The organism is Lentibacter algarum (assembly GCF_018860975.1).
Classification (GTDB): domain Bacteria; phylum Pseudomonadota; class Alphaproteobacteria; order Rhodobacterales; family Rhodobacteraceae; genus Lentibacter; species Lentibacter algarum_A.
In genome coordinates, this window is record NZ_JAHKQI010000008.1 from 527,609 (window position 1) to 584,222 (window position 56,614).

Annotated in this window: 52 protein-coding genes and 2 tRNA genes (2 of these 54 cut by a window edge); 26 read left to right on the plus strand and 28 right to left on the minus strand. The window is 55.8% G+C overall.

What is annotated here, in order from left to right:
• Positions 1-221, plus strand: the final stretch of a protein-coding gene (locus KO498_RS11935) for a disulfide bond formation protein B (RefSeq protein WP_215960113.1). Its footprint begins 247 nt before the window's first position; the window shows 221 of its 468 coding nt (coding positions 248-468); the start codon falls outside the window, past its left edge; it ends in the stop codon at positions 219-221.
• On the opposite strand, the gene KO498_RS11940 is transcribed toward KO498_RS11935, so the two are convergent.
• Positions 222-641, minus strand: a complete 420-nt coding sequence (locus tag KO498_RS11940; protein ID WP_215960114.1) for an Lrp/AsnC family transcriptional regulator — start codon at positions 639-641, stop codon at positions 222-224. It abuts the gene before it with no gap.
• A gap of 121 nt (positions 642-762) precedes the next feature.
• On the opposite strand from KO498_RS11940, the gene rocF reads away from it, so the two are divergent.
• The 3 genes from rocF to KO498_RS11955 are packed head-to-tail and all read left to right on the plus strand — an operon-like array spanning position 763 to position 3,664.
• Complete coding sequence (gene rocF, locus KO498_RS11945) at positions 763-1,683, plus strand: arginase (protein WP_215960115.1); 921 nt, start codon at positions 763-765, stop codon at positions 1,681-1,683.
• Complete coding sequence (ctlX, locus tag KO498_RS11950) at positions 1,680-2,612, plus strand: citrulline utilization hydrolase CtlX (protein WP_215960116.1); 933 nt, start codon at positions 1,680-1,682, stop codon at positions 2,610-2,612. Before rocF ends, ctlX begins: the two co-directional genes overlap by 4 nt.
• A gap of 2 nt (positions 2,613-2,614) precedes the next feature.
• Entirely contained in the window at positions 2,615-3,664 is a 1,050-nt protein-coding gene (locus KO498_RS11955) for an ornithine cyclodeaminase (RefSeq protein ID WP_215960117.1), read from the plus strand.
• 102 nt (positions 3,665-3,766) lie between these two features.
• Here KO498_RS11955 and KO498_RS11960 read toward each other — a convergent pair whose 3' ends face one another.
• A complete protein-coding gene (locus KO498_RS11960) occupies positions 3,767-4,015 on the minus strand; it encodes an EF-hand domain-containing protein (protein ID WP_215960118.1) in 249 nt (82 codons plus the stop codon).
• 289 nt (positions 4,016-4,304) lie between these two features.
• Between KO498_RS11960 and KO498_RS11965 the strand changes: the two genes are divergently transcribed.
• The gene (locus KO498_RS11965) at positions 4,305-4,904 is read left to right on the plus strand and encodes a DUF1287 domain-containing protein (RefSeq protein ID WP_215960119.1); all 600 of its coding nucleotides are present in this window, start codon (positions 4,305-4,307) and stop codon (positions 4,902-4,904) included.
• 139 nt (positions 4,905-5,043) lie between these two features.
• Here KO498_RS11965 and KO498_RS11970 read toward each other — a convergent pair whose 3' ends face one another.
• From KO498_RS11970 to KO498_RS11985, 4 genes are all read right to left on the minus strand, one after another.
• Positions 5,044-8,736 carry a vitamin B12-dependent ribonucleotide reductase gene (locus KO498_RS11970; RefSeq protein ID WP_215960120.1) on the minus strand — a complete coding sequence of 1,231 codons (3,693 nt, stop codon included), beginning with the start codon at positions 8,734-8,736 and terminating at the stop codon, positions 5,044-5,046.
• Positions 8,737-9,456: 720 nt separating this feature from the next.
• Positions 9,457-9,533 (minus strand) — tRNA-Pro (locus KO498_RS11975).
• Between the two features lie 96 nt (positions 9,534-9,629).
• A complete protein-coding gene (locus KO498_RS11980) occupies positions 9,630-10,031 on the minus strand; it encodes a cell division protein ZapA (protein ID WP_215960121.1) in 402 nt (133 codons plus the stop codon).
• Entirely contained in the window at positions 10,031-10,522 is a 492-nt protein-coding gene (locus KO498_RS11985; RefSeq protein WP_215960122.1) for a hypothetical protein, read from the minus strand. The genes KO498_RS11980 and KO498_RS11985 overlap by 1 nt, the downstream gene beginning before the upstream one ends.
• 214 nt (positions 10,523-10,736) lie before the next feature.
• Between KO498_RS11985 and tkt the strand changes: the two genes are divergently transcribed.
• Positions 10,737-12,755, plus strand: coding sequence for a transketolase (tkt, locus tag KO498_RS11990; protein ID WP_215960123.1), 2,019 nt, complete (start codon positions 10,737-10,739; stop codon positions 12,753-12,755).
• A 41-nt stretch (positions 12,756-12,796) separates the two neighbouring features.
• Here the strand turns inward: tkt and KO498_RS11995 are convergent, their stop codons facing one another.
• Positions 12,797-13,753, minus strand: coding sequence for a DUF808 domain-containing protein (locus KO498_RS11995; protein WP_215960124.1), 957 nt, complete (start codon positions 13,751-13,753; stop codon positions 12,797-12,799).
• Positions 13,754-13,922: 169 nt separating this feature from the next.
• Between KO498_RS11995 and gap the strand changes: the two genes are divergently transcribed.
• Together gap and KO498_RS12005 are read left to right on the plus strand one after the other, a co-directional pair.
• Positions 13,923-14,921 (plus strand): type I glyceraldehyde-3-phosphate dehydrogenase, encoded by a 999-nt coding sequence (gene gap / locus KO498_RS12000; protein WP_215960125.1) that lies wholly within the window; start codon positions 13,923-13,925, stop codon positions 14,919-14,921.
• Between the two features lie 79 nt (positions 14,922-15,000).
• Positions 15,001-15,144 carry a hypothetical protein gene (locus KO498_RS12005; protein ID WP_215960126.1) on the plus strand — a complete coding sequence of 48 codons (144 nt, stop codon included), beginning with the start codon at positions 15,001-15,003 and terminating at the stop codon, positions 15,142-15,144.
• Between the two features lie 3 nt (positions 15,145-15,147).
• Here KO498_RS12005 and coaD read toward each other — a convergent pair whose 3' ends face one another.
• The 3 genes from coaD to KO498_RS12020 all read right to left on the minus strand — a co-directional run bounded on the left by coaD (position 15,148) and on the right by KO498_RS12020 (position 17,116).
• The gene (gene coaD / locus KO498_RS12010) at positions 15,148-15,645 is read right to left on the minus strand and encodes a pantetheine-phosphate adenylyltransferase (protein WP_215960127.1); all 498 of its coding nucleotides are present in this window, start codon (positions 15,643-15,645) and stop codon (positions 15,148-15,150) included.
• A 102-nt stretch (positions 15,646-15,747) separates the two neighbouring features.
• On the minus strand, positions 15,748-16,182 hold the full coding sequence (locus tag KO498_RS12015; protein ID WP_215960128.1) for a CBS domain-containing protein: 435 nt from the start codon (positions 16,180-16,182) through the stop codon (positions 15,748-15,750).
• 46 nt (positions 16,183-16,228) lie between these two features.
• Positions 16,229-17,116: a LysR family transcriptional regulator gene (locus tag KO498_RS12020; protein ID WP_436835932.1), complete on the minus strand. Its 888-nt coding sequence runs from the start codon at positions 17,114-17,116 to the stop codon at positions 16,229-16,231.
• A 136-nt stretch (positions 17,117-17,252) separates the two neighbouring features.
• Here KO498_RS12020 and KO498_RS12025 point away from each other — a divergent pair, with 136 nt between their 5' ends.
• From KO498_RS12025 to KO498_RS12055, 7 genes are all read left to right on the plus strand, one after another.
• Entirely contained in the window at positions 17,253-18,752 is a 1,500-nt protein-coding gene (locus KO498_RS12025; protein ID WP_215960130.1) for a CoA-acylating methylmalonate-semialdehyde dehydrogenase, read from the plus strand.
• 148 nt (positions 18,753-18,900) lie between these two features.
• Positions 18,901-19,344, plus strand: a complete 444-nt coding sequence (locus KO498_RS12030; RefSeq protein WP_215960131.1) for a hypothetical protein — start codon at positions 18,901-18,903, stop codon at positions 19,342-19,344.
• Between the two features lie 42 nt (positions 19,345-19,386).
• Entirely contained in the window at positions 19,387-20,520 is a 1,134-nt protein-coding gene (locus tag KO498_RS12035) for a carboxylate-amine ligase (RefSeq protein WP_215960132.1), read from the plus strand.
• A gap of 117 nt (positions 20,521-20,637) precedes the next feature.
• Positions 20,638-21,783 carry an acyl-CoA dehydrogenase family protein gene (locus KO498_RS12040; RefSeq protein ID WP_215960133.1) on the plus strand — a complete coding sequence of 382 codons (1,146 nt, stop codon included), beginning with the start codon at positions 20,638-20,640 and terminating at the stop codon, positions 21,781-21,783.
• Complete coding sequence (locus KO498_RS12045) at positions 21,780-22,808, plus strand: enoyl-CoA hydratase/isomerase family protein (RefSeq protein ID WP_215960134.1); 1,029 nt, start codon at positions 21,780-21,782, stop codon at positions 22,806-22,808. Before KO498_RS12040 ends, KO498_RS12045 begins: the two co-directional genes overlap by 4 nt.
• Positions 22,809-22,823: 15 nt before the next feature.
• On the plus strand, positions 22,824-23,696 hold the full coding sequence (mmsB, locus tag KO498_RS12050; protein WP_215960135.1) for a 3-hydroxyisobutyrate dehydrogenase: 873 nt from the start codon (positions 22,824-22,826) through the stop codon (positions 23,694-23,696).
• Positions 23,693-25,345, plus strand: a complete 1,653-nt coding sequence (locus tag KO498_RS12055) for a glycosyltransferase family 4 protein (protein WP_215960136.1) — start codon at positions 23,693-23,695, stop codon at positions 25,343-25,345. The genes mmsB and KO498_RS12055 overlap by 4 nt, the downstream gene beginning before the upstream one ends.
• A 6-nt stretch (positions 25,346-25,351) precedes the next feature.
• Here the strand turns inward: KO498_RS12055 and uvrA are convergent, their stop codons facing one another.
• From uvrA to KO498_RS12090, 7 genes are all read right to left on the minus strand, one after another.
• Positions 25,352-28,210, minus strand: coding sequence for an excinuclease ABC subunit UvrA (gene uvrA / locus KO498_RS12060; protein ID WP_215960137.1), 2,859 nt, complete (start codon positions 28,208-28,210; stop codon positions 25,352-25,354).
• Between the two features lie 253 nt (positions 28,211-28,463).
• Complete coding sequence (locus KO498_RS12065; RefSeq protein WP_215960138.1) at positions 28,464-29,648, minus strand: MFS transporter; 1,185 nt, start codon at positions 29,646-29,648, stop codon at positions 28,464-28,466.
• Positions 29,649-29,668: 20 nt separating this feature from the next.
• Positions 29,669-31,063: a dihydrolipoyl dehydrogenase gene (gene lpdA, locus KO498_RS12070; protein ID WP_215960139.1), complete on the minus strand. Its 1,395-nt coding sequence runs from the start codon at positions 31,061-31,063 to the stop codon at positions 29,669-29,671.
• 142 nt (positions 31,064-31,205) lie between these two features.
• Positions 31,206-31,793: a DUF924 family protein gene (locus KO498_RS12075; protein WP_215960140.1), complete on the minus strand. Its 588-nt coding sequence runs from the start codon at positions 31,791-31,793 to the stop codon at positions 31,206-31,208.
• A gap of 101 nt (positions 31,794-31,894) precedes the next feature.
• On the minus strand, positions 31,895-33,148 hold the full coding sequence (locus KO498_RS12080; RefSeq protein WP_215960141.1) for an MFS transporter: 1,254 nt from the start codon (positions 33,146-33,148) through the stop codon (positions 31,895-31,897).
• Positions 33,149-33,230: 82 nt separating this feature from the next.
• On the minus strand, positions 33,231-34,295 hold the full coding sequence (queA, locus tag KO498_RS12085) for a tRNA preQ1(34) S-adenosylmethionine ribosyltransferase-isomerase QueA (protein ID WP_215960142.1): 1,065 nt from the start codon (positions 34,293-34,295) through the stop codon (positions 33,231-33,233).
• Entirely contained in the window at positions 34,292-37,636 is a 3,345-nt protein-coding gene (locus KO498_RS12090) for an AsmA-like C-terminal region-containing protein (protein ID WP_215960143.1), read from the minus strand. The genes queA and KO498_RS12090 overlap by 4 nt, the downstream gene beginning before the upstream one ends.
• Before the next feature lie 142 nt (positions 37,637-37,778).
• Here KO498_RS12090 and KO498_RS12095 point away from each other — a divergent pair, with 142 nt between their 5' ends.
• From KO498_RS12095 to KO498_RS12115, 5 genes are all read left to right on the plus strand, one after another.
• Positions 37,779-38,276, plus strand: coding sequence for a peroxiredoxin (locus tag KO498_RS12095; RefSeq protein ID WP_215960144.1), 498 nt, complete (start codon positions 37,779-37,781; stop codon positions 38,274-38,276).
• A complete protein-coding gene (locus KO498_RS12100) occupies positions 38,269-39,096 on the plus strand; it encodes a ferritin-like domain-containing protein (RefSeq protein WP_215960145.1) in 828 nt (275 codons plus the stop codon). The genes KO498_RS12095 and KO498_RS12100 overlap by 8 nt, the downstream gene beginning before the upstream one ends.
• 207 nt (positions 39,097-39,303) lie before the next feature.
• Positions 39,304-40,644 carry a M23 family metallopeptidase gene (locus KO498_RS12105; protein ID WP_215960146.1) on the plus strand — a complete coding sequence of 447 codons (1,341 nt, stop codon included), beginning with the start codon at positions 39,304-39,306 and terminating at the stop codon, positions 40,642-40,644.
• Complete coding sequence (locus tag KO498_RS12110; protein ID WP_215960147.1) at positions 40,634-41,149, plus strand: bactofilin family protein; 516 nt, start codon at positions 40,634-40,636, stop codon at positions 41,147-41,149. The genes KO498_RS12105 and KO498_RS12110 overlap by 11 nt, the downstream gene beginning before the upstream one ends.
• Before the next feature lie 12 nt (positions 41,150-41,161).
• Positions 41,162-42,619 (plus strand): MFS transporter, encoded by a 1,458-nt coding sequence (locus tag KO498_RS12115; protein ID WP_215960148.1) that lies wholly within the window; start codon positions 41,162-41,164, stop codon positions 42,617-42,619.
• On the opposite strand, the gene KO498_RS12120 is transcribed toward KO498_RS12115, so the two are convergent.
• The 7 genes from KO498_RS12120 to KO498_RS12150 form a co-directional block, all read right to left on the minus strand.
• Positions 42,592-43,176, minus strand: a complete 585-nt coding sequence (locus KO498_RS12120; protein WP_215960149.1) for an HNH endonuclease — start codon at positions 43,174-43,176, stop codon at positions 42,592-42,594. The two genes, KO498_RS12115 and KO498_RS12120, sit on opposite strands and share 28 nt — an antisense overlap.
• Before the next feature lie 199 nt (positions 43,177-43,375).
• On the minus strand, positions 43,376-44,530 hold the full coding sequence (gene mltG, locus KO498_RS12125) for an endolytic transglycosylase MltG (RefSeq protein WP_215960150.1): 1,155 nt from the start codon (positions 44,528-44,530) through the stop codon (positions 43,376-43,378).
• Between the two features lie 4 nt (positions 44,531-44,534).
• Positions 44,535-45,797 carry a beta-ketoacyl-ACP synthase II gene (fabF, locus tag KO498_RS12130; protein ID WP_215960151.1) on the minus strand — a complete coding sequence of 421 codons (1,263 nt, stop codon included), beginning with the start codon at positions 45,795-45,797 and terminating at the stop codon, positions 44,535-44,537.
• A 180-nt stretch (positions 45,798-45,977) separates the two neighbouring features.
• Positions 45,978-46,211, minus strand: a complete 234-nt coding sequence (locus tag KO498_RS12135; protein WP_215960152.1) for an acyl carrier protein — start codon at positions 46,209-46,211, stop codon at positions 45,978-45,980.
• Positions 46,212-46,421: 210 nt separating this feature from the next.
• On the minus strand, positions 46,422-47,159 hold the full coding sequence (gene fabG, locus KO498_RS12140) for a 3-oxoacyl-[acyl-carrier-protein] reductase (protein ID WP_215960153.1): 738 nt from the start codon (positions 47,157-47,159) through the stop codon (positions 46,422-46,424).
• A 13-nt stretch (positions 47,160-47,172) separates the two neighbouring features.
• Positions 47,173-48,117, minus strand: coding sequence for an ACP S-malonyltransferase (gene fabD, locus KO498_RS12145; protein WP_215960154.1), 945 nt, complete (start codon positions 48,115-48,117; stop codon positions 47,173-47,175).
• Between the two features lie 123 nt (positions 48,118-48,240).
• Positions 48,241-48,732, minus strand: coding sequence for a hypothetical protein (locus tag KO498_RS12150; RefSeq protein ID WP_215960155.1), 492 nt, complete (start codon positions 48,730-48,732; stop codon positions 48,241-48,243).
• Positions 48,733-49,038: 306 nt separating this feature from the next.
• Between KO498_RS12150 and rpsF the strand changes: the two genes are divergently transcribed.
• The 4 genes from rpsF (at position 49,039) to KO498_RS12170 (ending at position 50,967) form a co-directional block, all read left to right on the plus strand.
• Positions 49,039-49,392 (plus strand): 30S ribosomal protein S6, encoded by a 354-nt coding sequence (gene rpsF / locus KO498_RS12155; protein WP_215960156.1) that lies wholly within the window; start codon positions 49,039-49,041, stop codon positions 49,390-49,392.
• A 25-nt stretch (positions 49,393-49,417) separates the two neighbouring features.
• Positions 49,418-49,645, plus strand: a complete 228-nt coding sequence (gene rpsR / locus KO498_RS12160; protein WP_009805008.1) for a 30S ribosomal protein S18 — start codon at positions 49,418-49,420, stop codon at positions 49,643-49,645.
• A gap of 11 nt (positions 49,646-49,656) precedes the next feature.
• Positions 49,657-50,307 carry a 50S ribosomal protein L9 gene (gene rplI / locus KO498_RS12165; protein ID WP_215960157.1) on the plus strand — a complete coding sequence of 217 codons (651 nt, stop codon included), beginning with the start codon at positions 49,657-49,659 and terminating at the stop codon, positions 50,305-50,307.
• Between the two features lie 201 nt (positions 50,308-50,508).
• Positions 50,509-50,967: a transglycosylase SLT domain-containing protein gene (locus KO498_RS12170; protein ID WP_252731396.1), complete on the plus strand. Its 459-nt coding sequence runs from the start codon at positions 50,509-50,511 to the stop codon at positions 50,965-50,967.
• A 56-nt stretch (positions 50,968-51,023) separates the two neighbouring features.
• On the opposite strand, the gene tig is transcribed toward KO498_RS12170, so the two are convergent.
• The 3 genes from tig to KO498_RS12185 form a co-directional block, all read right to left on the minus strand.
• Entirely contained in the window at positions 51,024-52,358 is a 1,335-nt protein-coding gene (gene tig / locus KO498_RS12175) for a trigger factor (RefSeq protein WP_215960159.1), read from the minus strand.
• A 177-nt stretch (positions 52,359-52,535) separates the two neighbouring features.
• Positions 52,536-52,611 (minus strand) — tRNA-Val (locus tag KO498_RS12180).
• Between the two features lie 99 nt (positions 52,612-52,710).
• Positions 52,711-53,184 (minus strand): HU family DNA-binding protein, encoded by a 474-nt coding sequence (locus KO498_RS12185; protein ID WP_215960160.1) that lies wholly within the window; start codon positions 53,182-53,184, stop codon positions 52,711-52,713.
• A gap of 176 nt (positions 53,185-53,360) precedes the next feature.
• On the opposite strand from KO498_RS12185, the gene KO498_RS12190 reads away from it, so the two are divergent.
• Complete coding sequence (locus tag KO498_RS12190; RefSeq protein WP_215960161.1) at positions 53,361-53,549, plus strand: hypothetical protein; 189 nt, start codon at positions 53,361-53,363, stop codon at positions 53,547-53,549.
• Between the two features lie 68 nt (positions 53,550-53,617).
• Here KO498_RS12190 and lon read toward each other — a convergent pair whose 3' ends face one another.
• Complete coding sequence (gene lon / locus KO498_RS12195; RefSeq protein ID WP_215960162.1) at positions 53,618-56,023, minus strand: endopeptidase La; 2,406 nt, start codon at positions 56,021-56,023, stop codon at positions 53,618-53,620.
• Between the two features lie 286 nt (positions 56,024-56,309).
• On the opposite strand from lon, the gene KO498_RS12200 reads away from it, so the two are divergent.
• Positions 56,310-56,614: the 5' portion of an SUF system Fe-S cluster assembly protein gene (locus KO498_RS12200; protein WP_436835933.1), read on the plus strand. The gene runs 70 nt beyond the window's last position; only the first 305 of its 375 coding nucleotides appear in the window; the start codon lies at positions 56,310-56,312; its stop codon lies beyond the right edge, outside the window.

Sequence of the window (56,614 nt, forward strand, 5' to 3'; positions counted from 1 at the left end):
GTGTCGAGCGCAAGTTATGGGCCGGCCCGTCCAGTTGCACATCGGGTGATATCGGCAGTTTGAGCTCTGCAGAGCTGATGGAGCAGATCATGACGGCTCCCTTGGTGCGTTGCGATGTCATTCCTTGGGAGTTGTTCGGCTTGTCTATGGCGGGTTGGAACGCAGCGGTGTCGGGCTTGTTGGTGCTGGTCTGGTTGATGGCGGCACAGAGCCGCGTTTGATCACTTTTTGGCGCTGAGCAAGAGAGATGTCTCGCTGGTGCTGACGCCATCAAAGCGGCGGATTTGCGTGAGAGCTTCGTCAAAGGCTTCCAGGCTGTCGGTGCCGATTTCTGCGATCACGTCCCAGCGTCCGTTGGTGCTATAGACGCTGCGCACTGTGTTCAGGCCTTTGAGCTGTCGCATAATCCGCTCGGTTCCGCGGCCCTCGATACCGATCATCATCAAACCCCGGACAGGCTCGGTTGCTGTGTCGCCTTTCATCACCACAGAATAGCCAAGAATTTCACCCGCCTGCTCCAATCTGTCGATGCGGTTGCGCACAGTTGCACGGGTAACACCCAGCTCTTGGGCAAGGTCGGACAGAGCCGCACGCGCGTTGTGGCGCAGAGCGGAAAGAAGCTTTCGATCAAGATTATCCATATGGTCAAAACCACCAGTCAGTTTGATACATTCGCATGCATATTGATCAATTTGCTGTCTGATAGCAACTCGAAGAGATTGATATTTACGAACCAACGCAGCTTAAGAGGGTTACATTCGCATGCAAGAAATCATTCTCATAGGAGCGCCTGTCGACTCTGGAAAGCGGCGCGCGGGCTGCCTAATGGGCCCTGATGCTTACCGCACGGCGGGGCTTGGACAAGCACTGGGTGATCTTGGCTACCGAGTTCGCGATTGGGGGAATTTGACACCCGCCGAGCACCCCGTTGACGACCCAGAGGCGCGATTGTTCAGGCAACACGAGACCATCGGTTGGACAAACCGCCTGAAGCGTGCGGGAGCCGACGCGATGGCCAAAGGCGTGCCTATTTTTCTGGGTGGCGATCATGCGCTTTCGCTTGGCTCGGTGGCCGGTGTTGCAGCCCATGCTGCCGAGCAAGGCCGCCCGCAGTTTGTGCTTTGGCTAGATGCGCATACTGACTATCACACGCCCGAAACCACCGATAGCGGCAACCTTCACGGCACACCGTTGGGCTATGTCACGGGGCGCGGAGGTTTTGGCGGTTTTCCCAAGCTGGCAAAGCCCATTCCGCAGGAAAACATCTGCATCATCGGTTTGCGCTCGGTTGACAAGCCCGAGCGTGAAGCAATGCAAGACACCGAAATCATGGCCTGTGACATGCGCATGATTGACGAAGGCGGTATTGCCACGCCCCTTGCCGGTTTTCTAAGCAAGGTGAAAGCCGCCAATGGTGCGCTGCATGTGAGCCTTGATGTGGACTTTCTCGACCCTACGATTGCTCCGGCGGTCGGCACCACTGTTCCTGGTGGGGCAACCATGCGCGAGGGGCATCTGGTGATGGAGATGATCAGCGACAGCGGGCTGCTCACATCCCTTGATCTGGTTGAGCTTAACCCCTTCCTTGACGAACGAGGCCGCACGGCACAGGTGATGGTTGATCTGGCCGCAAGTGCCTTTGGTCGCCGCGTGTTTGACCGCCCGACACGAGCTTTTTCATGAGTGTTCAAGCTCCTGCATCCGTTGTGATGATCCGCCCCAACAACTTTCGGCCAAACCCGGAAACCGCTGCTGACAACAGCTTTCAAAGCATCCCGCAGATGACTGCAAGTAAGGTTGCGGCGAGCGCTCTGGCCGAATTTGACGCCGCCGTCCGGAAGCTGGGAGACCATGGTGTTCAGGTTCATGTTTTTCAGGATGAAGCCACAGATACACCGGACTCTGTGTTTCCCAACAACTGGTTTTCAACCCACCATGGCGGGCATGTCGCGATCTATCCGATGTATGCTGAAAGCCGCCGTCGCGAACGCAGATCTGACATTATAGAAATGCTCAAACAGGATTACCGTGTTGCCGAAGTCACCGACTATTCAGGGCTGGAGCATGATGGCTTGGCGCTCGAAGGCACCGGTGCAATGGTCTTAGATCATATCGGGAGGCTTGCATTTGTTGCCCGCTCACACAGGGCCGACCCGATATTGCTTGAGCGTTTTTGCACTGGTTTTGGCTATGAACCGATCGTGTTTGATGCAGCGGATGCAGATGGTGCGCCAGTGTATCACACCAATGTTTTGATGTGCATCGGTTCGCAGATTGCGATGGTCGGTCTCGACATGGTTCAAGACCAAGAGCGACGTCAAGTGATCTGCGAGCGGCTGGAGGAGACCGGCCGCGAGGTGATCGCCTTGAGTGAACACCAGATCAGCGAATTTGCCGGAAACGCAATTGAACTAAAGGGGCGTGACGGGCTTGCTCTGGCGCTTTCATCGCGGGCTCTGTCGGCCCTCACACCTGTCCAAAGAAAAACACTGGAAAGCAAGTTTGATCTTATCGCGCTTGATTTGCCAACAATTGAAAGCGCTGGCGGTTCAGCGCGCTGCATGATCGCAGGCATTCATCTGTCGCCACGCACGGCGCCTAAAGGAGCATAAATATGACGAACCCGAACCCATCAGACAAGGCGCTGGTGCCTTTTGTGTCAGTCGACAACATGATGCGGCTTGTGCATCACATCGGCGTCGAAGATATGCTGCGCGGGCTGGCGAGCGAGATAGAGAGTGATTTCAAACGCTGGGAGCAGTTTGATAAAACGCCACGCGTTGCTTCACATTCGGATGTGGGGGTGATCGAACTGATGCCGACGTCTGATGGCGAAGCCTACGGCTTCAAGTATGTGAACGGGCACCCCAAGAACACCTCTGAGGGCCTGCAAACCGTCACGGCCTTTGGCCTTTTGGCGGATGTTTACACAGGTTATCCTACCCTACTCACCGAGATGACGCTGCTTACCGCCCTGCGCACGGCGGCGACTTCTGCTATGGTTGCCAAGCACTTAGCCCCCAAGGGGGCCAAGACGATGGCGATGATCGGCAATGGTGCACAATCCGAGTTTCAGACGCTGGCGATGAAAGCGATCCTCGGGCTGCAGAACGTGCGCCTCTATGACATTGACCCTGCCGCCACGGCCAAGGCCGCGCGCAACCTTGAGGGGTTGGGGGTGAATGTGATTATGTGCAAGAGCGCTGAGGAAAGCATGGAGGGTGCAGAGATCATCACCACCTGTACCGCCGACAAGCAATGCGCCACCATCCTGAGTGACAATATGATCGGTGCTGGTGTGCATATCAATGCCATTGGCGGCGACTGTCCGGGCAAGACAGAGCTTGCTGAAGCGATCTTGCACCGTGCGGATATTTTTGTGGAGTTCCCACCACAAACGCGAGTTGAAGGTGAGATACAGCAGCTTGCCGAGGATCACCCTGTCACCGAGCTCTGGCAAGTGATCAGTGGCACTGCCAAAGGCCGCGTGAGCGACAAGCAGATTACGCTGTTTGACAGCGTCGGCTTCGCGATCGAGGATTTCTCGGCGCTGCGTTACGTGCAGGCACAGGTCAAAGACACGCCCTTCTTTCAGGAGCTCGACATGCTGGCCGACCCTGATGACCCGCGTGATCTGTTCGGAATGCTTAAACGAGCAACCTAGAAAAGCCCCCGAAACCATAGGCTTCGGGGACTTCCTTCAGGTGGATCGACTATTGTATGTTGAGGCATAGAACCAGCCGAACCGCCTGAGCCTGCCACGCGGTTAGCCGTCGGTTGTCAGCATACCTGCTTCTTCAGCGGCTTTGATTTCGGCGTCGTCAAGCGCGCCGTCTGCGTTCGCATCCATCGCTGCGAAGCTTTCAGGTGTAACGGAGGGATAAACCGCCTGCACTTCTTCGATGGTCAAGAGGCCGTCACCGTTTGCATCAACTTCAACCGCGCTTTCGCCCATGGCGAGAGCAGGTGTCATAACGGTTGCGAGGGCGGCGAATGTGAGTGTCAGTTTTTTCATTTGCTTAGTCCTTGTGTTACGAGCGGTGTTGCTCGAGGCCTAAACAGCCACAAGACGAAAGCACCCGACAGAGGTTGTGCACCGATCTCGAAATTCGCGCTAAAGGCCGCTTAAATCCAGGTTTTGCCAAGCGTCAGATAGCCGAGCACAAACTTGCCGACTTGTTTGCGCGGGTTCGCGCCATGAAAACCGGAGAAAAGGGGCCGAAAATCGCCCATGACAAGGCTTCAGTTGCCGAACACCCGCCGCGGCGGTAGTTTGGAGCATACAGTATACATAGGCGCCTAGAATGTTCTTACGTTACATTCCTCTGATTCTGTCGCTGGCTCTGCCATTGAAAGCCATTGCCCAAGAGGCTGAATGGGGCGCACAGCTGGTTGCGAATGCGCGCCAGCAAGTGGGAATCACCACGATCTATGACCCCGCCTATGTCGTGCTTGAGTATCCGATGGGGGATTTGCCGCGTGAACGTGGTGTTTGCAGTGACGTGGTGATCAGGGCCCTACGCGACAGCGGCGGTATCGACCTTCAAAAGCTCGTGCATGAAGATATGAAAGCGCACTTCAAGAGCTATCCGACGATCTGGGCGCTCAAGCGCACCGACAAAAACATTGATCACCGGCGCGTGCCCAACCTTGAACGATTTTTCGAGCGCAAAGGCATGTCACTGCCGATCGAAGGTGATTTGCACGAGTTTGTTGCCGGTGACATTGTCAGCTGGCGGTTGCCGCGAAACCTGCCGCACATAGGGATTGTCAGCGACAGGACGGCTGCAGACGGCACACCGCTGGTCATCCACAATATCGGGGCTGGTACGCGCGAAACGAACATTCTGTTCACCTACCAAATGACGGGGCACTACCGCCCTGTCCCTGCCAAGCTGGAGTAAGGCAAAAAAGGGGGAGCCGCAGTGGCTCCCCTAAAAGTTTTGCCGTTCAGGCTCACTTATGTTTTACCGCTCGTAGTTTTATGCCTGCGGCCTGAACTGCTTCATGGGGCGAGCGCACCCGCCCCGTGACTGGTAAAACTTAGCTACAACCGCTTGTCGCGCCGCATGTGTTGCACTTCATGCAGGTGCCGTTGCGCACCAGCGTGTAGTTGCCGCAATCGCCACAGGCTTCGCCTTCGTAGCCTTGCATCTTGGCTTTGGTGCGCTCGTCCATGCTCATCATTCCCGAGCTGACGGCCGCTGTGCTGGTTGTTGTGGCGAGGGTGTCGCCGCCAGTTACCACTGCTGCCGATGTTTCGGGCACCAAGGTGTTCAGCGCGCTGACAGGATCACCGGAAAGTGCTGTTGCTCCGGCATACTGACCGCCCTGAAGCACCACGAGTTCTTGTGGCATGCGCTTGCGCAGGTAGCCTGTCGAGCTGATTTGCTTGAGCACTTCAAGCGAACGGGAGGCTGCAGTGTCGCTCATCTCTTGAATGTTGCTCACGCCTTCTTCTTCGCCGCGGCCGATGTCATCAAAGCTTGCGCCCTGCGGTTTGACATGGGCGAGATCGGTGCGATCAAGGTAGGACACGGCCAATTCGCGGAAGATATAGTCAAGGATCGACGTGGCGTTCTTGATGCTATCGTTGCCTTGAACCATGCCTGCCGGCTCGAACTTGGTGAAGGTGAAGGCGTCGACGAACTCTTCCAGAGGCACGCCATACTGAAGGCCAACCGACACGGCGATGGCGAAGTTGTTCATCATCGCGCGGAAGCCAGCGCCCTCTTTGTGCATGTCGATGAAGATTTCACCGAGGTTGCCGTCTTCATATTCACCTGTGCGCAGGTAGACTTTGTGACCACCAACAACCGCTTTTTGCGTGTAGCCCTTGCGGCGCTCGGGCATTTTCTCGCGGTGTGACTTTACAACTTCCTTGACGATGACCTTCTCGACGATCTTCTCAGCCAACACGGCAGCTTTTTCCTGTGGAGAGCCGCTTTCAAGCACTTCCATCGCCTCGTCGTCGTCCTCAACCAAGGCAGAAGCCAGCGGTTGTGACAGCTTTGAGCCGTCACGGTAGATCGCGTTGGCTTTGACGCCGAGTGACCATGAGAGCTCATAGGCTTTCTGGCAGTCTTCAATCGTTGCGTCGTTTGGCATGTTGACGGTTTTTGAGATCGCACCAGAAATAAAGCTCTGCGCCGCCGCCATCATCAGGATGTGGCTGTCAGTTGACAGGTAGCGCTTGCCGATTTTGCCGCATGGGTTGGCACAGTCAAAGACGTTGTAGTGCTTTTCCTCAAGGTGTGGCGCGCCTTCGAGCGTCATTGAGCCACAGACATGGGCGTTTGCTGCGTCGATGTCGGCGCGGTCATACCCAAGGTGCTTGAGGAGATCAAAGGTCGGATCATTAAGCTTGGCGGCTGGAATGCCGAGTGACTTGGTGCAGAACTCTTCACCGAGCGTCCACTGGTTGAAGACAAAGCGGATGTCAAAGGCTGTGCCAAGAGCTGCTTCGATCTTGTCGATCTCGGTTTGGCCGAAGCCGTGGCCGATGAGCGAGGTGTGGTTGATGCCCGGAGCATTGCCGAGTGTGGCGTGGCCGACAGCGTATGACACGATTTCTTCGATCTGCGCTGAGCCGTAGCCGAGCATTTCAAGCGCTGCTGGCACCGACTGGTTGATGATCTTGAAGTAACCACCGCCTGCGAGCTTTTTGAACTTCACCAAGGCAAAGTCTGGCTCGATGCCGGTTGTGTCGCAATCCATCACAAGGCCGATGGTGCCTGTCGGGGCGATCACGGAAACCTGCGCGTTGCGGTAGCCGTGCTCTTCGCCGAGCTTATAGGCCTCGTCCCAAACAGCCATTGAGAGGGCTGTCAGGTTTTCGTCGGGGCAGTTTACCAAGTCGAGTGGAACAGGCTTAACGGCGAGCTTTTCATAGCCCTCGGTCGCGCCATAGGCTGCGTTGCGGTGGTTGCGGATGACGCGGAGCATGTGCTCTTTGTTTTTCGCGTAGCCTGCGAATGGGCCAAGCTCGCCAGCCATTTCGGCAGATGTAGCATAGCTTACGCCTGTCATGATCGCTGTGAGTGCTGCACCGATGGCGCGACCTTCGTCGCTGTCATAACCAAGACCCATGTTCATCAACAAGCCGCCGATGTTGGCGTAGCCAAGGCCCAATGTGCGGAAATCATACGAGCGCTGGGCGATCTCTTGTGATGGGAATTGCGCCATTGTTACCGAGATTTCGAGTGTCACTGTCCAGAGGCGCGTGGCGTGCATGTAGTCTTCGGCGTTGAACTTACCGTCCTCAAAGAAGGTCAGCAGGTTCATCGAGGCGAGGTTACAGGCCGTGTCGTCAAGGAACATGTATTCCGAGCACGGGTTTGAGCCGCGGATTTCGCCGTCTTCTGGGCATGTGTGCCAGTCATTAACCGTGTCGTGGAACTGAATGCCCGGATCGGCGCAGGCCCAAGCGGCGTGGCCGACATCTTCCCAGAGGTCACGGGCTTTGATTGTTTTGGCAACCGAGCCGTCCGTGCGGCGGATCAGCTCCCAGTCAGCGTCGTCTTTGACGGCCTGCAAGAAAGCGTTTGTCACGCGGATCGAGTTGTTTGAGTTCTGGCCTGAAACCGATGCGTAGGCTTCACTGTCCCAGTCGGTGTCGTAGGTCGGGAACTCGATGCTGTCAAAACCCTGCTTTGCATAGTCCAGCACGCGCTTGACGTAAGTCTCGGGGATATGGACTTTCTTCGCGCCGCGGATAGCGGTTTTGAGCTGTTCGTTTTTCTTCGGGTCTACGGCGTCTTCTGTGCTGCCGTCCCATGCGCGGATGGCTGAGAAGATCTCGTTAAGGCGCTCTTCGTGCATCTTTGAGCCGGCCACAATGGAAGCAACCTTCTGCTCTTCCTTGACCTTCCAGTTGATGTATTCTTCGATATCCGGGTGGTCAGCATCGACGATGACCATCTTGGCCGCGCGGCGTGTGGTGCCGCCTGACTTGATCGCGCCAGCAGCGCGGTCACCGATTTTCAGAAAGCCCATGAGACCCGACGACTTGCCGCCGCCTGACAGCGCTTCATCTGAGGCGCGCAGGTGCGAGAAGTTGGTGCCCGTGCCTGAGCCATATTTGAAGAGACGCGCTTCACGCACCCAAAGGTCCATGATGCCGCCGTCACCGACGAGATCGTCTTTGACCGACTGAATAAAGCAAGCGTGTGGCTGCGGGTGCTCGTATGAGCTGGCTGATTTTGTAAGTTCGCCTGATTTGTAGTCAACATAGTAGTGGCCTTGGCCTGGCCCGTCGATGCCATAGGCCCAATGCAGACCGGTGTTGAACCACTGTGGCGAGTTTGGTGCAGCGCGTTGTGTGGCGAGCATGTAGCGCATTTCGTCATAGTAAGCTGAGGCGTCTTCTTCGGTTGTGAAGTAGCCCCCCTTCCAGCCCCAGTAAGCCCATGCGCCGGCGAGGCGGTCAAAAACTTGCTTGGCTGAAATTTCGCCGCCAATTTCTGTGTCTTTGGTTGAGGCTTCAGCACGCCACAAAAATTCGGGAACGTCTTTTTCTTTGATCTTCTTGAGAGCTGCGGGAACACCGGCTTTGCGGAAATACTTCTGCGCAATCACATCCGAGGCGACCTGACTCCAACTGGCGGGCACTTCCACGCCGTCGAGCTTGAAAACAATCGTGCCATCAGGGTTGCGAATTTCGGACGACGTCTTGACGAACTCAATGCTCGCATATGCGTCTTTGCCTGCCTCGGTAAATTTTCTCTCGATCTTCATGTCACTGCCTCGCCTGAGTGTTAACGTTTCTTTTCAAACGTTCGTAAAATATAATCGCGTGTAATTACGCGCCGTGATCGGGCAGACTTCAGCTACAGGAAAAGCGATACCGTGCGGAAAAATACCTTTCCGTGGCATATTGCGCCAAATGCGCTCGCAATTTGCTATGTGACCTAAACCTGTCCCAGCCCGTCGCTGACCCCTATATGTTGTGGTCTTGCTTCCGGTCTCCACAACTTGACGTATTCACCCATAGTTGGTCAACTTAAACTTTCCTAAATTTTCGTGAATTTTTGGTTGACCGAGTGTTAAACCCGTCAGCGATTTGCCGCGTATGTGATTCACCCACATGGTTCTCCACAAGCTGCGCCGCGAGACGGAAAAAACGGGAGGCGAAGAAAGTCAAAGTTTTAGCACCTTTAGAGAAACCATATTGCGGTTCACACGTTTTAGCTGCATGCCTGTTAACCTTTTCGGAGGCCACTTCGGGACTTCAGAAAAAAACTTCTCTCCTTGATCATATCGGGGCTGAAGGGAGACTTTGAGAGGCCGCAGACTCATCCGAAAAAAGAATCGGGGGTGAAAATGACGCAGAACCAGCAGACGGAGCTTGCCAACCTTACTCTTATCGGAAAACACAATATCTTGTGGTTAATCTCGGTCAAACACACCAAAAGCCCGCCGCCGAAGCGGCGGATGGCTTAAGAGTATGTGTGGAAATGGTCGGGACGGTAAGATTCGAACTTACGACCCCCTGTACCCAAAACAGGTGCGCTACCAGACTGCGCTACGCCCCGGACCGTGCGGCTCTTTAGCCCCGTTCACCGGGGCATTGCAACATCAAAAATCACCGCAAGCGCATTCAGTTGAAATTATCCTCATCAGGCAGCGGCTCAGGCTCCCGATCCGAGCCGCTCTTCAAGATCACCGGCGACAGATTCAGCGCGGGCCGCCAGTTCGGCCAGACTGTCTTGCAACCCTGCCGGAACAACCGGAACTTCGACGCGTTCGGCAGCCGGCGCTGGCATGGCGCTAAGGCGCGCGATCTCGTTTTCGAGCTCGGTTATGCGCCCGTCACGTGAGTTGAGCTTGTCTTCAAGGCCAGCCGTTTTGTCAGCCAACATAAGCCCAGCCATCAGCAACATGCGTGGCTCGGGCAAGCGACCTATCTGTTCGGTCAACGTACTGGCTTCAATATCAAGCATTGCAGCAGCGCTTTGCAGGTAGTGCTCTTCGCCCTCCTGGCAGGCAACTTCAAAGCTGCGGCCGCCGATTTTGATTTCGATCTCAGGCATCAGGCACTCTCCTCGGCTTGGGCCGCTTGTGTCAGCAAGGTGTTGATGGTTTCAACGACAGCGCCCGCTTCGGCCTGATCAACGGCCCGCGCAGCGCGCAGCCCTTCAAGCTCTGCCAGCATGGCTTTGTTAATGAGGTGCGGTTCACCTACCCCACGTTCATTGGCTTCGCGCAGGGCCGCGTTCGAGGTGCGCAACTGCTCGTTGGCGGCGCGCATGCGTTGCATTTCCATGTCGAGTTTGGCGGTCGCCATACGCTGGGTTTCGAGCTCCCCTGCAAGCTCTGCTGTCTGCACCTCAAGCTTGGCGTGGAGCTTCTTGTTGCGCTCTTCAAGTTGCCCGCTCACAAGCTTTTCATCCTCCAGTGCAGCCTTCAAAGCATCCAGTTCAGCCGTATCGACGGCAGCTCCACTTTCGTATGTTTCGACGCTCTTACCGATCCGTTCAAGCGCGGAGGTTATGCGCCGCTCCAGTTCGTTGATGTCACTCATAAGTCATGCCCCGCTCTGCATTAAGCCTGTTTTGCACTCTTACAGACGAATCATTCTGGTGCAAGTTCGGCCTCCAATCACCTGAGTTTAGGCGATCTTTCAGGTTTTGTGCACCCTACAGGCAGAAAGCGCAGTTGCCTTCTTATCTAGGGCTGGTATTCAGCCTGTGCGTTTTACTGCCAAATCTAACACCTGCAAACATGAGGACGACCCCTTGGACATTGCTGCTCTTCGCCAATCTCACCCTGATCACTGGATGCGCGCTGCCGCCATTCGCACGCTGACTCTTGACGCGGTTGCCGCCGCCAATTCGGGACACTCCGGCATGCCGATGGGCATGGCCGACGTCGCGACTGTCCTGTTTGAGAAGCACCTCAAGTTTGATGCCAAAGCACCCGACTGGCCTGATCGTGACCGCTTTATCCTGTCGGCTGGTCACGGCTCGATGTTGCTGTATTCGCTTCTGCACCTCACCGGTTACGAAGACATGACGCTTGAGCAAATCAAAAACTTCCGCCAATGGGGCGCGATTACGGCCGGGCACCCTGAGTACGGCCATGCAAAGGGCATTGAAACGACAACCGGCCCGCTTGGGCAAGGCATTGCGAATGCGGTTGGTTTCGCGATGGCCGAAGAGATCCAGCGTGCGCATTATGGCAAGAAGGTTGTTGACCACCACACTTATGTGATCGCTGGCGATGGCTGCCTTATGGAAGGCATAAGCCATGAGGCCATTGGCCTTGCCGGACGTCACCAACTGAGCAAGTTGATCGTGTTCTGGGACAACAACGACATCACTATTGATGGTAGGGTTTCGCTTTCTGACCGCACCGATCAGGTGCAACGCTTCAAAGCTGCCGGCTGGCAAGTGATCGAGATCGACGGACACGACCCTGAGGCCATTGATGCCGCGATTGTTAAGGCCAAAAGTGCCGGCGGCAAGCCGAGCATGATTGCGTGCAAAACACACATCGCCCTTGGCCACGCGGCGCAGGACACTTCAAAAGGCCACGGCGCTTTGACGGATGCCGACCAGATGGCCGCCGCCAAGAAGGCCTATGGCTGGACAACAGGGCCGTTTGATATCCCCAAGGCAATCAAGGCCGAATGGGAAGCCATTGGCGCGCGCGGTGCTGAAGAGCGGGCTGCATGGGAGGCGCGTTTTGAAGGTATCTCGGGCCGAAAGCAGGCCGACTTCACCCGCGCTTACGCCTTGGAAGTGCCTAAGAAGCTGTCAGCAACCATTAAGGCGCTGAAAAAGCAGATTTCAGAAGGCGCACCGAAGATGGCGACGCGCAAATCATCTGAAACAGTGCTTGAAGTCGTGAACCCGATCATGCCGGAGACTGTTGGCGGTTCGGCTGACCTGACAGGCTCCAACAACACCAAAACCGGCGATCTTGGCATTTTTGATGTCGACAACCGCGGTGGGCGCTATGTTTACTATGGTATTCGCGAGCACGGCATGGCCGCGGCGATGAACGGCATGGTGCTGCACGGTGGTATCCGCCCTTATGGCGGCACATTCTTTACGTTCACCGACTATGCACGCCCGTCGATGCGCCTCGCCGCCTTGATGGGTATTCCGACTGTGTTTGTGATGACCCACGATAGCATTGGTGTGGGCGAAGATGGGCCAACACACCAGCCTGTCGAGCACCTCGCGATTTGCCGCGCCACCCCCAACAGCTACACCTTCCGCCCCGCTGACACGGTGGAAACTGCGGAAGCTTGGGAAATTGCCTTGAGCAGCAAAGATGTGCCTTCAGTTCTGTCTCTGACACGCCAAGGGCTGCCGACCGTGCGCCTTGAGCACAAGAACAAGAACATGACAGCGCAAGGCGCCTATGTTTTGGCTGATGCTGACGGCAAGCGGCAGGCGATCATCATGGCGACGGGCTCGGAAGTGTCTATTGCACTGGCGGCGCGCGATTTGTTGCAGGAAAGCGGAATTGGCACGCGGGTCGTTTCAATGCCCTGCTGGGAGCTGTTTGAGCAACAAGAAGAAGCTGTGCGCAAACGTGTTCTGCCGGGAGGGCCAGTTCGGGTCGCAGTTGAGGCCGGTTGCCAATCTGGCTGGGACAAATGGCTCACCGGTGAGCGCGGTAAGTCCAACAAGGCTGCGTTTGTCGGTATGGAAGGCTTTGGCGCTTCGGCTCCGGCCGAGGTGCTTTACGAGAAGTTCGGGATCACTGCTGCGGCAGTTGCCGAAAAAGTCCGCAGCCTGCTGTAAGGGCGTAAAACCACGTGCGAGGGGCTACGGCCCCTCGCCTATCACCCTGCGACTCTGCGCCAAAGCGGGGTGATCAACTTGAGGCCGACAGGCACAAGCAAAAGGCCGAGCGCGAGGCCAAACACGCCATCCATAGCCGCCGTAAACACCCATTTGATGGCGTCAACCGGCCCACCGATCAGCGTGGCAAGTGTCTTGGCTTGTTGCGCTATCCACTCATACGGTAGATGCCAGCCCAGTTCATGCGCCCCATGAATGATGATCGAGCCCCCCACCCAGAGCATTGCGGCGGTTCCGATGATCGTGAGCGCATGCAACAGGCCGGGCATCGCCTTCACAACGCCCTCCCCGAAACCACGAGTGACGCGAAGGCGTCCGCGTTGTGCCATGTGCAGCCCGACATCATCGGCTTTGACGATCAGAGCAACTGCCCCGTAGACGACGACTGTTATCAGCACGGCTACAGCGGCGAGTGTTGCGGCTTCCATCCAGAATGTGCTCGGCGGTATGGCGGCAAGCGAGATTGTCATGATTTCAGCCGAGAGAATGAAATCTGTCTTGATGGCTCCGGCGGCCTTTTGTTCTTCAAGGTGAGCGGGATCATCAATTTCGGTTTCGGGTTCGGTGGTGTGATGTGCATCAACAAGGCCAATTGCCTGCGCGATCTTCTCGGCGCCTTCAAAACAGAGATAGGCGCCACCAAGCATAAGCAAAGGTGAAATGAGCCAGGGAGCGAAGGCATTGAGCGCGAGGCCGGCGGGCAACAGGAACACCAGTTTGTTGACCATCGAGCCTTTGGCGATCTTCCAGATGATCGGCAACTCGCGGTTCGCTTCAAAACCCTGCACATACTTCGGGGCAACAGCGGCATCGTCTATCACCGCGCCCGCGGCTTTGGACCCTGCTTTGAGCGCTTGTGCGGCAACGTCATCAACTGACGCAGCAGCAACTTTGGCCAAGGCCGCGACGTCGTCTAGCAGGGCAATCAATCCGCTCATGTATGGCCTTTCCGCACTGTTAGCGCCAACAAGATTTTCACAACTTAAAATCGGCGCAAGTTTATCGCTAACATGGACAAAAACGGTGTTCAATTCAAGCCAGCCCCCTTCCAGAAAGACGATGTGAAGGATATGAGGCTGCAAAGACATTCGCATCAGGAGATCAGACATGGCCATCACAGTTGGCATTAACGGATTTGGCCGTATCGGCCGCTGCACCTTGTCACACATTGCCGCCTCGGGGCGTGATGATGTGAAGGTTGTGAAGGTAAACGCCACCGGCCCTCTCGAAACTGCGGCGCATCTGATCAAATACGATTCTGTGCATGGCCGCTTTCCGAACGAGGTGAAGACTGGTGATCGGATGATGGACCTTGGCGCCGGCGAGATGGAGATGTTCTCGACCTACAACATGGACGAGCTTGACTGGTCAGGCGTTGATGTTGTTTTGGAATGCACGGGCAAGTTTAACGACGGCGAAAAGGCCAAAGCGCACCTTGAGCGCGGTGCCAAGAAGGTTTTGCTGTCGGCGCCGGGTAAAAACGTGGACAAAACCATCGTCTATGGTGTGAACGACGCGGCGCTTTTGCCTGAACACAACATGATTTCCAACGGCTCATGCACAACCAATTGCCTCGCGCCTGTCGCCAAGGTTCTGAACGATGCCGTGGGCATCGAGAGCGGCATCATGACGACCATACACTCTTACACAGGCGATCAACCGACGCTAGACCGCCGTCACAAAGACCTATACCGCGCCCGTGCCGCTGCGATGAGCATGATCCCGACATCCACCGGAGCTGCTAAGGCACTGGGTGAGGTTCTGCCAGAGCTGGCGGGCAAGCTTGACGGCTCGGCCATTCGGGTTCCGACACCGAACGTAAGCGCAGTTGACCTGACGTTCACAGCGGGCAAAGACGTGACAGCAGAAGACATAAACGAGATCATGAAAGCGGCGGCGAGCGGGCCGATGAAAGGTGTTCTCGGCTACGAAGAAGCACCCTTGGTGTCTGTTGATTTCAACAAGTCGGAAGAAAGCTCGATATTTGCCCCGGCTCAGACGCGAGTTGTTGGTGGCCGCTTGGTGCGGGTGCTGGCTTGGTATGACAACGAGTGGGGCTTTAGCTGCCGCATGGCCGATGTTGCCGTGATGATGGGCCGCCTGTAGGGCCAAGCGCTATCATTCTTGCGAAATTAACTCCCGTGAGTCATATCTCACGGGAGCATTTCTTTTTGAGGCTGCAGGCATGAATACCCAAATCGCGATTGTCCTTGGATTGGTAATCCTGTCTTTGCTCTGCCTTGACGGTTTTTTGAACCAATGGGACGCGTTGGTGTTTTTGCTGCGAAAGTTCGCAGCGTTAACCGAATGGCTGGCATTCTGGCGTTAGGTTTCAGACCTTGCCGAGGCGTTCAAGCAATCGTTGTTTAACATGAGGCGTAACGAACTTGGTGATATCGCCATCGAGACGCGCAATCTCTTTCACCAAGCGTGAAGCGATCGCTTGGTGGTTGAGATCGGCCATCAGGAACACTGTTTCGATTTTGCTCTCCATGGCACGGTTCATACCAACCATCTGAAATTCATACTCAAAATCGGTTAGAGCACGCAGGCCGCGCACGATTGTTTGCGCACCGACATCTCTTGCGCAGTGAATGAGCAGGTTTTCAAACGGGTGAACAACGATCTCGGTGCCGGTTTCCTTCGTCAGGTTTACACATTCTTCTTCGAGCATTGCGACGCGTTCTTCGAGAGAGAACAACGGGCCTTTGTCACGGTTGATAGCGACGCCGATCACCAGCCTGTCAACAAGCACAGCTGCACGTTTGAGGATACCAATGTGGCCCAAAGTGACGGGATCAAAAGTGCCGGGGTAAAGACCAATGCGCATGTCGAGCCTCATGTGTTTGGGACGAAAGATTGTTACGTTGCAATGCTACATATTGATAGAAGACACAAGGTCGCTATCGTGACGAGGCCATCTGGAAGACAGTTAATGCCCCATAATCATGCCTTGGAGTGCATCTTTTTCCATCGCCAATTCTTCTAGCCGCGCTTTTACGACATCTCCGATTGTAACGATTCCAACGAGAACGCCATCGTCGACCACGGGCATATGCCGGAAGCGCCCGGCTGTCATTTTTTGCAAAACACTGTCGGTCGTTTCATCAGTGGTGCAAGACACCGGATTGCGCGTCATCAAATCTGCTGCGGTTTCTTTCAGGCAGACGGCTCCGCGCAACGCCAAAGACCGCACGATGTCACGTTCCGAAAGAATGCCTTGAACCGCCTTACCGTCTTTAGAGACGATCAGACCACCGATCCGCCGCTCGGCCAACAGGTTTGCGGCTTCCGCTATCGGGACATCTTTCCTGATGGTGATGACTGGCGCGTCGCCTTTTGACTTTAGAATTTGTTGAACGAGCATTTTGATCCTCCGTTTGAGCCTAGGGTTGCGCGCCACTTGCCTTCTGTCAAGCAGATGCGACTGTTTGGGCTTCCAAACGGGCAACTTCCTCACGCAGGCCTCTGGTGAGTAACTCGGCAAATCGTGTCAGACGGGCGACGCCTTGGTCGTCTTCGTGGCGGATAAGGTAAAAGCTGCGGGTGAGACTGAAGGCTTCGGTAAGCAGTTTGGACACCCCCTCAACGGCTGGCAAGGCGAAGTCGTGTACAACCCCGACGCCTCCGCCCTGTCGTATGAATTGCAACTGCACAGACACCGAGTTTGACGCCAGAGCAGCACGCTCGAATGCCGAACCGCTAAGATAGTCGAGTTCTTTGTCAAAGATCATCTCGGGAATGTAGCCGATAATCCGGTGATCACGCAGGTCTTCCAGCGTTTCGATTTTCGGGCGCTGCGCAAGATAACTATCGGCTGCGGCGAGATGCAAATTGTAGTCGGTCACTTTCTGCACAACCAATCGACGCGCGTCGGGGCGACTGACGGAGAGTGCCATGTCGGCTTCGCGCTTGGAAAGATTGAAGATACGCGGCAAAGCGACGATCTGGATTTCAAGACCCGGATTGTTGGCAGCGATATTCGCACAAACCTGCGGCAATAAGAAGTTAGCACTGCCATCAGGTGCGCCGAGGCGGATCTGGCCGGTTAGCTCATGGGCTTTGCCACGCAGGGCCTCGTCTGCTTCGCGCATTGTGAGCTCGAGTTTGGCGGCATGGGGCAAAAGTTGTTGGCCCTCGGCTGTAAGCACGTAGCCCTGCGGTGATTTGGTGAACAATACATAGCCGAGCGAACTCTCTAGCCGAGCGATACGGCGCCCGACAGTGGCGGGATCAGCCCGTAACAAGGCCCCTGCCCCCGAGAGGGTTTCGACGCGGGCGACCGCGAGAAATGTCTTCATGTCGTTCCAGTTCGGCGCCACGTCTTGCCTCATATTGCATTTTTGCAAAGCTTCCTTTGCCAACCTGCCTCTGTTCAGCGCATTAATGCAAGGCTATTGTGCCTGCAAGTGAACCAGAATCTAGTTGGAGGATAAGATGCAAGAACTCACACATTACATTAATGGCGCGCATGTTAAGGGCACGTCAGGCCGATTTGCCGATGTTTACAACCCCGCAACCGGTGAAGTGCAGGCCAAAGCACCGCTCGCGTCAAAGGCCGAACTTGACGCCGCTGTTGAAATCGCTGCTGCGGCACAGCCTGCTTGGGCCGCGACCAACCCGCAGCGCCGCGGGCGCGTGATGATGAAGTTCGTCTCGCTCCTGAACCGCGACATGGACAAGCTCGCAGAAGCGCTGTCACGCGAGCACGGCAAAACCCTGCCTGACGCCGCCGGTGACGTGCAGCGCGGTCTTGAAGTTGTTGAGTATTGCGTTGGTGCACCTGAACTGCTTAAGGGCGACTACACCGACGGTGCTGGCCCGGGCATTGACATGTATTCAATGCGTCAGCCGCTCGGCGTTTCGGCAGGCATCACCCCGTTCAACTTCCCTGCGATGATCCCGATGTGGATGTTCGCCCCCGCGATTGCTTGCGGAAATGCGTTTATCCTCAAGCCAAGCGAGCGCGACCCCTCGGTGCCTTTGATGCTGGCTGAATTGATGGAAGAAGCCGGACTGCCAAAAGGCGTTTTGCAAGTGGTGAACGGTGACAAGGAAGCGGTTGATGCGATCTTGTATAATGACACGATCCAGTCGGTTGGCTTTGTTGGTTCAACCCCGATCGCCGAGTATATCTACGGCACCGGGTGCTCACAGGGCAAGCGCGTGCAGTGCTTTGGCGGCGCGAAGAACCACATGATCATCATGCCGGATGCCGACCTTGACCTCGCCGCTGATGCGCTTATCGGCGCGGGTTATGGCGCGGCTGGCGAGCGCTGCATGGCGATCTCGGTTGCTGTGCCGGTTGGTGAAGAGACCGCCGACAAGCTCATCGAAAAGCTGGTGCCACGCATCGAAAAGCTCAAAGTCGGGCCATATACTTCGGGCAATGACGTTGATTACGGCCCTGTTGTGACATCAGCGGCGAAAGAAAACATCCTGCGCCTCGTGCAGACCGGTGTTGACCAGGGCGCCGAGCTGGTTGTTGACGGTCGTGACTTTAACTTGCAGGGCTATGAGGACGGCTTCTTTGTTGGGCCACACCTGTTTGACCGTGTCACACCAGATATGGAGATTTACCAGAAAGAGATCTTCGGGCCGGTTCTGAGCACCGTGCGCGCGGCCTCCTATGAAGAAGCGCTCAAGTTGGCGATGGACCACGAGATGGGCAACGGCACCGCGATCTTTACGCGTGATGGCGACGCAGCTCGTGACTTTGCGGCGCGCGTTAACGTTGGCATGATCGGTATCAACGTGCCAATTCCTGTGCCGCTGGCTTACCACACGTTTGGCGGCTGGAAAAAGTCCGTCTTTGGTGACTTGAACCAGCACGGGCCTGACGCCTTCAAGTTCTACACACGCACAAAAACCGTTACTTCGCGCTGGCCGTCGGGCATCAAAGAAGGCGGAGAATTCAACTTCAAACCGATGGACTAGATTGCCTTCTTGCTCCCGAACTTCGGCCAAGTGCTTGAGTTCGGGAGCTTTTTGCCATAGGTTGATCAGGTTTACTTTTATTCGGTAAACCACCTTAGCTATTTCGCCTACACAGACTTGTTTCAATTGTCACAAGCAAAGAGCGAATATGACATTCGAGCTGTTTCAAAGTGCAACCTACGACTTGCTTATCGTGCGGTACCCGCATGACGCGACTTTGATGGACGGCACCGCCTCGCTGACGCAGTTTGCAGCCACCGCCAACAATGCCGGGCCAAAGTTCATTGTTGTTGATTGCGGCGCGGCTGACGCTTCCGAACTCAGCTTTCGCAACGTTTTCGGTGTAGCCGCGAGAAAGGCTCTGGTTTTTCGCGAGTTGCCCAGATGTCGCAAACTCGTGCTGCTTGTTCGAAACGAACTGCAATTTGGTTTTGCCCGCATGTATCAAACACTGCTGGACGAGCGTATCGATTTCGAGCTCGAAATTGCTTGCGACGAAGGCACCGCCATCGAATCTGTCGGCCTCAAACACGACAGTCTGGAAACTCTTATCGCCGAGATATCGGTTGAAGATAGGCACCGGCTTGCCTGACCTCACATTTTTGTGCTGAATTAAGCACGATTGTGAGGTGCCATGACACGCGATATCCCTGACTTCACCATTGGTATCGAAGAAGAATACCTGCTGGTAGATAAAGACAGCTTTGCATTGGCAGAAGCGCCTGAAGCGTTGATGAACAAATGCAGCGCCGCGCTAGAGGGGCAGTTCAGCCCGGAATTTCTTAACTGTCAGGTCGAGATTGGCTCCAAGGTTTGCCGCACGATCGCCGAAGCGCGTGAGGATCTGCGAAATCTACGCAGCACTGTAGCGACAATTGCCGGTGAGTTTAACCTCGCGCCGATCGCTGCCTCCTGCCATCCGTTTTCTGACTGGCGAGACCAGCAACACACAGACAAAAGGCGCTACAACAGCCTCAAGGCTGACTTAGCAGGCGTCGTGCGCAGGATGCTGATATGCGGCATGCACGTGCATGTCGGAATCGAAAAGAAAGACCAGCGCATCGACCTGATGAACCAGCTCAGCTATTTTTTGCCACATCTTCTGGCGCTCAGCTGCTCCTCGCCGTTCTGGCAAGGAGAAGACACAGGCCTGTCAAGCTATCGCCTGACTGTTTTTGACAACCTGCCGCGCACAGGCCTGCCGCCCAAGCTTAACAGTTGGGGCAGCTTTGAGCGTTCGGTAGACGCGCTGGTTGATCTCGGAGTTATCGAGGACAGCTCCAAGGTCTGGTGGGATCTGCGGCCCTCCTCTCGTTACCCGACCATCGAGAGCCGAATTTGTGATGTCTCGCCCCGGCTTGAAACCACGCTGACCCTCGCCGCTTTGACGCAGGCTCTGACGAGGATGCTGTGGCGCCTGTCACAAAACAACCAACGCTGGCGGCTGTATGACAACTTTTTGCTCGCTGAAAACCGCTGGCGCGCGCAGCGATATGGCGGGCGCGAAGGGCTTATCGACTTCGGGGCAGGCAAAATAGTGCCCTTCACCGAGCTGATCGACGAACTCGTCACACTAATTGCCGAGGATGCCGAGGCGCTGAAATCGGTTCAGGAAGTTGAAAATTCTGCCGTTATTGCCAAGCGTGGCACCGCCGCTGACGAACAACGTGCCATCTATGAACTTGCGCTGTCTGACGGAAAATCAAAACAGGATGCTCTGCAAGACATGGTGAGACATCTGACCGAGGCGTTCCACTATGATCTTTAGGCAATACCTGCCAGTATGGCGATGCTGACGGGCTTGCAGGCTTGCAAAACTCCTGTAAGATTTACGAATTAAACGGTTGTTCAATTCCACCCCTCGTTTCAACCTAAGGAGCCGCGCATGGATTTCTCACTGAGTGAAGAACAAACCCTGATTTTTGACATGGCAAAAGGGTTTGCTGAAGAGCACATCGCCCCTTTTGCTCAGGAATGGGAGCGCGCTGAAACCATCCCTAAGGATTTGTGGCCAAAGCTGGCCGAGCTTGGGTTCGGCGGTCTTTATGTGTCCGAAGAAAGTGGTGGCTCTGGGCTTTCACGGCTTGATGCGACGCTTGTGTTCGAGGCCTTGGCGATGTCCTGCCCTGCAGTTGGGTCGTTTTTGTCGATCCACAACATGTGCGGGGGTATGATTGACAAGTTTGGCTCTGAGGAAACCAAAGCGAAGTGGCTCCCTGCCCTGTGTAGCATGGAAAAAGTGTTTTCCTACTGTCTAACAGAACCTGGCTCGGGTTCGGACGCTGCGGCATTGAAAACCCGCGCCAACAAGACCAATGAGGGCTATGTTCTCAACGGCACCAAGGCGTTTATCTCGGGCGGTGGTTATTCTGACGCCTACCTTACAATGGTGCGCACGGGCGACGACGGGCCAAAAGGCATCTCGGCAATGGTGATCGAAGATGGCGCAGCCGGCCTCAGCTTTGGTGCGTTGGAGGACAAAATGGGCTGGCGTGCACAACCCACTGCCCAAGTACAGTTTGATGACTGTGTCGTGCCTCATGACAACCTGATCGGTGAAGAAGGCCGCGGCTTCACTTACGCGATGGCGGGGCTTGATGGCGGCCGTCTCAACATTTCCGCTTCTGCCCTAGGTGGTGCGCAGAACGCGCTTGACCTGACGATGGCTTATATGAGTGAGCGCAAGGCCTTCGGCCAAACTATCAACCAGTTTCAAGCGCTGCAATTCAGACTCGCCGAGTATGAAACGAAGTTACAAGCTTCACGCACCTTCCTGCGGCAAGCGGCTTGGAAGCTGGACAACAAAGCACCCGATGCCAGCAAGTTCTGCGCTATGGCCAAGCTGATGGTCACAGATGCGGCGTTTGACGTGGCCAACGGCTGTTTGCAGTTGCATGGCGGCTACGGGTACCTGGCTGATTATGGTATCGAAAAAATCGTGCGTGATTTGCGTGTTCACCAGATACTGGAAGGCACAAACGAGATCATGCGGATGATCATTTCGCGTCAAATGATCGCCGACGCTTCATGAGTGAGGTTCTGGTTAGAACGCAGGGCCGAGCTGGTCGGATCACTTTGAACCGGCCCAAAGCGCTGAATGCGATCACTTATGGCATGGTAAAGGAAATCCATGCGGCACTTGAGCGATGGCGAAACGACACTGCAGTTGAGATCGTTCTCATCGACGCAGTGGGTGACAAGGCTTTCTCGGCGGGTGGCGATATTGCTGACCTTTACAACAATGGCAAGCAAGGCGACTATGCCTTCGGGCATCAGTTCTGGCGCGATGAGTATCGCATGAACTTTGCGCTGCAAGCATATGATAAACCTATCATATCATTTCTTCAGGGTTTCACAATGGGCGGAGGTATGGGGGTCGGCTGCCATGGTTCGCACAGGGTTGTTGGTGCGAGCAGCCAGATCGCCATGCCTGAGTGTGGCATCGGCTTGGTGCCTGATGTCGGTGGCTCTCTGATCCTTGCCAACGCACCGAACGCACTTGGAGCTTACTTCGGCATCACTGGTGCCCGCATGAACGCGGCCAATGCTATCCTCGCAGGATTTGCCGATATGTATATTCCGGAAGACAAGTGGCCGGCGCTGATCAGTGCGCTTGAAGAGAATGCTGACTTGTCGCTGTTAACCGCCGCTGCGAAAGCCGCGCCTGACCGACTATCTGATGCGCAATTGCATGAAATTGACCATGTCTTCAACACTGCCGATCTCACCGAGATTTGCGCGCGGCTTGAAGCCTCGAGTGATGAACTTACCGCCAGCGCCTTGAAGGCCGTGCAGCGGAACTCCCCTTTGGCGATGGCTGTAACGCTTAGGATGATGCTATTGTTACACGGGGTTAACGACATTCGCGAAGCGCTTAAACTAGAGTATCGCTTTACAGCACGGGCGATGGAGCATGGCGACTTCCTTGAAGGCATTCGCGCCGCTATCATCGACAAAGACCGCAGACCAAAATGGAAACACAAACTGGGCGAATTGCCTCAAGCCGACATCGACGCAATGATGGCCCCGCTTGGTGCACTCGAACTCACATTCTGAACAAAGGACGCAGCAATGAAGATCGGATTTATCGGACTGGGCAATATGGGCGCACCTATGGCTGTCAACTTGGCGAAAGCCGGGCATGACGTCACAGGATATGACATGGCCGATGTGACGCTTGATGGTGTGAACATGTCCGCTTCTGCTGCTGAGGCTGTCAAAGGCCAAGACGTGGTGATTACCATGCTTCCAAACGGAGCCATCTTGCGCACTGTTGCGGCCGAAATCTTACCCGGCATGCATGCTGGCGCAGTTTTGGTTGATTGCTCGACAGTTGATGTCGACAGCGCGCGCGCGGTTGCCGAAAATGCTGACAAGGCGGGCGTTCTTTTCGTTGATGCACCGGTCTCTGGCGGCACAGTTGGCGCCTCTGCCGGTACACTTACGTTTATGGCCGGTGGTGCCGAACCCGCCTTCGCTTTGGCTGCACCATTGTTTGACATCATGGGTCAAAAAGCCGTGCATTGTGGCGAGGCCGGAGCGGGCCAAGCGGCCAAAATCTGCAACAATATGATCCTCGGCATCACCATGATCGGCACCTGCGAAGCCTTTGCTTTGGCTGACAAACTTGGCCTTGATCGGCAGAAAATGTTTGACGTGGTCAGCACCTCTTCAGGCTATAGCTGGACAATGAATGCTTACTGCCCAGCCCCCGGCGTTGGCCCACAAAGCCCTGCTGACAACGGCTACAAGCCCGGTTTTGCTGCCGAGCTGATGCTCAAAGACCTGCGTTTGTCACAACAAGCAGCTGACAGCGCCGACGCTGACACGCCACTCGGACAAGCCGCAATGGCGCTTTATGAGCAGTTTGTCGAAAACGAAGACGGGCTTGGCCAGGATTTCTCGGCAATGCTGCCACGGTTTGAAAAACGCCGGCGCGCATGAGCGACCCGCGCCGCAACGCAGCTATCTGGTATGCCGTTGACGGCTACGACCCCGAAACCAAGGGCGTAAACGGACGGCGCGTTGCGGGTGCTTCGTTTCTCAAAGGCTTTGCGCGCCATGCTGATGTCGACGAGTTTGTTTGCCTGAGCGAAAGCCCACGAGGCGGAAAACGCTTTACTGAGACCATGCGGGGCTTCGGAGCGCATCAGCCTATAAGACGCGCGTCGTTTCACAATGCTCGCAAGATTTCTCCTGTTGGAACAGTCTATTATCCCGCCCCCAATTTTGCTTCGGAGCTTTGGCGACGGCAAAGCTTAGGGCCCGCTGCCTATGCGGTTTGCGGCATTACACATACGACGGCAACAAACGCGGTCATGCAGGGTATGGTCGATCTGCGAAATGCCCCGCAGATGGAATGGGACGCGGTGATCTGCACATCGAACGCCGTCAAGGCGAGCCAGAATGTCCAACTTGACATGATTGATGCATTTCAACGTGAGCGCTTTGGAAAGGTGCCGCCGCGTCCGCAAATGCCGGTGATCCCGCTAGGGCTGAACTGCGATGATTTCGCCCATGTTGCCAGCGCCCGTAAGGCGTTGCGCGGCAAGAAAGGTTGGGGGCGCAATGATATCGTCGTGGCGACACTGTCGCGCCTAACGCCTTACGGAAAGTTTGACCCCTTCCCGCTGTTCATGGCGCTCGAGGCAGCACAGGCCGAGCTTGGAACGACGCGCAAGCTACACTTCGTCGCTTGCGGCATCTATGTAGATAAGCACTCGCAAAAGGTGTTCGTTGATGGCGCAAGGGCGCTGATGCCCTCGGTCAGCTTCACGCTGCTTGATGGCAAGGACGAAAACGCACGCAGGGCAACTCTTTCCGGCGCTGACATTTTCACCTTTCCCATTGATAACATTCAAGAAACCTTCGGTCTCGCGCCGATCGAGGCGATGGCTGCCGGCCTTCCGGTTGTTACGACAGACTGGGACGGGATGCGCGATACCGTGACAGATGATGTCGGCATCCGCGTCCCAACGCGCGGGCTTGGCCCTCGGCACACCGGAGGCGACGGTTGGTCTTATCTGTCAAAGCGCACGAGTTATGCGCAATATGGCAACAATCTTTCTGCGATGACTGAAGTTGACTTGGCCGCAATGACGCAAGCCTTTGTGACACTGGCCCGCGACGCCGAACTTCGAAAGCGCATGGGAGCCGCAGGGCTAAAGCGCGCGTTGGACATTTATGACTGGTCAAAAATTATTCCTCAGTATCAAGATCTCTGGGCGGAGCTTTCAGCGATCAGGCAGCGTTTGGGCACCGTTGCTCAGGGCCTGAAAGCCAACCCCGCAGCGCCCGCACCGACAAAGCTGTTTGGCCCCTATCCGAGTGAAACGATGCCCAAGGGTATCGGACGTTGCATTGCACAAGCCTGCACAGTCAGCATCGCTGAAATGTTTGAACTGCGCCAGTATACCGCCCTGAAGAACCCGTTTGAAAAACCGCAAACCTTGCAAAAGGTGTTTGATGCAGTCGAAGAAATGCCAGACGGAGCCGATGCCGAGCAGATTGCCAAGCAGCTCAGGTTTAACTTGCTGACAGTTGAGCGTTGCTACGCTTGGTTGCTCAAATACGGCTATCTTAAGCGCGCTTAAGATTCGCTATTCTGCCGCTGCGCGCTTCGGGTTGAGCATGTCTTTCAAGTAGTGGCCCGTATAGCTGCCCTCTACGTCCGCGACTTTCTCTGGTGTTCCTGCTGCCACGATCTTGCCACCGCCATCGCCGCCTTCAGGGCCAATGTCGATGATCCAATCGGCAGTTTTGACCACATCAAGATTGTGCTCGATCACCACAACAGTGTTGCCGCCATCGACCAACTCGTGCAGCACTTCCAGCAGCTTGCGCACATCCTCAAAATGCAGGCCGGTTGTCGGCTCATCAAGGATGTATAGCGTGCGCCCCGTCGAGCGTTTTGCCAGCTCCTTTGACAATTTCACGCGCTGTGCTTCGCCGCCAGAAAGCGTCGTCGCTTGCTGCCCAACTTTGATGTAGCCGAGGCCAACCCGCATGAGGGCATCCATCTTGTCGCGGATGCTTGGCACCGCCTTGAAAAAGGCTTGAGCTTCCTCAACTGTCATATCAAGAACGTCGGCTATGCTCTTGCCTTTAAACTTTATTTCCAAAGTTTCGCGGTTGTAACGCGCCCCTTTGCATGTCTCGCATTCCACATAAACATCGGGCAGAAAGTGCATCTCGATCTTGATCACACCGTCCCCCTGACAGGCCTCGCAACGCCCGCCTTTGACGTTAAAGCTAAACCGCCCGGGCTTGTAGCCGCGGGTCTTGGCCTCTGGCAAACCAGCAAACCAGTCGCGGATCGGGGTGAAGGCCCCTGTGTATGTCGCAGGGTTAGAACGTGGCGTGCGGCCGATGGGGCGTTGATCGATGTCGATGACCTTGTCGAGACTCTCAAGGCCTTTGATGGTTTCGCATGGCGCCGGTGTTTGCCGTGCTCCATTGAGGCGCATCGAGGCGGTTTTGAACAGGGTTTCAATCGTCAGTGTCGACTTGCCGCCGCCGGAAACGCCCGTCACGCAAACAAATTTGCCCAGCGGGAACTCGGCTGTAACGCTCTGTAAGTTGTTGCCGCTGGCTTTGACCACTTTGATTTTCTTGCCATTGCCCTTGCGGCGTTTGTCTGGCACCGCGATCTCACGTTTTCCAGAAAGATACTGCCCTGTCAGTGATTTAGGGTCGGCCATAACCTGTGCTGGCGTGCCCTCGGAAACGACTTCACCGCCGTGAATGCCCGCGCCGGGGCCGATGTCAAAGACATAGTCCGCCTCCCGAATGGCCTCTTCGTCATGCTCGACTACGATCACAGTATTGCCGGCATCACGAAGGTTTTTGAGCGTGGTCAGTAAGCGGCCATTGTCGCGCTGGTGAAGCCCGATACTTGGTTCGTCGAGCACGTAAAGCACACCCTGCAAGCCTGAACCGATCTGCGAGGCAAGGCGAATACGTTGGCTCTCACCGCCGCTTAGCGTGCCCGAATTACGGCTCAACGACAGATACTCAAGCCCGACATTGTTCAAGAAACCAAGCCGCTCGCCGATCTCTTTCAAAATGGCCCGCGCGATCTCGTTTTTTTGCTTTGTAAGCTGCTCTGGCACCGCGGCAACCCAGTCAAGCGCCTCGCGGATCGACATTTGCACGACTTCGCCCGCATGCAGGCCCGCGACTTTGACAGCCAAGGCCTCGTCGCGCAGGCGAAAGCCGTTGCAAGCGCCACAAGGGCGGTTGTTTTGGTAGCGCTCAAACTCCTCACGAATCCAGTTGCTGTCTGTCTCGCGGTAGCGGCGTTCCATATTGGGAATGACCCCTTCAAACACGCGACTAACTTGGTAAACCCGCCCGCCTTCATCATAGCGGAATTCGATTTCCTCATCGCCCGAGCCATACAAAAACACCTGCTGAACATGCGCCGGCAAGTCTTTCCACTTGGTGTTCTTGTCAAACTCGTAGTGCTTGGCAATCGCCTCGATTGTCTGGAGGAAATACGGTGATTTCCCCTTACGCCAAGGGGCCAAGGCACCATCGTAAATTTTCAATGTCGCGTCAGGCACAACGAGACGTTCGTCAAAGAAAAGCTCCATGCCGAGGCCGTCACACTCCGGACAGGCCCCGAAAGGTGCATTGAACGAGAACAAGCGCGGTTCAATCTCGGGGATCGTGAAGCCGCTGACAGGACAGGCAAATTTCTCGGAAAAGGTGATGCGCTCGGGATCGCCTTCTTTGGGCGCGGTCTCAAGCACAGCAATACCATCGGCCAGATCAAGCGCAGTGCGCAGGCTGTCTGCAAGCCGGGTTTCCATTCCTTCGCGAATAACGATCCGGTCAACCACAACGTCGATGTCATGGCGAAACTTCTTGTCCAACTTCGGCGGTTCATCAAGCTCGTAGAACTCCCCGTCAACTTTGACGCGTTGGAAGCCTTGCTTTCGTAGTTCCAAAAACTCCTTGCGGTATTCACCCTTGCGGTCACGCACGATAGGCGCCAACAAATAGCCGCGCGTGCCCTCTTCGAGTTGCATGGCGCGGTCAACCATGTCTTGCACTTGCTGCGCCTCAATCGGCAGGCCTGTGGCGGGGCTAAAGGGCGTGCCAGCGCGGGCAAATAGCAAGCGCAGATAGTCGTAAATCTCGGTTACGGTGCCGACAGTCGAGCGCGGGTTTTTGCTGGTGGTTTTCTGCTCGATCGAGATCGCTGGAGACAGCCCGCTGATGTGGTCAACGTCCGGTTTCTCCATCATATCAAGGAACTGGCGGGCATACGCGCTGAGGCTTTCGACATAACGACGCTGGCCTTCGGCATAGATCGTATCAAAGGCGAGCGACGACTTGCCCGAACCCGACAGGCCGGTGATCACCACCAGCTGATCGCGCGGAATATTCACGTCAATCGATTTCAGGTTATGCTCGCGCGCACCACGCACTTCGATCGCTTTTAGCTCGGCCATATCCGCCTCCGCAGTTTCCGAGGTTAGATGTAGTTAACTTCTCGACAACTTCCAAGCTGAAAGTGAGAACATTTGGGGAACGCTCACGATTTTGGCTGGTCCAAAGCTCTCGTCGTCGGAGGTAAGCTCGGCCACGCCCGTCAGCCGGACAACGTATTTCGCGTTTTCGCTAGTGTCGGCGTCCTCATAGCTTAGCACGACATCTGTATAGCTGCCGTCCTGAGCGCTGATAACTTAATGTCCCGTCACAAGGTCAGTGACTGTGGCCATGAGCTGTGCTGCGCCCGCTTCTACGCCGTGCAGCCATGCCGACATGCACCAATGCGCCGAGGGCCAGCATGGTGCCAACCAACAGTGGCAACACTTGGTAGCCATAGCTTGCAAGCGCCAACGCCATGACAGGTGTGCCAAGCGTGTTACCTAAGTTGCCCATTTGCGCCATTGCGCCGTTGGCCTGCGCTTGCTCTGTGGCGGTGCCAGACAGTTGCGGCACGGCAGCAAAACTCGCGCCTTGAATGAGGCCAAGGCAGCCCGCCAACGCAAGGCAAGCCAGCGGCAGCCCAGGCGCGATCCACAGCCAGAGCATCGCGGCGGCGGCCGTGACAAAACCCAAGATGCACACCTGCACCGCCGCGATATAGCGCATCAGCCAGACGCCCAATGTCATCGAACTGAGGATCGAGGCAAGTGGCATGCTCCCCATCACCCATGTTCTGTCCGCTTCAGCGATATATGGCGGGATGACCGTAAGCACAGCAACAAAGCAGAAGGTATAAAACAGCCAACCAAACGCTGGAGCGGGAATGCTCGCCGAGCGGTAGAGTGTCAGATGTTTGTCTAACAGTTGCCTGAGACTTGGCAGTTCTTCGGGTTCCGTGCGCGGTAGCGGGCGCACAACCACGGTCAGGATTGTGGCAAAAACCGCCATGTAAGCAGCGTGTGCAGCAAACAACGCCGCGACGCCATGTCGGGCAACCAACGGCATTCCGAGGAAAGCCAGAAGCGCAAAGGCGACCCCGAAGAAGGTGCCCCAGAGCGTAAGCGTAAACCCGCGATGCCGCGGCGCGCTGACTTGAGCGATGAGTGTTGGCAACGCCACAACCAGCGCCAAATGCGAGATGCCCTCAAGCAAACGCAGGGCAAGAAAGGCGGAAAACGGCGGGATGAAGGTTTGCAGTGCAGAGATTGCCGCCCCACCCCAGAGCGCTGCCAGTAGCGCCCGTCTGTAGCCAATGCGAGACACCAGAACGCCTGCCACCACACCAAGGATAATGCCAACAAAGCCGACAAACGACACCGATAACCCAACCCAAGCACCAGCCAGCGGGTAGAGTTCGGGCAAGCGGTCAAACACCACGCTGACTTTGGCATATTGCGCAGCTGCGCCAAGGCCCGCCCCCCACAGAAGGAACACGAGCAAGAAGTTGGTATGTTTCATATGGGCCTCGCAGAGAGACATTACATGTGAATGACCTGCCCGTAAGCGTCAAGCACGCTTTCGTGCATCATTTCCGAGAGTGTCGGATGCGGGAAGACCGTTTGCATAAGGTCTTCTTCCGTTGTTTCAAGCTGGCGGCCAACCACATAGCCTTGAATCAGCTCGGTGACTTCTGCGCCGACCATATGCGCGCCCAAAAGCTCGCCGGTTTTGGCGTCAAACACAGTTTTTACCATGCCCTCTGGCTCGCCCAAGGCGATGGCTTTGCCGTTGCCTATAAAAGGAAAGCGCCCGACTTTGATCTCGTAACCAAGCTCTTTTGCTTTGGCCTCGGTGTAGCCCACGGACGCAACTTGCGGGTGGCAATATGTGCACCCTGCGATGCTCTCAGGGCGCACAGCATGCGGCTTTTTGCCAGCGATCAACTCAGCAACCATAACGCCCTCGTGGCTGGCCTTGTGGGCAAGCCAAGGGGCTCCGGCGATGTCGCCAATGGCAAACAGCCCGTCAACACCCGTGCGGCAGTATTCATCAACCGTCACGTGGGTTCGGTCAAGTTTCACGCCAAGCGCTTCAAGCCCGAGATTTTCAACATTGCCGACAATACCAACCGCAGAAATGACCGTGTCGAACTCCTGCTTCTCGACTTTGCCGTTCACTTCGATATGCGCAGTGACTTTACCTTTGGCGCGGTCGAGTTTCTTGACCATGGCTTTCTCCATGATCTTCATCCCCTGTTTGACAAACTGCTTCTTGGCAAAGCCGCTGATTTCAGCGTCTTCAACCGGCAAAACGCGGTCCATAACTTCGACCACAGTCGTGTCGGCGCCCAGCGTGTTGTAGAAACTGGCAAACTCGATGCCAATCGCGCCAGAGCCGATCACCAGCAGTTTCTTTGGCATATGCGGCGGGTTGAGGGCGTGTTTGTATGTCCAGACAAGCTTGCCATCGGCCTCAAGGCCCGGCAGTTCACGTGCCCGCGCACCTGTGGCCAGCACAATGTTCTTGGCGGTGAGCTCATCTGTGCCCTTCTCGCCCTTCACGCTTACCTTGCCCTTGGCTGGCAAGGTAGCTTCGCCCATGAACACTGCGATTTTGTTCTTTTTCATAAGATGGCTGATGCCGCCTGAAAGCTGGTTGGCAACACCGCGCGAGCGTTTGACAACCGCGTCGAGATCGTAGTCGATCTTGCTCGCGCTCAGGCCAAACTCTTTGGCGCGCTGCATAAGGTGGAAGACCTCCGAGGAGCGCAGCAGCGCCTTTGTCGGGATGCAACCCCAATTGAGGCAGATACCGCCCATGTGCTCGCGCTCAACAATAGCGACATTCAGACCAAGCTGTGCGCCCCGGATCGCGGCGACATATCCGCCTGGCCCTGCTCCCACTACAATCAGATCAAAGGTTTTAGCTGTCATTTTTGTCTCCGCGTGCGCAAGAAGAATCGGCAAGCATCATCGGCCTCCGAAAAGTAGTTTGACGTTAAACTAATTCTTGCAAAGCAGCAATGCAGAGTTCTCGCAAGGTCAACACAATGCTTAAGCCATTGAGATTGAACGCCTACCCCGCAGCCTGAAGCTGCTGAACGGTCTGTCCGTAGCCGCCTGCTGAAACATAGCTCTGCTCTGACGGCGTGTTTTTACGCTGCAGTGCTTCATTGCGATAGGGAAAGCGCCCAAACTGTCGGATCACTTCGCGGTGCGCGCGTGCATGCAACAGGTTACCGGCCCCTGTTTGCGGTAAGCGCTCTTTCATCAGCCGGATGCAACGTTCCTGATCACACAGGTTCTCAGAGTGCATCAGCGGCATATAGAAGAATTGGCGCGCCGGTTCATGTACCTTCAAATCCCAGTCTTTGCTGATCGCTGTCTTTGCAGCACACAGTGCCATCCTGTCGGAGCGAAAGGCCTGCCCGTCATTGCGGAACATATTGCGCGGAAACTGATCTGTCAGAATGATATAGGCCAAGGCTCCGTTCGGATATGTCAGCCACATGCCAAGCTCACTTTTCTGCGCTGCTTCCAAACTCGATGCAAAACGATTGCGAATTTCTTCATCAAGTCCGTCAGACGGGGTATACCACCCTTCTGGCCCTGTCTCGTCGAGCCAAAATTTCAGCACGTCTTCAGGCTGTATCGCTGCGCTCATGGTTTGCCTCCTAAGCAATCTGAGTGCCCCTCAGGTGTCTCAAAACCGTTACACAAAGCAGCCTGCAATAAAAGTAAAGTTTTGCAACAAATTTTATCTGTTTATGTCGTTTCCGTGCTTTCTGCGTCTTCTGCGCCTGTCTCAAGCGCATATTCTACTGACATTTGCGAAGAGGACATCCAGACCGGCGCATAATTGCTTGATTCCTCAACCGAACGTGCGGCGCGTTGTGTCATTCGGAAGCCAGCATAAGCGGCCATCGCCACCAAAAGCATTGCGAGGAACAGGAAGTAACCTGGCGCGCCAACAGCGCTCATCATCCAGCCAGCGATAATTGGCCCAGAGATCGCGCCCAAACCGTTGATGAACACCAAACCGCCAGACACCGCTGCCATATCTTCGAGCTCAATGAAGTCATTGGTGTAAGCCAACAGCAGGGAGTAAAGCGGGTTTGACGTGCCGCCGATCACAAACGCAGCCAAGAGCAATATGGTGAAGTTGCTGCCAGCGAACATACCTAGCACCGCACCGGTGGTGCCGAGGGCCGCGACAAGCATAATCAGCAGACGACGATCCATCCTGTCAGATATCCAACCCAGCGGATACTGCAATAGCGTCGCCCCAATGTAGAACGCTGATACAAATAGCGAGATCTGCGATAGCGTCAGCTTTATCGACGCGCCGTAAACAGCGGACATACCAAACTGCGCCGAGAAAACACCGCCGAGCAGGAACATACCAACACAGCCCAGAGGGGATATCTCCATGATCTCGCGCAGGGTTTTGGGCTTGGTGAACTCAAACGCTGGCGTCGGGCTGATCGACAGCAAGATTGGTGCAAAGCTGATTGAAACCAGCACCGAGATGATCACAAAGAGCACATACCCTGACGGGTCAGCCGCCAATAGCAGCGCCTGAGCCGCGACAATGCCAATCATCTGCACCATCATATAGACAGAGAGTGTTTTGCCACGGTTCTCATTGTCAGAGGCGTTGTTGAGCCAGCTTTCTGCCGTCACATAAACGCCTGCAAAACAAAAGCCGACGACGATGCGCAACACCATCCAGACAAGTGGATTTGCCCATGTTGCATAGAGCACCAAAACTGCCGAGATAAATGAAGCAAGTGCGGCGAAGACACGGACATGGCCGACACGACGGATCATTTCCGGGGCCATACGTGAACCGCCCAGAAAGCCAACGAAATATGCTGACATCACCAGAGACATCTGAAAAGCCGAAAAGCCCTCGATATCGCCGCGCACCCCCAAGAGCGTGCCTTGCAGGCCGTTGCCGACCATTAGTAGGCCCATGCCCAACAATAGCGCCCATGATGAAGAGATAACTTGCAGCATATTGGTCTCCTAAACCTATATCAGCCCAATGGCTGGCCTGAACACGACTGTCGAGACTAAATACGACACTCGGATGTCTGTTTTAGTCTTCCGTCTTTTCAGAGGGAAAAAGGAGTGAGGAATCACCGTAGGAAAAGAAGCGGTATTGCTCGTTTATTGCATGAGCATAAATCGCTTTGACGCGTTCATAGCCCATCAAAGCAGAGACCAACATCATCAGCGTAGATTTGGGCAAATGAAAGTTGGTCATCAAGGCGTCGGCGACATGAAACGTGAAGCCAGGGTAGATGAATATGTCGGTTTCGCCTTGCCACGGTTCAAGTTTGCCAGACCGCGCAGCACTTTCAATAAGCCTAAGTGCCGTAGTGCCAACAGGGATCACCCGCCCGCCAGCGGCTTTGGTTGCATTGATCTCATCTGCGGCCTGTTCGCTCACTTCGCCCCACTCGGCATGCATCTTATGTGTTGTTACGTCTTCGACCTTCACAGGAAGGAACGTCCCGGCTCCGACATGTAACGTAACTTGCGTAAACTCGACGCCCTGATCAGCAAGCTCGGCAAGCAATTCCTCATCAAAATGCAGCGAGGCCGTCGGGGCGGCGACTGCCCCTGTAGCTTTGGCAAATACGGTTTGGTAATCTTGCTTGTCTTGCGCATCAGCGGCACGCTTGGCAGCAATATACGGTGGCAACGGCATCGCGCCGGCCTCGTTGAGCGCCGCCTCGAAGGCTTCTCCTTCAAGGTTGAACACCAGATGTGCTTGCCCATTTGCCCGCCCGACACAACGTGCTTCAAGTCCGGCCTCAAACCGGATCACTTCCCCGTCACGTAGCTTCTTGAGAGGTTTCACCAAGGCGTTCCAGCCCTCTGAAGCATGCGCGCCAAGCAAGGTCACTTCCAGTGCTGCCTGCGTAAGTCCTTGCGCACTTGTGCGGCTACGGTGCCCGAACAGGCGTGCAGGAATTACCTTGGTGTTGTTGAGCACAAGCCTATCGCCGCGCTTTAGCCAATTAGTGAGGTCGCTCACATTCGCATCTGTGATATGCTCCCCGTCGGCAACCAAAAGCCGTGCAGAAGAGCGCGGGCGCGCTGGCCGCGTTGCGATCAGCTCATCTGGCAGATCAAAGTCAAAATCAGAAAGTTTCATCGGTTCACTTCTGGTGCTGGGCGGCGGAATATCTCGCGGAACATGCCCGGCGTAAAGAGCGAAAGCGGGTTCACATTGACTTTCGGGTTCGCGCCCGTGCCCCGAAGCTTGTAGTTGAAGCCAACAAGCCCTTCGCCCTTGCGTGTAAAGATCGCACCGATCCCGTTGACAAGAAAAATCGGTGAAACAACGCCCTGCATATCCATCTGCCCCGAGCCGAGGTTGTAATAACCGTCCATCGAGATGCCCATTGATGCGCCAACAGCGCTAGACCGGCTGACAATCACTTGCGTCGGTGTCATCTGAAAACGCGCTTCGACCTGGTTGAACTGAATCCCCTGCCCGCCCAGTTGTTCGAGCAACCCGATGATGCTGGCGGCGTTGAGCAGAGCGGCCATTGCAGGCGCATCTCGCAAGCGTGTGTTTTTGATATCGAGCGCGCCGTTGTATGTGCCTTCCGCTTTCGCCGGTGCGAGCGTGAGTGTCATTGCGCCGCCTGCCGCGTTCTTGAGCAAACCTGCCGCAGCAAGAACCTTGCCGCCATCGTCGGAACTGATCTGAAAAGCGCTGCGGCCGCTCTGTGGCACCACGCGCCCCTTGACTGGCGCACGGCCATTCACCAGCCCCGTAAAGTTGCCTTCAAAACCGCGGGCCGTATTAAAATTGCCCTGAAAGCCGGTAAGGGCGATGCCTTCGCTGATCTTTAACTCACCAAGCCGCGCCGTGATCGGCCCGCCACCGCCGGAGCTACCACCACCGGAACTAAAGGAAGTGCGCGACAAATCTATCTTGCCGCCGTTGACCTCGATCGCTGGCACCCGCCCCTTGCCGCGCCCGACAAAGGTAACCGGAGCATTGAACCAGCGGCCAACGGTAACGCGCTCAAAGCGCGCATCTTTGAAACTGCCGCCAGTGCCTAACCGCACGTTACCGCGCGCATCAAGCCCGGCGGCATTAAGCACAATCCGGTCAATCTTCATAGGCGATCCGAACGCCCCCGTTACCGAGAGCTTGCCAGTGCTCTTGGCAGCCTTGCGCCAGCCGATCTGCGGAATACTCAGCCCCACTCCAGAGAGGTTTGATGTCAGCGCAAAGCTCGCTGATCCGCCTTTGGTAAGCGAAATGTTGATAGTCCCGCGCCCCCGTCCTGTAACGGTGCCACTCGGCAAGCCGATGTTGAACGCACTGACAAACTTCGGTGACAATTCGATGCTGCCTGTGATGGTGCTTTTGGCGCTGCTGCCCTTCCCCAGAGGCGCGGTGAACTTGCCGGAAAACGGCACCGTGTCGATACGCCCGTCGCCAGAGATCACCAAGCTTCCGTTTTTGGCGTTTGCTTGCAAAGCCTGAGCCGCAAGCACCCGCCCGGGAACAAGACTCTCGCTGCGCACGTCAGTCAATGTGGCAGACACATCAAACTGCACTGCATCAGTTGGCAAATTGCGCTGCATAACCCAGCTCACAAGCCCTTTAGCCTTAACCTGGCCGTCAGCCATCGTAACTGACTGGCCCGCTTTTGTAATCAGGTTCAGCGGCTCCTGATCCAGCGTGCTCAGCAAAGCCGTTATCTGCCCGTTGGCGGCCGCATTGACTGTCGCAGTTACGCCTGATGGCCCTGTCTTGGGAATGATAAACTCGGTTCCGGCGATGTCTAAAGTTCCGCCCTGAGGCGCCGTTATTGTGCCTTTTGTGGCGCGTGCAGCAAAGCGGTTACGCAGCAGGCTGGCTTGCCCGCTCAGACCCTTGATCAACGGCATAGTGTCGATGAAGCGCAGCGTTACATCTGAATACGCGAAGGCAATATACGGAGAAGGCTTGTCACCCGGCCCGGCGCGCAACCCCACTTGTGCCTCGTCAAGCCGCCCTTCGAGCACATTGGCGGCTACCCAGTCGCGGGTGCGCGTGCTCACTTGAGGCGGCCATAGACGCATCACATGCTCAACCTCAAGGCCGCGCGCTCCTGCCTGCAAGTGATAGCCCCAACCTTCTGCGAGAGCCGCAAACGTGCCTTCAACATGAAATCTCGTGTCGCCGTCGGTCAGGTCCAATTGCCCTAGGCTGACGCGAAACGGATCGAGGCGGAGTTGAATGTCAGCATAACCGCTATCAAAGGAGACTTTATCACTCAAAAAGTCACCCGGCTTGGCAGCGATTTCACCAAAACGAAGCTGGCCGACATACGCACTCGGCCAGCCGGTTTTTGACATCACAAGCCCGAGCTTGCCATCGGCGCGCAGCGTAACCCACTCACTCTGCAAATTGATCTCGTCAAACTGCACAATCTGTTCAACCGGATCATATGTGAAATAGGTGCGCGCAGCTGTGAAAGGCACCGGTGACGTGCTGTCGTTCGGTTGCAAGACCCCTTCCCCAATTTGCAAAGTTCCACTGAGCGGGCCCAACTCGCCATCTTCGTTCATTTCAACCCGCAATGCACCGGATATTGGCGCGCGCAGGGCTTCAAGCCACGAAACCGCAGGCGATTGCGACGCCAGATCGCGCGCCGGAAAATCAGTCAGCGACATGCCGATGATTGCGTTTGGTGAGCCGACCGTGCTGGCAAAGCTCAACTCGACACCGGCAGCAACGGCGCCACCGGTCAGAACCGCAAAATCGGCTCTCAGATCAAGTTCACCGTCTTTATGGCCCAGATCAAGCCGCCCGCCGTCAACTGTCCAGGCACGGTCTGCGCGTTCGTCTTCATATCTTAGTGTCACATCATTGGCGACAATGCTCGCGAACTCGCTAAACTCGGGGCGCATTAGCAATGCATCGATTCCACCAATCAGTTCTGCAAAGCCCTTGCCCTGCCCCGAAGCGTTCAATTCCTCACCAAAGCTGAGCCAGAATGTTCCGTTCTTGTCGCGCCTCAGCAAAAGCCGCGAGCCTGACAGTGACAGCGTGCTCGGGTGTAATTTCCCGCGCATCAAAGGAGCGATGGCAGCGCGCGCTTCGATGGTGTCTAGCACAACCAGCCGTGCTCCCGCTTGGTCACGAAACTCGACATCTCTTAGGACAATCCGCGGAACCCACCCCTCGTCAACTGTGAGCGCCGCAGTTCCCATTTCTGCAGAATAGGGTGTCAACGCCTTGTTCAACTGCGCTTCTAGCCTGCTTTGCACCCACTCCGGCGCTTCAAGCGGCTCCTGTTTCAAAGCCAGCAAGCCAACAAAGCCGACAACCACCAAAGCAATCAGTGCGATCAGGCTCAGCAAGCCAACAGCCGCCCGCCTGCGCTTGCTTTTACGCTTGCGCACAGGCGCCGCACCATCCTTTTGTGCGTCCTGCGGTTTGTCTTCTGGCTCTGAGGTCATGGTCTGGCTTACAGCTTCCTTTTGCATGCTCCGCGCGGCAAGGCTTGCCCGCATGACAACTATAACAACTCTCTATCAGCTGCGCTCGGCAAAACTGTCATCATAAGCGTTGCACTTCTCCTGCTCGCGATAATATGAAACAGAAACAGAGAATAGAGGTAATTCCACGATGGTAGATGATACGCAGTTTCCCGCTCCGAACGCAGCTTTGCTGACCGAGGCAGGCGAGCACCTCAAGCTGGACAGTTTACGCGGAGCCCCCTTTGTGTTGTTCTTTTACCCGCGTGACAACACGCCAGGCTGCACCACCGAAGCCAAAGGCTTTTCCGAACACCTGCCAACATTTGAGGCTCTCGGCGTGCAGGTTTTCGGGGTGTCAAAAGACAGCCTCGCCAGCCATGAAAAATTCCGCATCAAACAAGAGTTGAACGTGCCGCTTTTGTCGGACGAACACAGCGACGCTTGCGAGGCCTTTGGTGTTTGGAAGGAAAAGAACATGTATGGTAAAAAGTTCATGGGCATTGAGCGCTCGACGTTTTTGATCAACGCCGATGGGCAAGTTGTGCGCAGCTGGCGCAAAGTCAAAGTTGACGGCCATGTTGAAGACGTTCTGGAGGCCGTGAAGGCGCTCACTGATGGAGCCACCGATGGAGCCACTGATGGGTGATACTCTCGCCCAAATGGCTGTCGAAGTGCTTACAACCGCTGACGGACGCGCAAAAACTGCGCTGTCGCGAAAACATGCGGCCACGTGGTTCGCCGCACGCGCGGCAAATGAGCCCTTGGAGATCGGCACTGCCGAGCCGCCGTTGCACCCTGCTCGCCCCACGCAACCCGAGCTGCTTAACCCGCGTGACGTGCCCCGCCGCAAGCCTGGCTCCGAGAAAGGCCGCCTCGCGCTCCTGCACGCAGTGGCCCATATCGAGCTCAACGCTGTAGATCTGCACTGGGATATGGTCGCGCGGTTTTCTGATGTGCCATTTCCGATCGGATTTTTTGATGACTGGGTTCGGGCTGCCGACGAAGAATCCAATCATTTCAACCTCATGTGTGACTGCTTGGAAACCCATGGAAGCCATTATGGCGCCTTACCTGCGCATGCGGGCATGTGGCGCGCCGCCGAAGACACCGCCGAAGACTTGATGGGCAGGCTCGCGGTGGTGCCTATGGTGCTTGAAGCACGCGGACTTGATGTCACCCCCGGGATGATCGAAGTTTTTCGCAAGGCCAACGACGCCCAGACCGTTTCTGCACTTGAGGTGATCTATGCCGAAGAAGTCGGACATGTGGCCTACGGTTCCAAGTGGTTTCATTTTCTGTGTGGACGCTACGAACTTGATCCGAAAGACGAGTTCCACCGTCTCGTGAAGCACTACTTCCACAGCACACTCAAACCACCCTTCAATGAAGAGAAGCGCGCTGAAGCCGGTTTGCCGCCTGATTTCTACTGGCCGCTTAGCGATGCCGAACCTCCTGCGCGCGGCTAGTCACGTCAAAGCTGTCGGCAGTTTCTTGCCGTTTTACCCCTGTTTCCAATGTGATGCGGCGACATTTGCGCAATAAACTTGCACGCTTTCGTGCAGGGCGTTAAGCACATTTCGGGTAGCCTCTGGTTGAGCGCCGCCTGTGTTGGTGTCGCGTCTGCTGCAAATGCATATGCCGGCTATAGTGGAACAAACCAAGGAATAGACACGTTGCGAACGAAGATTGCTATTCGCCTTGACGCTTTTCTCGAGCGCTTCTTCCCGGAGCGACGCGTCTTTTTACGCTCTGACAAAGACACACGATTTGTCCGGCTTCGCCCTGGCATGCAGTTGTTTGCCTTTATGGGTGCCGCCGCCGTTGTCGCATGGACGATTATCGCCACAGCGGTTTTGTTGATGGATTCGATCGGTGCAGGTAACTTTCGTGAGCAAGCCAAGCGAGACCAGCAAACTTATCAGGCACGCCTGAACTTCATTTCCCAGCAACGCGACATTCGCGCAGAAGAGGCACTCGCAGCACAGGAACGCTTCAACAAAGCGCTTGAGCAGATCTCGGTGATGCAGTCCCAACTTCTGACATCGGAAACCCGCCGCCGCGAGATGGAAACCGGGATCGAGATTGTCCAGAAAACCCTGCGAACGGCGATGAACGAACGTGACACCGCCCGTGATGAAGCCATCCAGCTGACCGCAGCGATGAAGCAAGGCGGCACGGGCTCGTCTTTCACTTCAAGCTCTGGCAGCACAGGTAATGCGGCGCTTGATCTGATCACCGCTGCATTGGCCGAAACGGCGGCTGAACGTGACAAAGTTATTGCTGATGCACAGGACTCATTGCTGCAAGCAGCCGAACTTGAGCAGCGCATCGCCTTTATGAACGAGCAGAATGACGAGATCTTCCGCCACCTTGAAGAAGCCATGACCGTCTCTGTAAAGCCGCTCGACAAGATGTTCCGCGCCGCAGGCATGAGCCCTGACAGCATCCTGCGCAAGGTTCGCAGCGGTTACTCAGGCCAAGGCGGGCCGCTTACACCTTTGTCATTCTCTACCCGTGGAGAAGAGCCCTCCCTTTCGACACAACGCGCCAATCGCATTCTCGGTGAGCTTGATCGTCTCAACATTTACCGCATCGCCGCTTCGCGCGCGCCTTTCGCGAACCCCGTAAAAGCGGGCTACCGGTTCACATCGCCCTTCGGATACCGCCGTGATCCAAAGACCGGCGGTCGCCGTTTGCACAAAGGTGTCGACTTTGCGGGCCCGGTCGGAACGCCGCTATACGCAACAGCTGACGGTGTTGTGACGCATGCCGGCTGGAGCTCGGGCTACGGCCGCTTGGTCAAAATCCAGCATGAGTTCGGAATTGAGACCCGCTATGCTCACCAGAACCGAATTCGTGTTAAAGTTGGACAAAGGGTATCGCGTGGCGACAGAATAGGTGATATGGGAGCATCCGGACGGGTGACTGGCCCTCATGTTCATTACGAAGTTCGCGTAGGCGGAAAGGCCGTCAACCCAATGGTATACATCAAGGCAGCAAACAATGTTTTCTAAAAGCAAAATCAATGAACCAGGCCCGAAAGCCGACGAAGCAACTTCAGCGGGATCCGCCGACAAAGCACCAAGCGCGCCAAGCAAGCCCGCGACACCCGCTCCGAGCGAGTTCAAAGCTTCGCCTCCGAAAGCCAAACCACCAGCCTCGGTGTTGTCGTCAGACCTGCACATCACAGGCAACCTCAAAACAACTGGTGACATTCAAGTTGAAGGCACGATCGAAGGCGACATCCGCGCGCATCTTTTGACAGTGGGTGAAACCGCTACAGTCAAAGGCGAAGTGATCGCTGATGACGTGGTTGTCACTGGCCGCATCGTTGGTCGTGTGCGTGGCCTCAAGGTGCGCCTCACGTCTACAGCGCGCGTTGAAGGTGACATCATTCACAAAACGATCGCCATCGAAAGTGGTGCCCATTTTGAAGGCTCGGTGCAGCGTCAGGATGATCCACTGAATTCGGGCGGCAAAGGCGCTGTTCCGACAGCCAAACCGACACCTTCAGCCTAAGCTGAAACAAGCATGAACAGACCAGAACGGGCATCGCACAACACGGCGGTGCCCGTTTCTTTTGTGCCCTCAGACAAGCGCCACTTTGTGCTCATAGCTGCCGTGCTTGCATCTGCACTCGGTTTCATCGACAGCTCGGTGCTCGCGATCGCTCTGCCCGCTATGCGCGACAGCCTCGGGGCGGGACTCGCCGAAGCCCAGTGGTTTCACAACGGCTATATGCTGACTCTCAGCGCATGTATTCTGGCCGGCGGCGCCTTGGCAGACAAATTCGGCCTTAGCCGCAGTTTCCGCAGTGGTATCACTTTGTTTGTGGTGGCCTCCTGTATCTGTGCGACAGCAGCCAACCCCACACAGATGATCATCGCGCGGCTCCTGCAAGGGCTTGGGGCAGCGCTCATGGTTCCGGGCTCACTGGCCGTCATTTCGAGGGCCTACCCGCCCGAAGAACGCGGCAAAGCTATCGGCCTTTGGGCTGCGTGCTCGGCGCTCACAACAGCACTTGGGCCTGCCCTTGGTGGCTTGGCTCTCAGCACAGGAGGACCGGAAGCATGGCGGCTGATCTTTGCGATCAACTTGCCGCTCGGTGGCCTGGCGGTTTGGCTTGTTTGGCAGTTTACAACCGACACCAAGCGCGACACCACACAGCAAGTCGACGCCATCGGAGCCTGTTTGGCAACTCTATCACTCTTTCTTATCGCCCTCGGTTTGACACAAGAGAGTTTGCTGCTGACGCTGTCTGGTTTGCCTGTCGCTGCGGCCTTCATTTTCCATGAGCGGCGCTGCGCAGCCCCGATGCTTGACCTGACACTGTTTACGAACCGCGACTTTTCCGCCGTCAATCTGGCAACATTCCTGCTCTACTTCGGTTTCAATGGCGTCTTGTTTTACCTGCCGATGACACTGATCACTGGCTGGGGTCAAAGCCCCCTGCTCACGTCGCTGACTTTTGCTCCGTTGACCGTGTTTATTGCATTGCTGTCGGCAAAAGCCGGCGCGCTCGCGGGGAGCATCGGCCCTCGCCCGTTGATCAGCCTTGGCGCCATTGTTGCCAGCGGCGGTTTCGCTTTGCTTTCCGTCGCGATCACCACCGAGCAGTTTTTCACTGGTGTTCTCCCCGCCACAAGTGTGATCGGCTTTGGAGTTGGCTGCGTTGTAGCGCCCCTGTCGACAGCTGTGATGGGGGCCGCTCCCGATTCCCACGCCGGCAGCGCATCCGGTATAAACAATGCCGTCGCTCGTATGGCCGGTCTGTTCGGAGTTGCGGCGCTCGGACTGGCAGCACAAGCCGGATATCTTGGTGTTTCCGAGGGTAGCTTTGGTGCGATTTCCAGCGTGGCGTCACACAAACCGGCAATGATATCTGGGTTTCAGGCGGTCACATTGCTGGCGGCGCTTTCGGCCTTCCTCGGCGCACTCGTGGCGTGGTTTGGCCTCTCGCCTCAGGCGTCGAGTTCCGCATCCCAATAGAGAAAATCCATCCAGCTTTCGTGCAGGTGATTGGGTGGAAACTTACGGCCACGATTGCGCAGTTCTTCTGCCTCGGGCGCGCGTGGTGCTCTACGCAGTCTTAGACCCGAGTTGCGAAGGCTCTTACACCCTTTGCGCAGATTACACGGCGAACACGCGGCCACAACGTTCTGCCAGCTCGTCACCCCGCCAGCAGCCCGCGGAATCACGTGATCAAAGGTAAGGTCGCCCTTGGCACCGCAATACTGACAGCAAAACTCATCACGCAAAAACAGGTTGAAACGGGTGAAAGCCACGCCCTTTTGCGGCTTCACATAGTCCTTGAGCACCACCACTGAAGGGATCTTGATCTGCATCGAAGGGCTACGAACGATTTGATCATACTCGGCGACGATATCAACCCGATCAAGCCAAGCGGCCTTAACAGCGTCTTGCCACGGCCATAGCGACAACGGGAAGTATGATAGCGGCCTGTAGTCCGCATTGAGCACCAGCGCCGGATGCTGCTTGAGCGCACCCGGATGCTTAACGAAATCGTCCCTGAAGTGACCATCCATCTTGCCTAAAACCCTGTTTGTTTGTTCTCATCTCGTATTTCTTCGGGCCATTGGCCTATGTTGCGTTGATTGCCACTATATATCGTGGCAAGCACACGGCAAGCCTCATGATGTAGAAGCTACATTCCTAGGGTTATACAAACGAAAAAGGCACGCCGTGTGGGGCGCGCCTTTAGATGTGATTGCGAAGATGTTGCTCTTAGTCGTTGGCGCGTTCTGCCTCGATCGCGCGCCACTTAGCGACATTCTTGTTGTGCTCGTCCAGCGTCACGGCAAATGCGTGGCCACCGGTGCCATCAGCCACAAAGAAGATATACTCCGTGCTGTCGGGGTTGAGTGCGGCTTCGATGCTCGCGCGTCCCGGGTTGGCGATCGGAGTTGGCGGCAAGGCGTCGATTACATAGGTGTTAAACGGCGTCGGCTTGCGCAATTCACTGCGGCGCAGACCACGGCCCAGCACCCCTTCGCCCTTGGTAATGCCGTAGATCACGGCTGGGTCGGTTTGCAGCTTCATGCCCTTGTTCAGCCGGTTGGTGAACACACTCGCAACCTGTCGCCGCTCTTCGGCCACGCCTGTTTCTTTCTCGATCAGAGACGCGAGAACCAGAGCCTCTTCAGCGCTCTTCACAGGCAGGCCTTCGGCGCGTCCTTCCCAAGCTGCGGCCAGAATAACCTCTTGGCGTTGGCTCATCTGGGCGATGATATCAGCGCGCTTGTCGCCTTTCTTGAACTCATAGCTGTCTGGTGCGAGGCTGCCCTCGGCGGGCACATCACCGGTGGCGCCATCAAGCAGCGAGATTGCTTTGAGGCCTTGAACCACTTGCCAGCTGGTCACACCTTCGGCGACAGCAAGCCGGAAGCGCGCGTCTGATTGCTCGATCACTGCCGTAAACGCCTGCGGAATTTCGTCAACCGACGGGTCAAACTTGGCCTTCTCGACGAATTTGTTGGTCGACGGATCAAGCTCGCGCACAATAGTGCTCATGCGCGTGACACCGACCCTAAACACAACCTCCGTGCCGCAGGTCGACGCGCCGCCTTTGGTAATGATCGACGCGATATCTGCCATGCTCGCGCCCGCTGGCACGAGGTAGCTTCCGGCTTTGAGTTTGCCTGTTTGGTCGGCATAATCCATGCCCACACGCAACAGCATCCCCGAGCTCACAGCACCTTGGTCCGCAAGCCAGTTCGAGACGCGGCTGACAGTGCTGCCGCGCTCGACACGCAGACATATTTGCTCATCCAAAGGGCCCTTGGCCTGATATTCGCTCTGGCCCCACAAGATCAGCCCGCCGAGCAGGAAGATGCCGACAATCAGCATTGTCAGTGCGTTTGAGGCAATGTGTCGCCACATAGTGTTAGTCTACCTTCCGAAAGACAACGGAGGCGTTGGTGCCCCCGAAGCCAAAGCTGTTTGACAAGGCAATGTCGATTTTGCGTTCGCGTTTTTCGTTGGCGCAAAGGTCAACATTTGTTTCGCAGTCCACCGTATCAAGGTTGATCGTTGGCGGCGCAACTTGATCACGGATCGCGAGGATCGAGAAAATCGCCTCGATCGCGCCCGCCGCGCCGAGCAAGTGGCCCGTCATCGACTTGGTTGACGACATCGAAAGCTTGGCCGAAGCCTCTGGCCCCATCATCCGCTCGACAGCACCTAGTTCGATGGTATCGGCCATCGTTGAGGTTCCGTGCGCGTTCACGTAGTCAATCTCGGTCGGGTCAATGCCGGCGTTTGCACAGGCTGCGCGCATCGCACGTTCAGCGCCTTCGTGGTCAGGTGGAGGAGCGGTGATGTGGTAGGCATCGCCCGACAGGCCATAGCCAGCCACTTCTGCGTATATCTTCGCGCCGCGCGCTTTGGCGTGTTCGTATTCTTCCAATACAACAACACCAGCGCCCTCGCCCATGACGAAACCGTCGCGGTCAGCATCCCACGGGCGACTTGCTTTGGTCGGGTCGTCATCGTGACCTGTCGAGAGGGCTTTGCAGGCATTAAAGCCCGCGATCCCGATCTCGCAGATCGCGGCTTCTGCACCGCCAGCAACCATAACTTCGGCGTCGCCATGCTGAATAAGGCGTGACGCGTCGCCAATCGCGTGCGCGCCCGTCGAGCAGGCCGTCACAACCGAGTGGTTGGGGCCCTTGAAACCATACTTGATGCCGACTTGCCCTGAAATCAGGTTGATCAATGCACCAGGAATAAAGAACGGCGAAACGCGGCGCGGGCCTTTTTCGGCCATGAGCAGCGTTGTCGCCTCGATTGACTTAAGACCACCAATACCAGAGCCGATCATGACGCCGGTGCGCAGGCGGCTCTCTTCGTCTTCGGGCATCCAGTCAGCGTCTGTTACCGCTTGGCCTGCCGCGGCAATGCCGTAGAGGATAAAGTCGTCAACCTTTCGGCGCTCTTTGGGCGCCATCCAGTCTTCGTAGTTGAAGGTGCCATTGGTGCCGTCGCCGTGCTTAACTTCACAGGCATATTTGGTTGCCACGCGCTCGGGGTTAAACTGGGTGATCGTGCCAGCGCCGCTTTTGCCAGCCAGAATGTTGGCCCAGCTGTCATCTACATTGCCGCCCAAAGGCGTGACAAGCCCGATGCCTGTTACAACTACTCGACGCATAAAAAGGCCCTTCCCTATTTCCCTGCCCGCTCATACCGCGGCTTGGGGTCTTGGGGCAAGAGTGCGCATCGCTCAAATAGCACGATGCTGCCGATAGTCTTGCCCGGTGTTCATAATCTCTCAAAAGAAAAACGGCCCGCATGCTTGCAGGCCGTTCTCATGTAAATTCAAAGAAAAGGCTTAGGCCGCTTCAGTGATGAATTTCACGGCGTCGCCGAATGTTTGGATGGTTTCGGCTGCGTCGTCCGGAATTTCGATCCCGAACTCTTCTTCAAAAGCCATAACCAGCTCGACTGTGTCGAGGCTGTCGGCGCCAAGATCGTCAATGAAAGATGCGTTTTCAGCAACTTTGTCTTCTTCAACACCAAGGTGCTCAACAACGATTTTCTTTACGCGGTCTGCGACGTCGCTCATGTCTCTATCCTTATACTTCAGGCTCTTGCGAACCCTGTCTTTGCCTTTGCCCCGAAAGGCTGGCGGTTTATGTTGCCCTAACTCAGGACGGTTCCCCTCCGGACTGGAAAGGCTCTGCCTCACACAAAAGTGTAAAACCGAGAAACTGCGTGGCCTATAGCACATGGTGCGCTCAAGGCAAATGCTTTCACACGTTTTGCGTGATGGCAATCATAACATGGCCATACCACCGTTTACATGCAAGGTCGCCCCTGTTGTATAACCGGCCTCATCACTGGCGAGATACAGCACAGCACCCGCAATTTCTTTCGGTGTGCCCATGCGCGCAGCAGGGATTTGCCCGTTGATCTTGGTTTTCTGGTCGTCCGTCAACTTGTCGGTCATCGGCGTCGCAATAAAGCCGGGCGCAACGGCATTCGAGGTGATGCCACGGCTGGCAACCTCATAAGCGATCGACTTTGTCAGCCCGACCATACCAGCCTTTGAAGCGGCATAGTTTGCTTGTCCGGGGTTGCCTGTTGAGCCAACAATCGAGCTGATGTTGATGATCCTGCCCCACCGCGCCTTCATCATCGGGCGCATAACGCCACGACATAGCCGCATGGTCGAGGTCAGGTTGACGTCAATCACGCTCTGCCATTCCTCGTCAGACATTCGCATAAATATCTGATCACGCGTGATACCCGCGTTGTTAACAAGGATATCAACCGCGCCCATAGCTTCAATTGCCTGTTTGGGCAGCGCATCAACAGCCTCTGCGTCGCTCAGGTTGCACGGCAACACATGCGCGCGTTCACCTAGCTCGGAAGCCAATGCCTTAAGCGGCTCTTCGCGTGTGCCTGAAAGGCCTACAGTCGCGCCAGCGGCGTGCAACACCTTGGCTATCTCGCCGCCAATGCCGCCAGAAGCGCCAGTAACCAGTGCAGATTTTCCTGTTAGATCAAACATTTATAAGTCCTTCTTATTCGTTCAGCGCTTCTACAGCGGCTGTGATATCATCTGGTGTGCCCAGATTGCGGCAGCTGATCTCTTTGTTAATCCGTCGCACCATGCCGGACAGTGCTTTTCCGGCGCCTATTTCCCAGATCTCGGTGATACCACGCTCAGCGCCCATATAGAGCACGCTCTCTCTCCAGCGCACCGAGCCGGTGATCTGATCTACCAGCAGCGAGCGAATTGTCGTCGGGTCGTTTACAGCTTCGGCCAGCACGTTGGCGACCAAAGGCACAGCAGGTTTGTTGATCTCAACCTGCCCAAGCGCCGCCGCCATAACTTCAGCGGCCGGCGCCATCAGTTCGCAATGAAACGGCGCACTCACAGGCAAGAGCATCGCCCGTTTGGCACCGGCTTCCTTTGCCAACACGACAGCGCGTTCAACCGCAGCTTTGTGCCCAGAAACGACGACCTGACTTGGGTCGTTGTCATTCGCGGCTTGGCAGACATCGCCCTCCGCAGCGGCTGCGGCCACGTCTTTAGCTGTTTGAAAGTCCAAGCCTAAAAGAGCTGCCATCGCGCCAACACCGACAGGCACGGCGTCTTGCATGGCTTTGCCACGCGTTCGAAGCAAGCGCGCGGTGTCAGCCACGCTGATCGCCCCCGCCGCGGCCAAGGCCGAATATTCTCCAAGCGAATGCCCTGCAACCAATGAAGCGGCAGACACATCAATGCCCTCAGCGGCAAGAGCCCGCATCGCGGCCAAGGACGTGGCCATAAGCGCGGGTTGGGCGTTCTGTGTAAGGGTTAGGTCAGCAATGTCGCCCTCCCAGATCAACGCGCTCAGGTTTTCGCCCAAGGCCTCGTCAACTTCATCAAACACGGCTTTGGCCTCGGGATAGGCCTCTGCTAGGGCTTTGCCCATACCGACCGCTTGTGCGCCCTGCCCGGGGAATACGAATGCTCTGCTCACTTAAGACCCTCCACTTGCCTTTTAAGTGAAATAGCCCGAAGCCCCGCCACGCGCAATGCGCTAGACATGAAAAAGCCGGCACGCTGGGCACCGGCTCTTTGGAGAGTTTGTTGATGTTCGAGCTCAGCCAGTGCGCGCAAAGCTTGGGCCGAGCGCCGAGCGCAGGCTGTCCATCTCGCGGGCCCGTTTGCCAAGCGGAAGCTCGACAACACTGCGACCCTGATGATCGCGGGCAATAAACACTCCGCCACGAACGTCGATTTCGCTCAGGTCTTTATACTCATACACCTGCGAGCGAACGACACGGCCAAACTCGTTGCGCACAACAACTTCAAGGCGCTCGGAGCGCGGATCAAGGTTAACTTCCGGAATGCGACGGCGTACTGGCGCGATCATTGCAAAACCCGACGCCATAAGTGCGATGGTGATCATCAACTTGAATAGCATCAAGCCGTTGTCCCAAACTGCTCCGGGCATCGCCCAAAGGCCCAAGGCCGCCAACAGCAATACCGCGCCTGCAAAAACGTTGAACAAGCGCGTCGGCGGAAGGGCCTCCACTGAATACTTCTCAACTGCGTTTTCAGGGACGTGGACACTTGTTGCAACGTTGAACATGGCTCTCTCCGAGTGGTCTTGTTTTAAGTCGATTTCTTTGAATTTGCTGTTCTAGTTCGACAAAACTTTGACCAAAAAAGGATAGATAAAGGCAGATTCGCCACTTTAAGGCCTGAATGTGGCAGCCCATGAGTATCTGCACTAAAGCCTAGCTCGACTTACGCCCGCAACTTGCGCTTGCGCGGACGCAAAAACCGTCGTATGTGCCAGCTTCCTTCTGCAGTTACGTTTGAACCGCGCAGCTCTCGTGGATGGGTCGCAGAAGGATGACCCTCCTATGAAATGCGCTTGAAAAAGGAACAGCACATGCCGCTCTATGAGCATGTATTTATCTCGCGTCAGGACTTGTCCAACACGCAAGCAGAGAGCCTCATCGAACATTTTGGCACAGTCCTCGCGGACAACGGCGGTAAGCTCGTTGAACACGAATACTGGGGCATCAAAACGATGGCCTACAAAATCAACAAGAACCGCAAGGGCCACTACGCCTTCCTGCGCACCGATGCTCCGGCAGCGGCGATTCAGGAAATGGAACGCCTCATGCGCCTGCACGAAGATGTGATGCGTATCCTGACCATCAAAGTCGACGAGCACGCTGAAGGCCCATCGGTTCAAATGCAAAAACGCGAAGAGCGCTCCGAGCGCCGTGAACGTCGCTAATCACCTGAAGAAAGGACACTAAACCATGGCTGCAAAACCATTTTTCCGCCGTCGTAAGGTCTGCCCGTTCTCAGGCGAGAACGCACCAAAGATCGACTATAAAGACACGAAGCTTCTGCAACGCTACATCTCTGAGCGTGGCAAAATCGTGCCTTCCCGTATCACCGCTGTTTCGGCCAAGAAGCAACGTGAGCTTGCCCGCGCGATCAAACGCGCCCGCTTCCTCGCGCTTCTGCCATACGCCGTTAAGTAAGGAGAACAGACATGAAAGTTATCCTTCTTGAGCGCGTCGCAAAGCTCGGCCAAATGGGCGATGTTGTAGATGTGAAGCCGGGTCATGCCCGCAACTTCCTTCTGCCACAGAAGAAAGCCCTGACAGCGTCAGATGCGAATATCGCCAACTTCGAAGCGCAGAAAGCCCAGCTTGAAGCCAACAACCTTGAAACCAAAAAAGAAGCCGAAGACATGGCCGCTCGCCTCGATGGCCAGCAGTTCATCGTGATTCGCCAAGCTTCTGACGCGGGTTCGCTTTACGGCTCAGTCACACCACGTGACGCCGCCGAAGCTGCCACCGCAGAAGGTTTCACAGTTGATCGCAAGCAAGTATCTGTTGAAGCGCCGATCAAAGATCTCGGTGTTCACAACATGTTTGTGCGCCTTCACCCTGAAGTTTCAGCAACAATCGAAATCAACGTGGCCCGTTCGACTGAAGAAGCCGAATTGCAAGCCTCGGGCAAGTCGATCCAGGAACTCGCAGCCGAAGCTGAAGCTGAAGCCGAGTTCGAGATTGCTGAATTGTTCGACGATATCGGCGCTGCCGCATCAGACGATGAAGACCTTGCCGAAGCGGCCGGTGTTGAAGTCGAAACTGACGAAGCAGATGTTGAAGCTGAAGACACGACAGAGAAAAGCTAAGCCAGCCTACTCTGCTACAATTCAAACCGCGCCAGCCCGTCTGGCGCGGTTTTTTTGTGCCGCCCGATGCGGGGCAAAAATCGGCATGTTCACGCGCAAACACAAGCGCCCTCTGGCAAGACAAGCCTGTTTGCGGCTAGATCACAGGCATCAACAACGATAGGCCGTACCATGTCTCCGAACCGCCGAACACTCCTTCTCATGCTTGCAGCCGCCTCCCTTGTATCGGCCTGCGGGAACAACCAGCCCGCTCACCAACCTGCGACACCCGCGTCAAACGAGCCGCCTCTCTACCCGAACGAAACACCGGAACTGCGTGCGCTAATCAACAAATACGCCGATCTCTACGAACTCCCGCGTCCCCTGCTCCATAAGCTCGCGATCCGCGAAAGCACGCACCGTCCTTGGGCCCGCAACGGCCCTTACTATGGCTTGCTACAAATCCTCCCTGCAACTGCACGCAGCATGGGGCACAGCGGCACGGCCAATGACCTGCTAGATGCAGAAACCAACCTCAAATACGCGGGCAAGTATCTGCGCGGCGCATGGCTCTTGTCTGATGGAGACATCGACACCGCCATCAGCTGGTATGCACGGGGCTACTACTTTGAAGCCAAACGCCGTGGCATGCTCGTCGAAACAGGCCTGCGCCCCGCTTAAAACGAAAAAGGCCGCCCCCAAAGGAGCGGCCTTTCGTTTCTCTAAAGCCGAAAGCCTTACTCGTCTTCGAGCGCTTCCACGGCTTTTTGCAAATCGTCTTTCGAGACTTCTTTGTCTTTCACAGTCGACTGTTCAAATGCCTGATCAACAACCTTATCTTCGAACAACGGCGCGCGAAGCTGCTGCTGCATTTGCTGGTTTTGCTGAACAAATTCAAAGAACTGACGTTCTTGGCCGGGGTATTGGCGCGCTTGGTTCATGATAGCTTGGGTCATCTCGGCGTCTGATACTTCAATTTCAGCTTTCTGCCCCATCTCGGCGAGCAGAAGGCCTAAACGCACGCGACGCTCGGCAAGTTTTGTGTGCTCTGCAGTCGTTTCGATCTCAGGGTGATCATGGCCCTCAACGTCAGGGTTTTCCTCATGCCACAGCTGGTGCGCAATCTGGCCAGCTTCAGCTTCCAGCAGCGATGGTGGCAGCTCGAACGAAACCTGCTTGTCCAGAGCATCCAACAGCGCGCGCTTCATCACCGCGCGTGACGCACCGGCATACTCGGCTTCAAGGCGCTCACCAATCTGGCCCTTCAGGCCAGCAAGATCTTCGGCACCAAACTTAACAGCCAGCTCATCGTTCAGCTCGGCCGCTTTTGGTTCCTTAACTTCCTTGATTTTGCACTCGAACACGGCGGCTTTGCCTGCCAGAGCTTCGGCCTGGTATTCGTCAGGGAAGCTCACTTCAACGTTCTTTTCGTCGCCGGCTTTTACACCAACGAGCTGCTCTTCAAAGCCCGGAATGAAGCTGTTTGAACCGAGCACCAGCGGGTAATCTTCTGCTGCGCCGCCCTCAAAGGCTTCGCCGTCTACTTTACCGAGGAAGTCGATCACAACCTGGTCACCATCTTTGGCTTTTGAACCCTTCTTGCGCGGCTCAAAGTCTTGCGCGGTTTCGGCAAGTGACTTCAGCGCCTCTTCGATCTCGTCGTCGCCGGCTTTCACGACCATACGCTCAAGCTTGATTTTTTTGAAATCAACTTCAGGAATTTCTGGCAGCGCTTCGTAAGACATCTCGATCTTAACGTCGTCGCCCTCTTTCCACTTGTCACCGTCAATCATTTCAACTTTTGGCTGCATCGCAGGGCGGTCACCCGAAGCTTCGAAGTGGTCTGACATCGCACCGTCGATGGCCTCTTGCATGGCTTCGCCCATGACCTTTTGGCCAAACTGCTTTTTGAGCAGCGCCATAGGGACTTTACCCTTGCGAAAGCCCTTCATCTCTACGTCAGGCTGCGCTTCAATCAGCTTCTCATCAACTTTTGAGTCAAGCTCGGCAGCTGTGAGGGTGATGTTATAGGCGCGCTTGAGGCCTTCGTTCAATGTCTCGGTGACCTGCATGAGTCCATCCTTTTGCATATCGGCATTACGTCAAGGTCCGGTGCAACCTGCACCAGCTAAATCAAGCGCTCTTCTAGGGTTGCTAGGGCAAGTATGCAAGGAGATTTCAGGCGGAATCGACCCCCGAACGAAACAAATTCGTCCTGCGCACTGCCAAGACAACGATTTGTGAAAAAATGGTGGGTCGTGAGAGGCTCGAACTCCCGACATCTTCGGTGTAAACGAAGCGCTCTACCAACTGAGCTAACGACCCGTGCGGCGGTATTTAGCGAGCACGGCGAGGTCTTGCAAGCGCGATTATTGCGAAAATCGCGCTTTGAGCAAAAAAACTTCCTCCGACGGCTCGGCGATCCTATTCAGCGGCTTGTTTGTCACCTTCGAGCTCTTTGATCACCATATCCGATTGACGCAACCGGATGTTGATAACACGGCCGTTCGCAACTTGTTTGGTGCGGGCAATTTTGACTTTGCCAAATGGCTTCAAGTTCAACTCCTGGCCATCGCCAATGGCTCTCCCCATAACTTCCAAAACAGCCTCGACAACTGGTTTGACGTCTTTTCGCTTGGCCCCCGTGCGCTCGGCAACTTCATCAAGCAATTGCTCTTTGCGCATCTCGATCATACCAACCGACGGAGCATTGCTTGTCACAATGACCGGCTCGACTTCAGCAGCCTTGGCAATGGGGCTCGGGGCTGACAAAGGCGCCGGCGCCACTGTTTCGGGTGTCTTCGGAGCCGCCTTTTTGGCCGCTTTCCGCGCTGGTTTCGCTGGTGCCGCGGCCTTCTTTACGCCGGTTGTTTTTGACTTCTTCGGTGCTGCTGCCATTATCCGTCCCTCAATATGTTGTTGTTTTGAAGGAAGCATAACGCTTTCTATAGAGCAAATCCAGTGACGATATCGACGTTATGCTGGCACAATCAGGCAAAATTGCTTCCCTTGCCGCCCAAAGGCAGCTATGAATTTTGCCACAATTCTAGCAATCTTTGGGGGATATCATAGACATGAACAAAATTCTCATTGCAACGGCATTTGCAGCGTCGCTCACAGCCAGCACGTCCTTCGCAGGCGGCCTTGCCGATCCGGTCGTCGAGCAAGACATCATTGTGGCGGATGCAGCAGCTTCCTCATCATCAGGCTCAGCGCTTGTTGCGTTACTTGCACTCACGCTTGTGATCCCAATTCTCGACTAATTAGATAGTCCACCAAGCAAAAACGCCGCCTCTTTCGGGGCGGCGTTCTCAATTCAAAACGGCTTAAGTTAGTGCGCAGTAGCGCCTTCGCTACGATCATTGGCAAGACGGGCCGCAGCGGCGGCTTCTTCCGCGGCTTCATCCCATTCGATCGGCTCGGGCGCTTCGCTGAGGGCCAGTTTCAAGACTTCGCTCACATGTGTCACAGGGATGATCTTCAACCCTTCCTTCACATTGTCAGGAATATCCACGAGGTCTTTCTCGTTCTCTTCCGGAATGAGCACTGTCTTGATGCCCCCCCGCAATGCAGCCAACAGCTTCTCTTTGAGGCCACCGATCGGCATCGCATTGCCGCGCAGGGAAACCTCCCCCGTCATCGCGATATCCTTGCGCACCGGAATGCCAGTGAGCACCGAGACGATCGAAGTGACCATCGCCAAACCGGCACTTGGCCCGTCTTTCGGCGTCGCACCGTCTGGCACGTGAACGTGGATGTCCCACTTGTCAAACTTCGGCGGCTTCACCCCGATCTCTGGCGCAATAGAGCGCACATAAGAGCTCGCCGCTTCGATGCTTTCTTTCATAACATCACCAAGTTTGCCTGTGGTCTTCATCCGGCCCTTGCCTGGCAGGCGCAGCGCTTCGATGTTAAGCAGTTCCCCGCCAACGCTGGTATAAGCCAGCCCCGTGACAACGCCAACTTGGTCTTGCTCTTCAGCAAGGCCATAGCGGAACTTGCGCACCCCGAGGAAGTCATCAAGGTTGTCGCTTGATACCGACACGCTGTCAGCCTCGCCCTTAACGATCATCGTCACAGCCTTACGCGCAACCTTGGCGATCTCACGCTCAAGGTTCCGCACACCAGCCTCGCGGGTGTAGTAACGCACCATATCTGTCAGCGCTTCGTCCGCCAGCGAAAACTCCTTGGGCTTCAAGCCGTGGTTTTTCACTTGCTTTTCAACAAGATGCTGCTTGGCAATCTCCCGCTTTTCGTCTTCCGTGTAGCCCGACAGAGGAATGATCTCCATGCGGTCAAGCAAAGGCCCTGGCATGTTGTAGCTGTTTGACGTGGTCAAAAACATGACATTGCTCAGGTCGTATTCAACCTCGAGATAGTGATCAACGAAGGAGCTATTTTGCTCTGGGTCAAGCACTTCAAGCATCGCGCTCGCCGGATCACCACGGAAGTCCTGCCCCATCTTGTCGATTTCATCGAGCAAGATCAGCGGGTTGGTTGTCTTGGCCTTTTTCAGCGCCTGGATAATCTTACCCGGCATCGAGCCGATGTAAGTACGGCGGTGACCGCGAATTTCGCTCTCGTCACGCACACCACCGAGCGAGATGCGAATGAACTCACGCCCCGTCGCCTTGGCAACCGACTTGCCGAGGCTGGTCTTACCAACACCGGGAGGGCCAACAAGGCACATGATCGGGCCTTTAAGCTTTTTGGAGCGTTGCTGCACCGCAAGATATTCGACAATGCGTTCCTTAACCTTTTCAAGCCCGTAGTGATCACCGTCCAAGATCGCTTCAGCGCGGCCAAGGTCTTTCTTTACACGGCTTTTCACGCCCCAAGGGATGCTCAACATCCAGTCAAGGTAGTTGCGCACAACAGTCGCCTCGGCCGACATCGGGCTCATGTTCTTGAGCTTCTTCAGCTCGGCTTCGGCCTTTTCCTTGGCCTCTTTTGACAGCTTGGTCGCAGCTACTTTCGCTTCAAGCTCAGCCAGCTCGCCCTCGCCCTCTTCGCCGTCGCCAAGCTCCTTCTGGATCGCTTTCATTTGCTCGTTGAGATAATACTCACGTTGCGTGCGTTCCATCTGGGTTTTGACGCGGGTTTTGATCTTCTTCTCGACACTCAGAACGCTCATCTCGCCCTGCATCAGGCCAAAGACCTTCTCAAGACGCTCGCTTACATCAAGCGTCTGCAAAAGCTCCTGCTTCTGGTCAACTTCAACACCAAGGTGTCCGGCAACCAAGTCAGCCAGCTTTTCGGGCTCTTGCGCCTCGCCAACCGCCGTAAGCGCTTCCTCGGGAATGTTCTTGCGCACTTTCGCGTAGCGCTCGAACTCGTTGCCGACAGAGCGCAACAAAGCTTCTACTGTGGTTTCATCGCCCAGTATTTCATCAAGCTGCTCGGCGCTGGCTTCAAAAAACTCCGGATTGTCAAGAAACCCTGTGATAACAACGCGCTGCACGCCCTCCACAAGCACTTTAACTGTACCATCAGGCAGCTTCAAAAGCTGCAAGACATTGGCCAGAACGCCAGTCGTGTAGATACCGTCCGTGTCGGGGTCATCTTCTCCCGGGTCAATCTGCGCTGACAACAAAATCTGTTTGCCGTCATTCATCACTTCTTCCAGCGCCCTGACAGACTTTTCTCGTCCGACAAACAGCGGCACGATCATATGTGGGAAAACCACGATATCGCGCAAAGGAAGCACTGGGTATGATGCGTTGAGTTGCTCTTGCATGCTCTATATCCTGTATTTGGGCAAAGCCTCGCGCCCCTCATATGAGGCAGCTCCAAGGCCTTCCGCGTTTATAGAAGGTTAACTTGGGCTTTGCCTGCGCCTCTTTCAACCTGTGTTTTCGCTAAAATGCCTGTGCTGGCGGCTTTGGGCAAGCTGCAAATGTGTTCGTTTGGCGATAATACCTTAACTGAGTGGTGTTTGTTGACAAAGTCAGTTTTCGGCGGCCCTTTACGTGGCCAAGTCAAATCCCTATATATTTGCTAAGGAATACCAGAAAGCATCCGACATGACTGATATGAGCAATCCAAGCACCGGCCCCATCGAGGGCACACCGCTGATCCCCCCTTCAAGCACAGAGCATCCGCTTTATGAGCAGATGGTTGAAGCCTGCCGCACGGTCTATGACCCTGAAATTCCAGTGAATATCTATGATCTCGGGTTAATCTATACCATCGAGATCAATGATCAGAACGATGTTTCGGTTGCTATGTCGCTCACCGCACCGGGCTGCCCTGTTGCCGGAGAAATGCCAGGGTGGGTCGCGGAAGCAATCGAACCGATAGCTGGCGTCAAAAGTGTCGATGTCGAGCT

Bases quoted from the DNA above. Each gene is read 5' to 3' on its own strand.
- KO498_RS12135 (WP_215960152.1), bottom strand. From the start codon at position 46,211: ATGAGCGACGTCGCAGACCGCGTAAAGAAAATCGTTGTTGAGCACCTT.
- KO498_RS12065 (WP_215960138.1), bottom strand. From the start codon at position 29,648: ATGAAACATACCAACTTCTTGCTCGTGTTCCTTCTGTGGGGGGCGGGC.
- KO498_RS11985 (WP_215960122.1), bottom strand. From the start codon at position 10,522: ATGAGTGACATCAACGAACTGGAGCGGCGCATAACCTCCGCGCTTGAA.
- KO498_RS12025 (WP_215960130.1), top strand. From the start codon at position 17,253: ATGCAAGAACTCACACATTACATTAATGGCGCGCATGTTAAGGGCACG.
- KO498_RS12150 (WP_215960155.1), bottom strand. From the start codon at position 48,732: ATGTTCAACGTTGCAACAAGTGTCCACGTCCCTGAAAACGCAGTTGAG.
- rplI (WP_215960157.1), top strand. From the start codon at position 49,657: ATGAAAGTTATCCTTCTTGAGCGCGTCGCAAAGCTCGGCCAAATGGGC.
- KO498_RS12170 (WP_252731396.1), top strand. From the start codon at position 50,509: ATGCTTGCAGCCGCCTCCCTTGTATCGGCCTGCGGGAACAACCAGCCC.
- tig (WP_215960159.1), bottom strand. From the start codon at position 52,358: ATGCAGGTCACCGAGACATTGAACGAAGGCCTCAAGCGCGCCTATAAC.
- rocF (WP_215960115.1), top strand. From the start codon at position 763: ATGCAAGAAATCATTCTCATAGGAGCGCCTGTCGACTCTGGAAAGCGG.
- KO498_RS12075 (WP_215960140.1), bottom strand. From the start codon at position 31,793: ATGAGCGCAGCGATACAGCCTGAAGACGTGCTGAAATTTTGGCTCGAC.
- KO498_RS12015 (WP_215960128.1), bottom strand. From the start codon at position 16,182: ATGCTCGTTCAACAAATTCTAAAGTCAAAAGGCGACGCGCCAGTCATC.
- KO498_RS11960 (WP_215960118.1), bottom strand. From the start codon at position 4,015: ATGAAAAAACTGACACTCACATTCGCCGCCCTCGCAACCGTTATGACA.
- KO498_RS11995 (WP_215960124.1), bottom strand. From the start codon at position 13,753: ATGAGCGGATTGATTGCCCTGCTAGACGACGTCGCGGCCTTGGCCAAA.
- KO498_RS12185 (WP_215960160.1), bottom strand. From the start codon at position 53,184: ATGGCAGCAGCACCGAAGAAGTCAAAAACAACCGGCGTAAAGAAGGCC.
- KO498_RS12005 (WP_215960126.1), top strand. From the start codon at position 15,001: ATGAATACCCAAATCGCGATTGTCCTTGGATTGGTAATCCTGTCTTTG.
- lon (WP_215960162.1), bottom strand. From the start codon at position 56,023: ATGCAAGAGCAACTCAACGCATCATACCCAGTGCTTCCTTTGCGCGAT.
- KO498_RS12055 (WP_215960136.1), top strand. From the start codon at position 23,693: ATGAGCGACCCGCGCCGCAACGCAGCTATCTGGTATGCCGTTGACGGC.
- KO498_RS12020 (WP_436835932.1), bottom strand. From the start codon at position 17,116: ATGAAGACATTTCTCGCGGTCGCCCGCGTCGAAACCCTCTCGGGGGCA.
- KO498_RS11980 (WP_215960121.1), bottom strand. From the start codon at position 10,031: ATGCCTGAGATCGAAATCAAAATCGGCGGCCGCAGCTTTGAAGTTGCC.
- KO498_RS12120 (WP_215960149.1), bottom strand. From the start codon at position 43,176: ATGGATGGTCACTTCAGGGACGATTTCGTTAAGCATCCGGGTGCGCTC.
- KO498_RS12045 (WP_215960134.1), top strand. From the start codon at position 21,780: ATGAGTGAGGTTCTGGTTAGAACGCAGGGCCGAGCTGGTCGGATCACT.
- queA (WP_215960142.1), bottom strand. From the start codon at position 34,295: ATGAAACTTTCTGATTTTGACTTTGATCTGCCAGATGAGCTGATCGCA.
- fabG (WP_215960153.1), bottom strand. From the start codon at position 47,159: ATGTTTGATCTAACAGGAAAATCTGCACTGGTTACTGGCGCTTCTGGC.
- KO498_RS12115 (WP_215960148.1), top strand. From the start codon at position 41,162: ATGAACAGACCAGAACGGGCATCGCACAACACGGCGGTGCCCGTTTCT.
- mltG (WP_215960150.1), bottom strand. From the start codon at position 44,530: ATGTGGCGACACATTGCCTCAAACGCACTGACAATGCTGATTGTCGGC.
- gap (WP_215960125.1), top strand. From the start codon at position 13,923: ATGGCCATCACAGTTGGCATTAACGGATTTGGCCGTATCGGCCGCTGC.
- KO498_RS12190 (WP_215960161.1), top strand. From the start codon at position 53,361: ATGAACAAAATTCTCATTGCAACGGCATTTGCAGCGTCGCTCACAGCC.
- KO498_RS12030 (WP_215960131.1), top strand. From the start codon at position 18,901: ATGACATTCGAGCTGTTTCAAAGTGCAACCTACGACTTGCTTATCGTG.
- KO498_RS12035 (WP_215960132.1), top strand. From the start codon at position 19,387: ATGACACGCGATATCCCTGACTTCACCATTGGTATCGAAGAAGAATAC.
- KO498_RS11965 (WP_215960119.1), top strand. From the start codon at position 4,305: ATGTTCTTACGTTACATTCCTCTGATTCTGTCGCTGGCTCTGCCATTG.
- KO498_RS12110 (WP_215960147.1), top strand. From the start codon at position 40,634: ATGTTTTCTAAAAGCAAAATCAATGAACCAGGCCCGAAAGCCGACGAA.
- KO498_RS11970 (WP_215960120.1), bottom strand. From the start codon at position 8,736: ATGAAGATCGAGAGAAAATTTACCGAGGCAGGCAAAGACGCATATGCG.
- KO498_RS11940 (WP_215960114.1), bottom strand. From the start codon at position 641: ATGGATAATCTTGATCGAAAGCTTCTTTCCGCTCTGCGCCACAACGCG.
- mmsB (WP_215960135.1), top strand. From the start codon at position 22,824: ATGAAGATCGGATTTATCGGACTGGGCAATATGGGCGCACCTATGGCT.
- lpdA (WP_215960139.1), bottom strand. From the start codon at position 31,063: ATGACAGCTAAAACCTTTGATCTGATTGTAGTGGGAGCAGGGCCAGGC.
- fabF (WP_215960151.1), bottom strand. From the start codon at position 45,797: ATGCGTCGAGTAGTTGTAACAGGCATCGGGCTTGTCACGCCTTTGGGC.
- ctlX (WP_215960116.1), top strand. From the start codon at position 1,680: ATGAGTGTTCAAGCTCCTGCATCCGTTGTGATGATCCGCCCCAACAAC.
- rpsF (WP_215960156.1), top strand. From the start codon at position 49,039: ATGCCGCTCTATGAGCATGTATTTATCTCGCGTCAGGACTTGTCCAAC.
- rpsR (WP_009805008.1), top strand. From the start codon at position 49,418: ATGGCTGCAAAACCATTTTTCCGCCGTCGTAAGGTCTGCCCGTTCTCA.
- KO498_RS12040 (WP_215960133.1), top strand. From the start codon at position 20,638: ATGGATTTCTCACTGAGTGAAGAACAAACCCTGATTTTTGACATGGCA.
- uvrA (WP_215960137.1), bottom strand. From the start codon at position 28,210: ATGGCCGAGCTAAAAGCGATCGAAGTGCGTGGTGCGCGCGAGCATAAC.
- KO498_RS12095 (WP_215960144.1), top strand. From the start codon at position 37,779: ATGGTAGATGATACGCAGTTTCCCGCTCCGAACGCAGCTTTGCTGACC.
- KO498_RS12080 (WP_215960141.1), bottom strand. From the start codon at position 33,148: ATGCTGCAAGTTATCTCTTCATCATGGGCGCTATTGTTGGGCATGGGC.
- KO498_RS12100 (WP_215960145.1), top strand. From the start codon at position 38,269: ATGGGTGATACTCTCGCCCAAATGGCTGTCGAAGTGCTTACAACCGCT.
- KO498_RS11955 (WP_215960117.1), top strand. From the start codon at position 2,615: ATGACGAACCCGAACCCATCAGACAAGGCGCTGGTGCCTTTTGTGTCA.
- KO498_RS12090 (WP_215960143.1), bottom strand. From the start codon at position 37,636: ATGCAAAAGGAAGCTGTAAGCCAGACCATGACCTCAGAGCCAGAAGAC.
- coaD (WP_215960127.1), bottom strand. From the start codon at position 15,645: ATGCGCATTGGTCTTTACCCCGGCACTTTTGATCCCGTCACTTTGGGC.